The organism is Streptomyces orinoci, from assembly GCF_003121295.1.
Taxonomy (GTDB): Bacteria; Actinomycetota; Actinomycetes; order Streptomycetales; family Streptomycetaceae; genus Streptomyces; species Streptomyces orinoci.
Map to the genome: position 1 here is coordinate 113647 of NZ_PHNC01000042.1, position 57071 is coordinate 170717.

At 70.5% G+C, this 57071-nt stretch carries 50 protein-coding genes and 5 pseudogenes (2 of these 55 only partly in view); 31 read left to right on the forward strand and 24 right to left on the reverse strand.

What is annotated here, in order from left to right; all coding sequences use genetic code 11:
- From CV755_RS33615 to CV755_RS33630, 4 genes are all read left to right on the forward strand, one after another.
- On the forward strand, positions 1-432 hold the 3' end of the coding sequence (locus tag CV755_RS33615; RefSeq protein WP_109284701.1) for an ATP-grasp domain-containing protein. The gene continues 891 nt to the left of window position 1, outside the view; only the last 432 of its 1323 coding nucleotides appear in the window; the start codon falls outside the window, past its left edge; the stop codon is at positions 430-432.
- Positions 432-1694, forward strand: coding sequence for an ATP-grasp domain-containing protein (locus CV755_RS33620; RefSeq protein WP_109284703.1), 1263 nt, complete (start codon positions 432-434; stop codon positions 1692-1694). The genes CV755_RS33615 and CV755_RS33620 overlap by 1 nt, the downstream gene beginning before the upstream one ends.
- Positions 1695-1764: 70 nt before the next feature.
- Complete coding sequence (locus CV755_RS33625; RefSeq protein ID WP_109284705.1) at positions 1765-3471, forward strand: DUF885 domain-containing protein; 1707 nt, start codon at positions 1765-1767, stop codon at positions 3469-3471.
- Positions 3472-3487: 16 nt separating this feature from the next.
- Positions 3488-4006, forward strand: a complete 519-nt coding sequence (locus tag CV755_RS33630; RefSeq protein ID WP_109284707.1) for a hypothetical protein — start codon at positions 3488-3490, stop codon at positions 4004-4006.
- A 20-nt stretch (positions 4007-4026) separates the two neighbouring features.
- On the opposite strand, the gene CV755_RS33635 is transcribed toward CV755_RS33630, so the two are convergent.
- Complete coding sequence (locus tag CV755_RS33635) at positions 4027-4500, reverse strand: winged helix-turn-helix transcriptional regulator (protein ID WP_109284709.1); 474 nt, start codon at positions 4498-4500, stop codon at positions 4027-4029.
- A 49-nt stretch (positions 4501-4549) separates the two neighbouring features.
- On the opposite strand from CV755_RS33635, the gene CV755_RS33640 reads away from it, so the two are divergent.
- From CV755_RS33640 to CV755_RS33665, 8 genes and pseudogenes are all read left to right on the forward strand, one after another.
- Positions 4550-5818 (forward strand): MFS transporter, encoded by a 1269-nt coding sequence (locus CV755_RS33640; RefSeq protein ID WP_109284711.1) that lies wholly within the window; start codon positions 4550-4552, stop codon positions 5816-5818.
- Positions 5819-6528: 710 nt separating this feature from the next.
- Positions 6529-6875, forward strand: a pseudogene (locus tag CV755_RS36560) (RHS repeat-associated core domain-containing protein); the annotation flags it as partial.
- Positions 6876-7054: 179 nt separating this feature from the next.
- Positions 7055-7270 (forward strand): hypothetical protein, encoded by a 216-nt coding sequence (locus CV755_RS34430; protein ID WP_153068800.1) that lies wholly within the window; start codon positions 7055-7057, stop codon positions 7268-7270.
- Positions 7267-7743, forward strand: coding sequence for an SUKH-3 domain-containing protein (locus tag CV755_RS33655; protein WP_109284717.1), 477 nt, complete (start codon positions 7267-7269; stop codon positions 7741-7743). Before CV755_RS34430 ends, CV755_RS33655 begins: the two co-directional genes overlap by 4 nt.
- A gap of 569 nt (positions 7744-8312) precedes the next feature.
- Positions 8313-8489, forward strand: a complete 177-nt coding sequence (locus CV755_RS34875) for a Rossmann-fold NAD(P)-binding domain-containing protein (protein WP_161968798.1) — start codon at positions 8313-8315, stop codon at positions 8487-8489.
- Positions 8450-8758: a Rossmann-fold NAD(P)-binding domain-containing protein gene (locus CV755_RS33660; protein ID WP_109284719.1), complete on the forward strand. Its 309-nt coding sequence runs from the start codon at positions 8450-8452 to the stop codon at positions 8756-8758. Before CV755_RS34875 ends, CV755_RS33660 begins: the two co-directional genes overlap by 40 nt.
- Positions 8755-8928 (forward strand): hypothetical protein, encoded by a 174-nt coding sequence (locus CV755_RS34880; RefSeq protein WP_161968799.1) that lies wholly within the window; start codon positions 8755-8757, stop codon positions 8926-8928. The genes CV755_RS33660 and CV755_RS34880 overlap by 4 nt, the downstream gene beginning before the upstream one ends.
- A pseudogene (locus CV755_RS33665) lies at positions 8877-9481 on the forward strand (alpha/beta fold hydrolase); the annotation flags it as partial. The gene CV755_RS34880 and the pseudogene CV755_RS33665, both read left to right, overlap by 52 nt.
- Here CV755_RS33665 and CV755_RS35030 read toward each other — a convergent pair.
- Entirely contained in the window at positions 9417-9665 is a 249-nt protein-coding gene (locus CV755_RS35030) for an RNA polymerase sigma factor sigma-70 region 4 domain-containing protein (protein WP_162605225.1), read from the reverse strand. The pseudogene CV755_RS33665 and the gene CV755_RS35030 sit on opposite strands and share 65 nt — an antisense overlap.
- Before the next feature lie 541 nt (positions 9666-10206).
- Positions 10207-11739, reverse strand: a complete 1533-nt coding sequence (gene tcr3, locus CV755_RS33670) for a tetracycline efflux MFS transporter Tcr3 (RefSeq protein ID WP_109284721.1) — start codon at positions 11737-11739, stop codon at positions 10207-10209.
- Between the two features lie 114 nt (positions 11740-11853).
- On the opposite strand from tcr3, the gene CV755_RS33675 reads away from it, so the two are divergent.
- On the forward strand, positions 11854-12351 hold the full coding sequence (locus CV755_RS33675; RefSeq protein WP_109284723.1) for a MarR family winged helix-turn-helix transcriptional regulator: 498 nt from the start codon (positions 11854-11856) through the stop codon (positions 12349-12351).
- On the opposite strand, the gene CV755_RS34435 is transcribed toward CV755_RS33675, so the two are convergent.
- A complete protein-coding gene (locus CV755_RS34435) occupies positions 12335-12526 on the reverse strand; it encodes a hypothetical protein (protein WP_153068801.1) in 192 nt (63 codons plus the stop codon). The two genes, CV755_RS33675 and CV755_RS34435, sit on opposite strands and share 17 nt — an antisense overlap.
- Before the next feature lie 465 nt (positions 12527-12991).
- Between CV755_RS34435 and CV755_RS33680 the strand changes: the two genes are divergently transcribed.
- Together CV755_RS33680 and CV755_RS33685 are read left to right on the forward strand one after the other, a co-directional pair.
- Positions 12992-13645, forward strand: coding sequence for a tyrosine-type recombinase/integrase (locus CV755_RS33680; protein ID WP_206608464.1), 654 nt, complete (start codon positions 12992-12994; stop codon positions 13643-13645).
- Entirely contained in the window at positions 13642-14085 is a 444-nt protein-coding gene (locus CV755_RS33685; protein ID WP_109284725.1) for a DUF6262 family protein, read from the forward strand. Before CV755_RS33680 ends, CV755_RS33685 begins: the two co-directional genes overlap by 4 nt.
- A 4-nt stretch (positions 14086-14089) precedes the next feature.
- Here the strand turns inward: CV755_RS33685 and CV755_RS33690 are convergent, their stop codons facing one another.
- Entirely contained in the window at positions 14090-14572 is a 483-nt protein-coding gene (locus CV755_RS33690; protein ID WP_153068802.1) for a hypothetical protein, read from the reverse strand.
- Between the two features lie 191 nt (positions 14573-14763).
- On the opposite strand from CV755_RS33690, the pseudogene CV755_RS36860 reads away from it, so the two are divergent.
- A pseudogene (locus CV755_RS36860) lies at positions 14764-15171 on the forward strand (ATP-binding protein); the annotation flags it as partial.
- Here the strand turns inward: CV755_RS36860 and CV755_RS33700 are convergent.
- The 6 genes from CV755_RS33700 to CV755_RS35035 all read right to left on the reverse strand — a co-directional run bounded on the left by CV755_RS33700 (position 15098) and on the right by CV755_RS35035 (position 19884).
- Complete coding sequence (locus CV755_RS33700) at positions 15098-15616, reverse strand: GNAT family N-acetyltransferase (RefSeq protein ID WP_109284729.1); 519 nt, start codon at positions 15614-15616, stop codon at positions 15098-15100. The pseudogene CV755_RS36860 and the gene CV755_RS33700 sit on opposite strands and share 74 nt — an antisense overlap.
- 43 nt (positions 15617-15659) lie before the next feature.
- Positions 15660-17315, reverse strand: coding sequence for a tyrosine-type recombinase/integrase (locus CV755_RS33705; protein WP_109284731.1), 1656 nt, complete (start codon positions 17313-17315; stop codon positions 15660-15662).
- A gap of 15 nt (positions 17316-17330) precedes the next feature.
- Entirely contained in the window at positions 17331-17645 is a 315-nt protein-coding gene (locus CV755_RS33710; RefSeq protein WP_109284732.1) for a helix-turn-helix domain-containing protein, read from the reverse strand.
- Complete coding sequence (locus CV755_RS35630) at positions 17642-18238, reverse strand: tyrosine-type recombinase/integrase (protein WP_206608466.1); 597 nt, start codon at positions 18236-18238, stop codon at positions 17642-17644. Before CV755_RS35630 ends, CV755_RS33710 begins: the two co-directional genes overlap by 4 nt.
- A complete protein-coding gene (locus CV755_RS35635; RefSeq protein ID WP_206608467.1) occupies positions 18235-18705 on the reverse strand; it encodes a hypothetical protein in 471 nt (156 codons plus the stop codon). The genes CV755_RS35630 and CV755_RS35635 overlap by 4 nt, the downstream gene beginning before the upstream one ends.
- A 948-nt stretch (positions 18706-19653) precedes the next feature.
- Complete coding sequence (locus tag CV755_RS35035) at positions 19654-19884, reverse strand: hypothetical protein (RefSeq protein ID WP_109284734.1); 231 nt, start codon at positions 19882-19884, stop codon at positions 19654-19656.
- Between the two features lie 219 nt (positions 19885-20103).
- Between CV755_RS35035 and CV755_RS33725 the strand changes: the two genes are divergently transcribed.
- On the forward strand, positions 20104-22422 hold the full coding sequence (locus tag CV755_RS33725) for a helix-turn-helix domain-containing/SEL1-like repeat protein (RefSeq protein WP_241561558.1): 2319 nt from the start codon (positions 20104-20106) through the stop codon (positions 22420-22422).
- A gap of 211 nt (positions 22423-22633) precedes the next feature.
- On the opposite strand, the gene CV755_RS33735 is transcribed toward CV755_RS33725, so the two are convergent.
- A complete protein-coding gene (locus tag CV755_RS33735; protein ID WP_161968800.1) occupies positions 22634-23323 on the reverse strand; it encodes an ArsR/SmtB family transcription factor in 690 nt (229 codons plus the stop codon).
- Positions 23324-24062: 739 nt separating this feature from the next.
- Here CV755_RS33735 and CV755_RS33740 point away from each other — a divergent pair.
- The 5 genes and pseudogenes from CV755_RS33740 (at position 24063) to CV755_RS33765 (ending at position 27788) form a co-directional block, all read left to right on the forward strand.
- On the forward strand, positions 24063-24431 hold the full coding sequence (locus CV755_RS33740; RefSeq protein ID WP_109284737.1) for a hypothetical protein: 369 nt from the start codon (positions 24063-24065) through the stop codon (positions 24429-24431).
- Between the two features lie 510 nt (positions 24432-24941).
- Positions 24942-26066 (forward strand): hypothetical protein, encoded by a 1125-nt coding sequence (locus CV755_RS33745; protein WP_241561559.1) that lies wholly within the window; start codon positions 24942-24944, stop codon positions 26064-26066.
- A gap of 14 nt (positions 26067-26080) precedes the next feature.
- Positions 26081-26848: a hypothetical protein gene (locus tag CV755_RS33750; protein WP_109284741.1), complete on the forward strand. Its 768-nt coding sequence runs from the start codon at positions 26081-26083 to the stop codon at positions 26846-26848.
- A gap of 479 nt (positions 26849-27327) precedes the next feature.
- A pseudogene (locus CV755_RS36570) lies at positions 27328-27444 on the forward strand (Hsp70 family protein); the annotation flags it as partial.
- Positions 27445-27542: 98 nt separating this feature from the next.
- Complete coding sequence (locus CV755_RS33765; protein ID WP_153068803.1) at positions 27543-27788, forward strand: hypothetical protein; 246 nt, start codon at positions 27543-27545, stop codon at positions 27786-27788.
- Between the two features lie 95 nt (positions 27789-27883).
- On the opposite strand, the gene CV755_RS33770 is transcribed toward CV755_RS33765, so the two are convergent.
- The 3 genes from CV755_RS33770 to CV755_RS33780 are packed head-to-tail and all read right to left on the reverse strand — an operon-like array spanning position 27884 to position 28973.
- Positions 27884-28150: a DUF4235 domain-containing protein gene (locus tag CV755_RS33770; protein WP_109284846.1), complete on the reverse strand. Its 267-nt coding sequence runs from the start codon at positions 28148-28150 to the stop codon at positions 27884-27886.
- Positions 28151-28155: 5 nt separating this feature from the next.
- The gene (locus CV755_RS33775; protein WP_109284745.1) at positions 28156-28545 is read right to left on the reverse strand and encodes a DUF3618 domain-containing protein; all 390 of its coding nucleotides are present in this window, start codon (positions 28543-28545) and stop codon (positions 28156-28158) included.
- The gene (locus CV755_RS33780) at positions 28542-28973 is read right to left on the reverse strand and encodes a phage holin family protein (protein ID WP_241561560.1); all 432 of its coding nucleotides are present in this window, start codon (positions 28971-28973) and stop codon (positions 28542-28544) included. The genes CV755_RS33775 and CV755_RS33780 overlap by 4 nt, the downstream gene beginning before the upstream one ends.
- 568 nt (positions 28974-29541) lie before the next feature.
- On the opposite strand from CV755_RS33780, the gene CV755_RS34440 reads away from it, so the two are divergent.
- Positions 29542-29817: a hypothetical protein gene (locus CV755_RS34440; RefSeq protein ID WP_153068804.1), complete on the forward strand. Its 276-nt coding sequence runs from the start codon at positions 29542-29544 to the stop codon at positions 29815-29817.
- A gap of 438 nt (positions 29818-30255) precedes the next feature.
- Here CV755_RS34440 and CV755_RS34885 read toward each other — a convergent pair whose 3' ends face one another.
- Positions 30256-30399, reverse strand: coding sequence for a hypothetical protein (locus CV755_RS34885; RefSeq protein WP_161968801.1), 144 nt, complete (start codon positions 30397-30399; stop codon positions 30256-30258).
- A gap of 1264 nt (positions 30400-31663) precedes the next feature.
- Between CV755_RS34885 and CV755_RS33790 the strand changes: the two genes are divergently transcribed.
- The gene (locus CV755_RS33790) at positions 31664-39148 is read left to right on the forward strand and encodes a type I polyketide synthase (protein WP_109284748.1); all 7485 of its coding nucleotides are present in this window, start codon (positions 31664-31666) and stop codon (positions 39146-39148) included.
- The gene (locus CV755_RS33795) at positions 39145-39930 is read left to right on the forward strand and encodes a thioesterase II family protein (RefSeq protein WP_109284750.1); all 786 of its coding nucleotides are present in this window, start codon (positions 39145-39147) and stop codon (positions 39928-39930) included. Before CV755_RS33790 ends, CV755_RS33795 begins: the two co-directional genes overlap by 4 nt.
- A 2-nt stretch (positions 39931-39932) precedes the next feature.
- On the opposite strand, the gene CV755_RS33800 is transcribed toward CV755_RS33795, so the two are convergent.
- From CV755_RS33800 to CV755_RS33810, 3 genes are all read right to left on the reverse strand, one after another.
- Positions 39933-41009: an SDR family oxidoreductase gene (locus CV755_RS33800; RefSeq protein ID WP_109284752.1), complete on the reverse strand. Its 1077-nt coding sequence runs from the start codon at positions 41007-41009 to the stop codon at positions 39933-39935.
- A gap of 497 nt (positions 41010-41506) precedes the next feature.
- The gene (locus tag CV755_RS33805; RefSeq protein WP_193553534.1) at positions 41507-42442 is read right to left on the reverse strand and encodes a DUF6114 domain-containing protein; all 936 of its coding nucleotides are present in this window, start codon (positions 42440-42442) and stop codon (positions 41507-41509) included.
- Between the two features lie 2 nt (positions 42443-42444).
- On the reverse strand, positions 42445-43041 hold the full coding sequence (locus tag CV755_RS33810; protein WP_109284756.1) for a DUF6230 family protein: 597 nt from the start codon (positions 43039-43041) through the stop codon (positions 42445-42447).
- A 312-nt stretch (positions 43042-43353) separates the two neighbouring features.
- On the opposite strand from CV755_RS33810, the gene CV755_RS36870 reads away from it, so the two are divergent.
- The 3 genes from CV755_RS36870 to CV755_RS33820 all read left to right on the forward strand — a co-directional run bounded on the left by CV755_RS36870 (position 43354) and on the right by CV755_RS33820 (position 47653).
- A complete protein-coding gene (locus CV755_RS36870) occupies positions 43354-43482 on the forward strand; it encodes a hypothetical protein (protein ID WP_277751897.1) in 129 nt (42 codons plus the stop codon).
- A gap of 317 nt (positions 43483-43799) precedes the next feature.
- Positions 43800-46514 carry a SpoIIE family protein phosphatase gene (locus tag CV755_RS33815; RefSeq protein WP_109284758.1) on the forward strand — a complete coding sequence of 905 codons (2715 nt, stop codon included), beginning with the start codon at positions 43800-43802 and terminating at the stop codon, positions 46512-46514.
- 11 nt (positions 46515-46525) lie between these two features.
- The gene (locus CV755_RS33820) at positions 46526-47653 is read left to right on the forward strand and encodes an ABC transporter substrate-binding protein (protein WP_109284760.1); all 1128 of its coding nucleotides are present in this window, start codon (positions 46526-46528) and stop codon (positions 47651-47653) included.
- Between the two features lie 45 nt (positions 47654-47698).
- Here CV755_RS33820 and CV755_RS33825 read toward each other — a convergent pair.
- The 3 genes and pseudogenes from CV755_RS33825 to tnpA all read right to left on the reverse strand — a co-directional run.
- Positions 47699-48216 (reverse strand): annotated as a pseudogene (locus CV755_RS33825) (HAMP domain-containing protein); the annotation flags it as partial.
- A 224-nt stretch (positions 48217-48440) separates the two neighbouring features.
- A complete protein-coding gene (locus CV755_RS33830; RefSeq protein WP_109284762.1) occupies positions 48441-49673 on the reverse strand; it encodes an alpha/beta hydrolase family protein in 1233 nt (410 codons plus the stop codon).
- A 488-nt stretch (positions 49674-50161) separates the two neighbouring features.
- A complete protein-coding gene (gene tnpA / locus CV755_RS33835) occupies positions 50162-50590 on the reverse strand; it encodes an IS200/IS605 family transposase (protein ID WP_109284764.1) in 429 nt (142 codons plus the stop codon).
- 29 nt (positions 50591-50619) lie between these two features.
- Between tnpA and CV755_RS33840 the strand changes: the two genes are divergently transcribed.
- Positions 50620-51861: an RNA-guided endonuclease InsQ/TnpB family protein gene (locus tag CV755_RS33840; RefSeq protein ID WP_109284766.1), complete on the forward strand. Its 1242-nt coding sequence runs from the start codon at positions 50620-50622 to the stop codon at positions 51859-51861.
- A 449-nt stretch (positions 51862-52310) separates the two neighbouring features.
- The gene (locus CV755_RS33845; RefSeq protein ID WP_153068806.1) at positions 52311-53357 is read left to right on the forward strand and encodes a hypothetical protein; all 1047 of its coding nucleotides are present in this window, start codon (positions 52311-52313) and stop codon (positions 53355-53357) included.
- Positions 53358-53933: 576 nt separating this feature from the next.
- Here CV755_RS33845 and CV755_RS33850 read toward each other — a convergent pair.
- Entirely contained in the window at positions 53934-55148 is a 1215-nt protein-coding gene (locus CV755_RS33850; RefSeq protein ID WP_109284770.1) for a serine hydrolase domain-containing protein, read from the reverse strand.
- A gap of 615 nt (positions 55149-55763) precedes the next feature.
- On the reverse strand, positions 55764-56231 hold the full coding sequence (locus CV755_RS33855; protein WP_109284772.1) for an Lrp/AsnC family transcriptional regulator: 468 nt from the start codon (positions 56229-56231) through the stop codon (positions 55764-55766).
- A gap of 162 nt (positions 56232-56393) precedes the next feature.
- Here CV755_RS33855 and CV755_RS33860 point away from each other — a divergent pair, with 162 nt between their 5' ends.
- Positions 56394-57071, forward strand: partial view of an asparaginase gene (locus CV755_RS33860; protein ID WP_241561562.1) — the 5' portion only. 345 nt of this gene lie beyond the right edge of the window; the window shows 678 of its 1023 coding nt (coding positions 1-678); its start codon is at positions 56394-56396; its stop codon lies off the right edge, out of view.

The following is a 57071-nucleotide window of genomic DNA, read 5'->3' on the forward strand; positions in this document are numbered from 1 at the left end:
CGCTGGGTCTACGGCATCGATCTGCACCACCTCTGGGTCGACACGGCCTTCGGCACGGCCGCGGGCGCGCCGGAACTTGTGCCCGAGTGCTCGGCGGCGACGGTGCTGCTCGGCGTCGCCACCGACCGCTCGTTCTCCCCGGACGACGTCATATCCGGCACGGACCCGTTCGCGGACGCCGTCCAGGTGACCGCGGAACGCCTCGGCCTGGCCGAGGGGGAACTGGCCGCCGCGGAGTTCTCCTGGCTGTCGAGCGAGCGCCGCGACCTGCATGCCGTCGCCCGCGACAACGCGGACTTCGCGGCACAGGGCTGCGTCGTCCTGCGCGGCGGGCGCGGCGACATCGGCACCGTCGTCCACGCACTGCGCGAGGCCTGGTCGGACGCCCTGGACCGAGCCCTCCGCTCCCCCGCTTCCCTCAGGAAGGCCTGATGAAGATCCTCATTCTGCACCGCGTGCCCTACTTCAAGATCGAATACCACCGGGGCATCTCCCACGACCGGCACGAGGTCACCTACTTCGGGACCGACCAGGCGCTGGCCACCCTGCCGCCGCACCTGCGCTGCGAGCGGGTGAGCCGTCCGGGTCTGCGCTCGGCTTTCGAGGAGGCGCGGGACTGGCTGGCACACCGGCCCCGCGACTTCGACCGGATCATCTCGGTATCGGAGTACGAGCTGCTCGACGCCGCCCTGCTGCGCGAGTACCTGGGCGTGCCGGGCGCGCCGGCCGGCCAGGTGGCCTTGGCCCGGGACAAGGTCCTGATGAAGCAGGCGGTCGAGGACGCGGGTCTGCGCGTGCCCCGCTTCCTCGCGTTGCCACGCTTCCTCGACCTGGACGGCCGGATCCCCTGGCATGGCAGGACCGTACTGAAGCCGCATCGCGGCGCGTCGAGCGAGGACGTCCTCGTCTTCGACACACCCCGGCAGGCCGCCGCGGCCATCACCGAGGGCCGCACCGGCATATCCCGGCTCGACACCGGGAGGGACCTGGCGGACTTCGAGGTGGAGGAGTTCGTCTCCGGGCGGATCAGGCACTTCGACGGCCTGGTGCAGGGCGGGGAGGTCCTGGTCCTCAGTGTGAGTGAATACGTCGGCACCTGCCTGGAGTACGCCCAGGGCAGGCCGCTGGGGTCGTTCCAGCTCGCGCTGTCCGAGGAGGAGCGCGTCTGGGTGTCCCGCGCCCTGGCGGCGGTGCGTGTCGAGGACGGCAGTTTCCATCTGGAGGCGATCGCGCACCGGGGAGAGCTGGTCTTCCTGGAGGTCGGCAACCGGGTGGGGGGCGCCGACGTGGTGGCGACCGTCGAGCTGGCCACCGGTGTGCACCTGCCCTCGTACGAACTGCGCGCTCTGCTCGGCGAGCGGGTCGCCGGGACGCTCCCCCAACCGCCTGCCGACCGGCGCCTGTACGGCTGGTTCGTCTGCCCGGGCCACCACCTGGCCGGACGGGAGTTCCAGGGGCTCGAGGGGACGGCGGCGTTCCGCGACGACCCGTCCGTGGTCGCCTGGAACGAACTGCCGCCGGGCTCACCCCTGCCCGGCCACATCACCTACCAGGCCGGCGAGACGGTACTCGCCGGGATCGTCGCGAGCGGCACCCCCGAGGGCGGTCGGCGCTGGATCACCGACCTGTTCGCCTCGCTCTCGGTCCGCACGGGCCCGGCCGTTCGCACGCCGTCGGAGCAGGTGCCGGCATGAGGACTGAGCACACGCCGAGCGCGCCGGCCGTCACCGGCGCCGAGCCGCCGTCACCGGTCCGGTTCCGCTCATGACGGCGCTGAACGATCTCGCGGATCAGTACGTGGACGAGCTGGCCGCACTGGACCCCTGCCTCGCCGCGGCGATGGGCATCGCCGGTCAGGAGACCCGGCTGACCGACTTCGGCCCCGAGGCGGTGCAGGAGCGGGCGGCGTCGGCGCGTCGCATGCTGAAGGCGGTAGACGACACGCCGGTGGCCGGGGATGCGGAGCGCGTCGCGGCGGCGGTGCTGCGCGAACGGCTCGCCACGCAGGTGGCGCTGGCCGACACCGGTGCCTACGGCACGCTGCTGGACACCCTCGACGGGCCCATCCAGCGTGTGCGGCAGGCGGTGGGTCTGCTGGATCAGGGCCGCGACACCGCGTGGGAGGTGTTGCTGGCGCGGCTGTCGGCCGTCCCGGAGGCGCTGGCGGGACTGCGGGAGAGCCTGGAGGTGGCGCGGCGTGGCGGCCGGGTCGCACCGTACCGTCAGGTGATCCGTAACGCCCAGGAGTGCCGTGACATGCGGCAGTACCTGGCGGGATTGCCCGCCGGGCACGGCGACGGTGTGCTGCGGGACGCGCTGGAGCAGGCCGCGGCGGCCGCGAACCGCTCGCTGACACGGATGGCGGCGTATCTGTCGCGGGAGCTCGCGGCGCAGGCGCCGACGCTGGACGCGGTGGGCGAGGAGCGCTACCACCTCGGCGTGCGGGAGTTCCTCGGAACCCGGCTGGACCTGCGGGAGACCTACGCCTGGGGCTGGGAGGAACTCGGCCGGATACAGCGGGACATGACGGTGACGGCGGCGCGGATCGCGCCCGGCGAACCGGTGCCGGCCGTGCTGGCGGCCCTGGACAGCGACCCCCGCCACCAGATGACGGACAGGGCGCAGTTCCGCGACTGGCTCCAGGAACTCGCCAACGCCACCATCGCCGACCTCGACGGGACGCACTTCGCCATCCCCGAGCCCCTGCGACGGATCGACTGCCGCATCGGCCCCTCCGACGGGCCCGCCTTCTATCTGGCGCCCAGCGAGGACCTGTCGCGTCCCGGCACGGTCTGGTGGACCCGGCCCGAGCCGGGCACGCCGATCCGGACATGGACCGTGCCGAGCACCATGTTCCACGAGGGCGTCCCGGGCCACCACTTGCAGCTGGGCGTGACGACGCTCAATACCTCAGGACTCAACCGGTTCCAGCGGCTGTCGTGCGAACTGCACCCCGGACACGTCGAGGGGTGGGGCCTGTACGCAGAGCGTCTGATGGACGAACTCGGATACCTCGCCAATCCGGCCCACCGGCTGGGGATGCTGGCCACGGGGCAACTGCTGCGCGCCGCACGGGTCGTCCTGGACATCGGGCTGCACCTGCGGCTGCCCATCCCCGCGGGCACCAGGTTCCACGACGGAGAGCGCTGGACGCCGGAGTTGGGCCGGGCGTTCCTCACGGAGCACTGCGGGCTCGGTCCAGCGAGGTTCGTCGAGTTCGAGATCGACCGGTATCTGGGCCGCCCCGGACAGGCCCTCGCCTACAAGCTGGGAGAGAAGGTGTGGCTGGAGGCACGGGAGGCCGCCCGGCGTCGCGACGGCGCCGCCTTCGACCTCAAGCGGTTCCACCACCACGCGCTGAACCTCGGGCCGATGGGCCTGGACCTGCTGCGCGCGGAACTGACGGGCCCGGCCGCGCCCGCTGACCAGGCGGGGACAGGACGGACACGAGCGGAGCGCACCCCACGGTGAGAAAGCGAGCGATCGGATGATCACGGCCGTAGGACATGCCGACCTGACCTCGACCACACGGGATCTGGTGCGGGCCGCATTACGCGAGCGCATGCGGGCCCTGCCGCCCGACGCGACGGCGCTGGTACGCGCCGGCGCCGGACTGCCGCTGCTGTTCGGGCGGGTGGTGCACGAGCTGGGGCAGCGCCTGGTGGTCCTGCTCCCGGAACGCGGCGATGCCCTCGCCGGCGCTCCCTTCCCCGACCAGCAGGCGCACCGGGAGTTGCTGGCCCTGGCCGAGCAGATCCGGATGCTTCCCCTCGACCCGCGGGACCGGGACGCCTGTGTGAGCGCGGACGAACGGCTGGTCAGCGGCTGCTGCCGGCTGCTGGCCGTCTGGGACGGTTCACCGTCCAGCGGGCAGGACGCCACCGCCCACATGGTCGCCTACGCCCGTGCCCGCGGTATCGCCGTCGAGGTCGTCTGGCCTGCGGGGGCCGCCCGTGAACCGGCCGGACGCGGCGCGCCGCTGTGCGTGCCCGAGCACAGCCGCTGACCGTCCCGTGGGCCGTCACCTCACCGGCGCCGTTCGCCGCCGACCTTCTGCACGTGAGTGGTGTCGGCGTCGATGACGGCACCGTCGGCGCCGGTCGGCTGGATCTCCGGCACACGGGCGCCGTGCTGGTCGGCCAGTGTGGAGTGCGGCTCGCCGGGTTCGAAGGCGTGGCGTTCTCCCCACTGGCGCAGCGTGAGGAGGACGGGGAAGAGGTCGCGGCCGGCGCTGGTGAGGACGTACTGCAGGCGGCGGCCCGAGGGCGCAGTCTGCTGGGTCAGGACTCCGTGAGCGGTCAGCTTGCGCAGGCGGTCGGTGAGGATGTTGCGGGCGATGCCGGTCCGTCGCTGGAAGTCGGTGAAGGACCGTGCCCCGTCCATCGCGTCCCGGACGACCAGGAGGCTCCACCAGTCACCGACGAGGTCGAGCGTGCGGGCCACCGGACAGTCGGGGTCGGTCCAGGCAGGGCTCGGAGTGCCCGTGGTGGGGCTCGGCATGACACCTCCCCTTTTGGTTTCACCTTGCTACTCATTCCTTAGGAGTGCGATGGACGTCTGGCGACGCTTACTCCTCGCGACCGTGTGCGGTGTCGCGGTGGCGAGCATCTACGCCGCGCAAACAGTGCTGCCGCCCATGGGAGACAGCCTCGGGGTGTCGGCACAGCACGCCGGGTGGATCGTTGCGACCGGCCAGTTCGGCTACCTGGCCGGACTGGTGCTGCTGGTGCCGCTCGGCGACGTGGTCGCCAACAGGCGCCGGCTCATCGCGGTCCACATGGCCATCACCGCGGCGGGCCTGTTCCTGACGGCTGCGGCTTCGGCCGCGTGGACGGTCTTCGCCGGGCTCGCGCTGGCCGGAATGTTCGCGGTCGTGGTGCAGACCACGGTGGCCTACGCCGCGTCGGTGTCACCGCCCGCCGAACGCGGACGCAACATCGGCGTCGTGACGTCCGGCGTGATGGTGGGCATCCTGGGCGCGCGGTTCGTCACCGGCGTGCTGGCGCAGGTGTGGGGCTGGCGCAGCATGTACGCCGTGCTCGGTGTGCTCGCGCTCGCCCTCGCCCCCCTCGTCCTGCGCGCGCTGCCGCCCGAAGCCAGCTCTCGCCGGCCCGCCGGCTACCGACAGGCCGTCGTGTCGTTCGGCGGACTGTTCCGGCAGCGTCTCTTCCTGACCCGCGGTCTCATCGCGTTCTTCCTGTTCGCGTCATTCGACACCCTGTGGAGTGGCCTGTCCCTGCCGCTGGCGAACGCACCGTGGCATCTGAGCGAAAGCCAGATCGGCATGTTCGGCATCGCCGGACTCGCCGGCGCACTGGGCGCGGCACGCGCGGGACGGTGGGCGGACGCGGGACGGGCGATCCCGATCAGCGGACTCGCGCTGACTCTGCTCACCGTCTCCTGGGCCGCCACCGCGCAGTTGACCTGGTCCCTGTGGCTGCTCGTCATCGGCATCGTGGTGCTCGACTTCGCGGTCCAGGTCGTGCACGTGAGCAACCAGCACCTGCTCACCACCGCGCATCCGGACCGCACCAGCAGCGTCATCGGCGGCTACATGGTCTTCTACTCCCTCGGCTCCGCCCTCGGCGCAGCCGCCACCACCTCCGTCTTCAGCTCCCACGGCTGGGGCACCTCCAGTCTCCTCGGGGCCGGATTCGCGGCCTGCGCGCTGATCGTCTGGGCAACCGACGCACGCCGGCGCTCCGCGACGTCGGCGACCGGTTCCCAGGCGGCGCAGGCGCACCGTGGCGAGCGGGAGGAGCAGACGAGCGAGCGGGAGCAGGTCGGCCCGGTGGCGGACCGCTCCAGGGTTTCCTGAAACCGCCCGGCTCGATCCCGGCAGCGGGCCGGCCGTCATCACCCCCGGCCCGGATGGCGCGCTGTGGTTCACCGAAGTCGTGGTCGGGTGCGGGCTCAGGGAGCGCGTCAGTCTCCTGGTCGGGGAACGGGCGTTGACGTCCCGTCGGCGGTGAAGCGTTCAGGCTGCCCGGCAGGCGTTCCGGACGGCGTCTTCGGCGCCAGGCGGCAGCGGCCAGGGGGGCGTCGTCGGCTCAGGATGTCCTGGTCACCGGCCGGTTTTGGGGCGTGCGGTCCACCCTGGCGGTGGTGTGGCGGCGTCGGAATGCCGAGCGGCGGACGTCCGGCGGACATCTGGCGTCGCCTCCTCCTTCTGCCCGCCGATGGCAGGCGGCGGTTGGGGCTGGTTTGTCTGCGCGGTGCGGGCAGAGCATGGGCAGCGGGGCTTTGGCGATTCCGTCGGATGTCCGGCGCTCGGTATGTCGGCGCCGTCGCCAGTCGGCCACCGCGGTTCCCGGGCCGGCCAGCGGCCCCGCCATCAGGGCGTGACCGATGGAGGATGAACGTGCCCGCCACAACGGAGTTGGGCGAGCCGCTCCAGCAGGAGCGCATCGCTCTCGAAAGCAGCCCTACGCCTGTGATGCTGGCGCGCCGTGGTGTGCGCCGCGCTCTGCGGGGCCAGGCGGATGAGACCAAGGTCCGGGAGGCGGAGCTCGTCGCGGACGAGCTCGCACCGTCGAGGAGCGGACCGAATTCACCTGGGACGGGTCCGTCCTCGCCGAACAGACCGCCCATTCGCCGCACCTGCCTGGTCCGCACACCATGAGCTGGGACCACAAGGGCTGGCACCCGCTCGCCCAGACGGAGACCATCACCACCGAGGCCACCGCCGACCTCCCACAAGACCGCATCGACCGCAGCTTCTTCGCAATCGTCACCGACCTCGTCGGAACCCGACCGAGCTCGTCGACACCGCCCGTTACATCACCCCGGACCCGCTCGGCCTCGGCCCGGCCCCCAACCCCGACGTGTACGTCCACAACCCGCACACCTGGTGCGACCCCCTCGGCCTGATGCCGGACGGGAACGACGCGCTGAGAAAGGAGTTGATGGACCTCGGCAAGCAACGGGTCCATCAGGTCGGGGCGGGGCTCGACGAGGACGAGACGCCCCCGGGCGCCTACACGGTGGGCCGCGACGTACCACCGGCAAGATCTACTACGGTGAGAGTGGGTCCGGCACCGGCCACGACCAGTCCGTGATCGACACAATGCCCAAGGAGTCCCGGCTCCCTTCCGGCCGCCCACCGCACGTATGCGGCGAACCACGGATGTTCACGAACGCGATCAAAGACGGCGCAGATCCGAAGAACATCGATCTCGTGACCGTCAACACGAAGGGCAAGAAGTTCAAGATGTGCCAGAACTGCGCGTCTAGGGTGCCCCACTTCGGAGGAGAGGTCCTGACAGGATGAACGGCACCCCCGAGCGGCGGGCGATCCAGGAACTACGGGACGCCCTGTCCGGCACCGTAGCCGAGCTCGAGATCCACCCCATGGATGTCACTGATGCCTGTCACAAGTACGCTGAAGAAGGCTACGAGGTCACCGACCGGCTCCGCGAGTTCTTGGAGCGTTACGGCGAGCTCACGGTGACCTGGCACTGGCGAGGTGTGAAGCAGGAGCTCACGACCTCGGTGGAGCGCACCCTGGAGTCAACTCACGCCATGCCTCGGACACTGGAGATCCTCGCCAAGCGCCTCGGACAGCCCCTACTGTTGGTCGGCACCGTCTTCGACACTGAGGACGCCGTGCTGCTGGCCGAGAACCGCGACATCCTGTTCTACAGTGACGCCGGATTCCAGCGGGTCGCGGGCGGCTTCGGCCAAGCGGTACTCGCGGTCGTGACGGATGCATGGGACAAGACGTTCTTCGGTACCGCGCGCTGAGCTCAGCCCGCAGTTGGTGGTTGATTCCAACTGCCGTGTACTTGAGTCGAGTTGGCGGGCGTCGCGATGGTTGGCGGAGTCGGTCGCGGGTCTGCCAGTTCACCAGGGGGCAGCAGTGCGATGTGGCGGCGGTCCGGATAACGCACTCCGGCAGGCGGGAGACCCCGTCGGCGGCGCAGGTCCGCGACCGGCTGGGCGAGCGCACCGGCTACCTGACGGCGCGGACCTCGCCTTCCTCACCGGTGCCCCGAACCTGAGGCCCCTGAGCCTGTTCTCCCCTCACGGCTGGTGTTCGTGCATCGGCGGTCCGCCCTGAACGAACGGCGCTCCAAGTCACGGCAGTCACTCAACGCGCCCGCGACAGCGGCGGACTTCGGCTCAACGCGGCTGGTAACGACGGCTTTTCCTGGGGAGAATCTGGGGAGTTTCCATTCCGCTGGGGAGCGCCTGGGGAGGATCGGCCGCATAAGACGGCACGCCGGTGAAAGACCCTGAAAGGCTCATCTGCACAGGTCAGCCAAGGACTTTGCCACATCGCCGCAGGCCAACGCCACTAGCTGGACAACTCCATGGAGAACTTCACCGGCGGGTACGCGCTGCGGAACGGAACCCTGTCCACCGGGCTCGCGCCGGAGGTCCCTCAGCAGATCATGGCCGTCAACGATGTCGGCGCCGTCGCCGCGCTGGCGTTCGCCCGGCCGAAGGTGTGGATCGGCCGGGCGGTCTCCCTGGCGGGGACGAACTGACGCCGGTTCAGATCGCCGCGGCCATCGGGAATGCGCTCGGCATACCGCTGCCCTACGTCCAGATCCCGATCGACGCGATCCGGGCCCTGAACGAAGACTTCGCCTACGCCAACGAGTGGCTCGATACACTCGGCTACCGCGCCGACATTCCCGCCACACGGAAGATCCACCCCGCCACGATGGACTTCGGCACCTGGCTGGAGCGCACCGGCGCATCCCAGATCGCGGCCTTCCTCGACTCCACGCGCACCGCAGGGCGGGACGTGTGAGCGCCCGCACCCACGGCCTCGGGCGCATCGGGATCTGGGCAGGGGACTTCGACCACCTCTCCGCACCCGGGGTCCGTAAGGCCGCCGCCGTGATCGAGGACCTCGGCTACGGCAGCCTGTGGTTCCCCTGCTGGCCGGGGCAGGGCATCAGGTGTTCGCCCCTTCGCTGACCGGCCACGGTGAGAAGGAACACCTGCTCACTCCAGACGTCGATCTGGACACCCATGTCGCCGACGTCGGCGCTCTCCTCAGCGAGTGGGATCTCACAACGTGGTCCTGGTCGGGCACAGTTACGCCGGTATGGTCATATCCGGCGTGGCCAACGAGGTCCCGGACCGGATCGCGCATCTGGTCTACGTCGACGCGATGGTCCCGACTGACGGTGAGAGCGCGCTGGACGTCATACCGGACAAGACCCAGCGACTGATCGACGCAGCCCGCGCCTCCGACGCCCCCTGACGCATCCCGCCCGTGCCGGAACTGCCCGCGCCCATGGGTCTGTTCGGCGTGACCGACCCGGCGGACACGGCGTGGCTGCGCACCATGTTGTCGGACGAGTCGGTGCGCTGCTTCCTGCAGCCGGTCCGGCTGGACAACCCGGCCGTGGACGCGATTTCCCGGACGCACATCCACTGTGTCGGCAGCGCACCGGGGGACGTCACGCGCCGCCCGGTTCCGGCGGTGCCGCCAGGCGGCGCTGCGTCGCAGGTGTGGGAGCCGCCGGCAGCGAGAGCAGCCCCACCAGACGGCTGGCCGGGATGCCCAGCGAGGAGGCGAGCTGCTGCTGTGTATGCTCCTCGCCATCACGCAGTCCGCGCAGCACGGCGAAGTGCCGCGGATGCAGGTCCTCCGCGGCCAGGGCGGACTCGAACGCAAGAGCCGCCGCATTGCCCACCGAAGCAATCACGAAGCCGAGTGGCTCGTCCGCCCCAGCGCTCCGCGTAGCAGGTCCTTTCCTCACCCGGGCAACGTAGCAGCTGACCGTTCCTACCGAGACAGTCCTTAGCCGAGTACCGCAGCCAGGCCCTGGTCGTACAGGTCGAGAATGTCGCCCTGCCCGTTTCCCTCAAGCCACGCCGCAGTGGCGGCATCGAAGCACGCGAACGCTGACGCAACGATGGCGCGGGCCTCGGCTTTGTCTGCCCCTGAGGGGGCCAGTCCGGCTTCGGGCAGGGGCAGGAGATGGGAGGACGGTCCTGTTGGCCTCGCTGCTCGAGGAGTTGGAGCAACGGGAAGCCGCTGCGCGGGAGCGGGTGACCGAACTACGGGCGCGGAGCGCCGAGTTGACCGATCAGCTGGAAGGGGCCGAGGAACGTCTGGTGCAGATGGAAGGGGCCCGGGTCACGGTGCGCGAGGTCCTCGAGCCGACTCCGGGCCGCCGTGGGGTGGCCCGGAAGCGCCGTGGGGTGATCCGGGAGCGAAAAGCGCGCGGTTCAGGGGGCGCGCGCTCACTCCTCGTCGCGCAGCTCCCGCAGCGAGAAGGTGAGCAGGAAACCCACCGCCAGGACCAGGCCGCCGACCAGGAACATGGTGTCGAAGCCGGAGGCAAAGGCGTCAACCGCCGGGGCCGTCAGCCTGCCCGTGGAGTCCGGGTCGGAGAGCGCCTGCCGCACAGCCTCGTCCGGGTTCGCGCCGTCGAGCCGACCGGCCGCGACGCCGAAGAGCACCGACATGAAGACCGCGGCGCCGGTGGTGCCGCCGAGCTGCCGGAACAGGCCGGAGGCAGCGTTGGCCACACCCAGCTCGGACTTGGGTGCCGAGCTCTGGACGGCCAGGGTGATGACGGTCTGGGAGAGGCCGATGCCAAAGCCCAGCCAGGCCGCGATCAGCAGGATCACCCACAGCGGGGTGTCCGCCCCGGTGGCGGAGAGCGACAGCAGCGCGCCGGCCATCGAGCCGAGGCCCACGAACGCGGGCTTCTTGTACCGGTTCCACTTCTTGATGATCTTGGCGCAGATTGTCTGGGAGACGATGGCCCCGGTCATCACCGGGATGATCACCAGCCCGGCGACGGTCGCGGTGCGGCCCTGCACCAGCTGCAAGAGGAGCGGCAGCGTGGAGACCGTACCGAAGATGCCGACGCCGATGGTGAAGTTGACGGCGGTGGCCGCGGTGATCCCGCCGCGCCGGAACAGCCGCAGTGGCACCATCGCCTCCGGCCCGCGGGCCCGCTCGGTCAGTACGAACAGCACCAGGCCGATCAGCGAGACCGCGCACAGCGTCAGCGAACGCGCCGATGTCCAGCCCCAGTTGAGGCCCTCCTCGGCGACAATCAGCAGCGGCACCAGGCAGAGCGCCAGGGTGAACGCGCCCCGGTAGTCGATCGGGTGGTCCACCCGCTGGTGGGGCAGGTTGAGCGCCTTGAACACGCTGAGCAGCGCGACCAGACCGAGCGGCACGTTGATCAGGAACGCCCAGCGCCAGCCCGTGATCCCGAGGATGTCGTCGGCGCCCGCGAACAGGCCGCCGACCAGCGGGCCGAGCACGCCGGCCGCGACCCAGGCCATCATCAGATACGAGAAGTAGCGCCCGCGCTCGCGCACCGGGGCGAGGTCGGCGATGACGGCCGTGGGCAGCGACATCAGCCCGGCGCCGCCGAAGCCCTGGACCACGCGGGCGACGGCCAGCATCTCCATCGAGTTCGCCATGGCGCAGGCCGTCGAGCCGATGATGAAGATCACGATCGCCGCAAGGTAGAGCGGCTTGCGGCCGTAGATGTCGGACAGCTTGCCGTAGAACGGCATCGCGATCGTGGAGCTGACCAGGTAGCCGGTGATCACCCATGCCTGGACGGTCTGCCCGTGCAGCTGGTCGCCGATCGCGCGCAGCGCGGTGGAGACGATGGTCTGGTCGAGTGCGGCGAGCAGCACGGCCAGCAGCAGTCCGGACAGCGCCGTGACGATCTGGCGGTGAGTGAAGCCGGCCGGGCCGCCGGCCGGGTACGCGGCGGCCTCGTCGGTCTGCGAGGCAGTGTTCGGCATTCCTGCGCCTTCCCCAAAGTCGACAAACTCTTGTCGATTTGAGCGTAGTGGGCGACAGCGCAGAATGACAAGTTCTTGTCGAAATCCGGGTCGGGCGACGGCTAGGCTGCCACCATGACCGACTTCTCCCCCGCGGCTGAGACATTGAGTGACATCACCACCGAACTGTTCGCCGTCAACGGAGCCCTGCTGCGCGCAGGCGACGCGCTGTCCGCCCGCTTCGGGCTCACCTCCGCGCGCTGGCAGGTCCTCGGCCTGCTCGCCGACGGGCCGCAGAGCGCCGCGCACCTGGCGCGCGAGCGCGGGCTGCGCCGGCAGGCCGTCCAGCAGACCGTGGTCAAGCTGGTCGAGGAAGGCCTGGTCGCCACCTCCCCCAACCCCGCCGACCGGCGGGCCCCGCTGGTCTCGCTGACCGCCAAGGGGGCCGACGTCCTCGCCCGGATCGAGCCCGCCGAGCGGCTGTGGATGGAACACCTCGCCGACGGCCTGGACCCGGACGACCTCAAAGCTACGCTGCGGATGCTGCGTGGCCTTCGGGCGATGCTGGCCGAGGGGCTCCCCCCGGCGCCGGGCGGCGACCCGGAAGCCGCCGCCGTCACAAGTCCAACGTGACCTCGTACTCGGCGAGCCAGGAGCTGAGCCACAGCAACAGCTCCGGGCTACCCCGGTCGTAACCCTCAAGCTGAACCGGACGTTCCTCGGCCACCTCCAGCTGCTCGGTCAACTCGGCGCCCTGCGCCCGTAGTTCGGTCACCCGCTCCCGCACAGCGGCTTCACGCTGCCCCAACTCCTCGACCCCCGAGGCCAGCAGGACTCCCCCTCGCCTCCCACCCCAAACGGCAGAAGGGACCGGCCACCACCGCCGGCCCACCAGCACAAGCACGCAGCTCAACCAGCCCTCTGCCAGTCGCTTGAGAAGAGCCGCACCCTTCTCAGAGCGATTCCGCCACATCTGGCACTGGTTGCCGTACCAGCCCTTGACGTCCTTAACGACGGCGCTGTCCCGCCTGACCCGGCCCCATCTGTCCCTGACGGCTCCGGCGGGCACTGCGGCGGGCGAACTGTCGGCACCGACAGCGCCCGGCGGGAACAGTTGTCCCAGTGGCAGGCCTGCAGCGGACCGGTCGCGGCCCGGGACGGCCGGCCGATCTCGTCGAGAAGGCCGCCGACGAGGTAGGGCACCGGGGCAGAGCAGCCGGGCGCGGTCCCGGCAGGAACGAGCAACCAGGGACCATGCGAGTTCAGTAAGATCGTGAAGATCACCGACAGCAAGGGCAAGCCCGTCGGGCTCAGCCACACCCACCGCTTCCGTCACACCAAGCTGACCCGGCTCGCCGAACTCGGCCTGCCTGTCCACGTGTTGACGCGCTATGCCGGACACGCGACCCCGTCGATGACGATGCACTACGTCGCCGCCCGCCAGGAACATGCCGAGCAGGCGTTCCTGGCCACCGCGAAACTCCGTGCGGATGGCACCCACGTCACCTTCTCCCACGACGACCATGACAGCCTCCACCTGTTCAACCGGGCCGACCGGTTCCTGCCCCACGGCTGGTGCCTGCTGCCGCCCTTGCAGACCTGCGACAAGGGAAATGCCTGCCTGACCTGCTCGGTCTTCGTCACCGACGCGTCTCATCAGAGTGCTCTGGAACGGCAGCTGGACGAGACCGAGGCACTGATCAGCCGCAGCACCACCGCCTTCCAGGAACGGCACGGGCACCCGATGCCCGAGGACAACGTCTGGCTGCTGCAGCGGCGGGCCGAACGCGCGGCCCTCACCAAGCTGCTGGACACCATCCGAGCCAAGCCCGGACGCGCGGTCCAGGGCGCCGGCTGCGGCACTGCCCCCACCGGCCCCGTCGCGCTCACCCTCGACCTCGACCGTCACCGAAGGATGCGGCCATGACCGACGATGCCCGCGCGAAGCGCACCCAGACACTCGCTGCCGCTGCGAAGGCCAAGTCCCACGTCAAGACGCAGGCCGCGGAGAAGGCGATTCGCACCCTGGTCAAACGCGGTGAGTCGATCACCTTCCAAGCCGTCCAGCGCGAGGCCGGAGTCTCCCACGCCTTCCTCTATAACCACCCCGACCTGCGGGGACGCATCGAGCGACTCCGGGCCCAGGCCCGGCCGGTCCCCGCACCGACGCCTCCGGCCGACGAGCAGGGCACCCTCGTCCTCGCACTGACCAGTCAGATCACACGGTTGAAGAAGCAGCACCGCCAAGAAGTGCAAGCCCTGCGAGACGCACTGGAGCAGGCCCACGGCGAGAACCTCGACCTCCGCCGCGAACTCGACCGCCGTGGTCGCGACACGCCCAGGCCTCAGGAGCGGGGGGCAGGCTGACAGATCAGTCCGCGCGATCCAGCCCGAGGGCACTACCCACCGGGACCGCCCGCCACATCGCGCTGACCTGCGGAAGCGTTTCGATGAACGTGGCAATCTGGGACAGCGCTGCGGCCCGTTCATGACCGATGGGATCGAAGTCGAAGCCCATGCTGTCGGACCAGGCCATATCGCTCAGGTTGGCCCAGGCCGGGGCATCGGTGAAGAACAGTTCGAGCTCTACGCTCCAGCGCTGCGGCTGCCAGAACTCGTCATCCTGGTCACCCTCGTCGCGCACCGCGAACTGCCTGGTGAAGGCCAGTGCGGGACGGTCGTCGTTCCAACTCCACCGCCCCCATTGCACGATGAACCCGTCGCCGTCGTCCTCTGCAGGCTCAATCCCGTCGATTTCCACCTGGACGAACTCCTGGAACGCAGACCATGCCCGCGCAACGTCGTCGACCGCGTCCGGGTCGAGTCCATGGCGTCGAAGGATCAGCGCGAACATCTCAGGACTGTTCTTCCAGTGCGTGGCCATGCCGGATGCTAACTGACCACCGCCGGCTCCAGGACGGCGCCAGCCATAGCTCACCAGCGGACGGCGACAACGGGCCTCGCTCGGGCTCGTTACAGCCATCGCAACAACATCCCGACCTGGGAAGTAGCGATCAAAGAAGCTTCGAACCGCAGATAACGGACGGGACCGGCAAGTCACACTTCACCGAAGGTCTGGCCCAGGCCGCGATCGAGAAGGACCTGCGGGTGGCCTGGTTCACCCTGGAGACCCTGAGCGCCGCGATCAGCAAGTCGAAGGTCGACGGGTCCACCGCCCGCACCGTCGCCCGGATCCGCCGGGCCGATTTGATCGTGATCGACGATATTGGCCTGCTTCCGGTCGGCGAGGACGCCGCCGAGGCGTTCTACCGAATCATTGACGCGGCCTACGAGCGTCGCTCCATCGCGGTGACCAGCAACATTCACCCCTCAAAAGCACACATGTTCCGGCGAACCCGTGCAAGGTGCTGCCGAAGCATCACGGGTTCGCGGTGGGGGTTGGAGGCAGCGGCAACTCGGCACGGACTTCGGCGGCGTCCGGGCTTGTCGTGAGGGTGGCATCGTTGCGGCGCAAGGCGGCGAGTGCCGCCTTGTTGTGAGTCTTGGTGTCTGCGACTACGGTCCGCGCACCGGTTCGAGCGGCTTCATGGAGAAGCAGGCGGAGGGTGGCGGTCCCGATTCCGCGTCCGCGCCACGAACGGGCAAGCCACATGCCGGTTTCGAGGACGTCATGGCTGTCGCGGAGAGCCAGACGGGCCGAACCCACGATCTTTCCGTCGTGGCTGATTGCGAATGTGGACTCGCGGAGCGGGCCGACAAGTCCGGGGCGTCGAGATCGATGCCAGTTCCGGAAGGCTTCCTGCCGTTCCGGCGTCCACCCGGGTGGACCGGTCACGGGCGGCATGGCCTCCTCGGGTGCTGCATCGTCGACGGCCACCGCGAGAAGTTCTTCGAGGCTGTCCTCATCCACCTGCTGCAATTCCACCTGACCGGTCATGGCGGCTCCTCTCAACTACGGGCACTGACGCCGCTGTTGATCCTCATGCTCTGGTTGGTGTCGTGCCAGCGGTTTTCGGCAGGGCCGCCACGCGTCCGGGATCGACATGGTCGGCGAGATAGATCAGGGTGGCCTGCGGGTCCATCCCGAAGGCGGCGGCGACGAGCTTGGGGTCCATGGTGTTCACCAGGTCGACGAGGCGGGTGCTGCGGATCGTCCGGGGCGGGTATCCGCAGTCGTCAAGGACGTGGGAGAGATAGGCAGTTGAGGCCGGGCGGAGCCCGGCCTTGGTCCCTTTGGTGACCATCACCTGCGGGTTGGCCGTCGGCCATGCCTCGCGGTGGGCCAGGCAGCGTTGCAGTACCGTCCAGGAGGCCGGATCGAGCAGAACCGGGTGGGGCCGCTTGCCGAGGCGGACAGTCTGGGCCTTCGGGTCGATGTCGGTGACCTGCAACATCCGGGCCTCGGAACTGGAGGCGCCGTGCAGCAGGGCAAGCATGCCGACCAGGGCCTCGTGCGGGTGGACATCCTCGTCGGTGGTCCAGCGGCGGAAGAGGTCGCGCTGCTGGTCGAGGGCGAGGGTGCGGCCGCGGAAGCCGTTCGGCTCCTTCGCGGTCAAAGTCCGTGTCGGGTCGATGAGGACGATGTGTTTGGTGCGGGCGAAGCGGAAGAACTGCCGCAGCGCGGTCAGCCGCCGCTTGCGGGCTCGGGGCAGGGTGGCCAGGAAGGCTTCGACGTCGTGCACGTCGGCCAGGGCCCAGTCGTTCTTGCCGCGGTGCTCGACGAGGAAAAGGGCCAGGTCACGCAGGATGGCCAGGGCGGTTTCCAGGGTGTGGTCGCTGCGGGGCCGGGTGCCGGCCCGGCGGGCCCGGTCCTGGGCCCGCATCCGGGAGGTGTCGAAGGCGGCGACGGCGGTCCGGAGGGGATCGGGGACGGCGTCGATGAGGCGTTTGCGTCGCCCGGCGGCAAGCCGTTCGGCCTGGTCGGTGGGCAGGGCCAGGCCGCGAAGGGTGAAGAAGTCCTCGAGCGCGCGGGCGAAGGAGCCCATCGACCGTCCCGGGCGGCGGGATCGTTCCAGCAGCGCCTGGGGCGAGTTCGAATGCTCGTCCTCCAGGAGTCGGCCCAGGTCGGTGACGATGCTGCAGGCCCGGGCGACGCAGTGACGGGCGGCGACATGGGCGACGAAGTCGCCCAGCCATGCGGGCGGGTCGGCGAGCCGTTCGCGAAGGTGTTCGCCGCGGATGAAGGGGCGTTGGGGGTGTTTCTGCCAGCCGGGCGAGCACAGTCCCAACCCGGCATGCCGTCGCAGCCGTCCGCACTCACGGCAGACCCGGGGCGGCTTCTTCGGTGATCCGGGATGAGAACAAGGACCGCACCAGCCGGTCGTCTCGCGCAGATAGCCTGGCTTGCCGCAGCGTGGACATGGCTGCTGGGTGGCGAGCTGGTCGGTTTTGCGGCGGCAGTTTCGGCACGGCCGGTTCTGGGCCGCGCGGACCGGGTGGCCGCACTGTTCGCAGACGCGCGAACAGAGGATGCACCGGCCGGTGTCCTCCTGGAGCACACGGTCCTTGCCGCAGGATGGGCACTTCGCCTTGGCGGCCTGTCCCTGCATCCGGCGCCAGCACCGGCAGCAGCGCTGGCGGTCGCGATAACCGACGGGGGCACCACAGGCGAGGCAGTCCCGTTGCTTCTTGCCCATCGCGATGCCGTCCGGTCACAGGGGCGGCATCGACCGGCCCCGCCCGGAGGCCATCTGCGGGAGGTCGGCGACGGGCCGGGGCGGTGCGGCGGGCCGCTCGACGGGGGTGGTGTCGACCTCGATCAAGTCGTTGGGGGTGCACTCCAGCGCGGTGCACAACGCGGCCAGCGTGGTCATCTTCACCTGCGAGGGTTCCTTGGTGAACAGCGCGGACACCGACGCGGAGGACAGCTCCAGGCCGGCTTTCTCGGCCAGCAGCCGCCGCAGCTCGGTCCCGGTCCACACCTCGCGCTGGGCGGCGGCCATCCGCAGCCGCCATCGGATCTTCATGCCGTGGTGCCCTTCCCGGTCAGCTCGGCCAGGGTGCCGGCGACGGCCCGCTGATAGGCGTCCTCGATGAACGTCGCGGAGGGCCGGACATAACGCATGGTCGAGCTGACCGTCCAGTGCCCGAGCATCTGCTGGATCGCCACCAGGTCGACGCCACGTTCGTAGTTGTGGGTCGCGCAGGCCCGCCGCAGGGCATGCGGGCTGAACCGCTCGGACGGCGGGCGCCCTTCGAGCTCCATCAGATACCGCAACCGGTTACGGATCGTCCCCCGGTGCAGGTTGCCGCCGGACTCGTCGGCGAACAGCACAGGAGAATCAGGGAACTTGGGCCGCACATCCTCCAGGAACCACCGCAGCACCAGGTCCAGGCCGTCGAGCATGGGCACCCAGCGCGGCCGCGGTCCGGAGGTGTGGGCCCCCTTGCCGAAGCGGACATGGAGCTTGCCGAACGGGCCGCGGACGAAGTGCACGTCCGGCTTCTCCAGCAGCGATGCCTCCTCCGAGCGGAGTCCGGCGTGATACAGCGTCCTAAACAGCGCATAGTCCCTCGCGGCGGGTCCGTACTTCCTCGCCGTTGCGATCCGCTGCTTCATGAAGCCGAAGAACTCCGCCACCCGCTCGGGGTCGGCGGTGGCACCAGGGCCGGGGAATCGTCGCCGACATGCCGGGAGGCGTTGAATTCGTCGACCGGGCAGACCAGTCGGACGCCGAACGCGGCCTCGATCTCGGCCGCCTTCCGAGCCTGCAGGAACCGGTGGAACCCCTTGAAGATCTGCATATACTCGCGACGGGTCGAGGTCTTGCGGCCCTTCACGGCGAGATCGCCGACCACGCGGTCGATGTCCTCCGGGGTCACCTCCCACGCGGGCCGGCCCGGTGCGGTCAGCGTCCGTTCCAGCAGACCGATGTCGTTGTCGATGGTCACCGGGCTGAACCCGCGGGCCCGCCACGACGCGACGAACGCATCGACACACGCGGTCTGGAACTGCCACGGGTCCGTCGCCAGCGGCTCCTGCGGAACGGCTCCGCCCGCGATGACCTGGAGTCTCGCCTCGGCCACCAGCACACCTTCCTCGCACCTGAGCGGTCAAGGCAGCACCTGGAAAACCGGAGTGCTACCGCGAGAACCAACGAGGACCCCGGAAACGGGATACGGCCAGGTGGCAGCGACAACTCCTGTGAGGGAACAAGTGCCAGCCCCAGATGGCTTCGACACGATCATGCCCAAGACCCTCGCCGGGGCGAGCACCGACCGCCTGATGCACCACGCTCACCTCGTGACCACCACCGGCGACTCACACCGCCTCGCCGAGCCCTGGCCGGCAAGGGAGTGATCCCCTTGAACTGACCCCCCGCCCCCCAGGAACACCACTGTCCACAGGCATGGATTTCTGATGGCCACCAGCCCAGACACCCAACGACCACCCACCTGGGCATCTCAATGACCGTTGACACGTGAACGGCAAGTGGCCGCATGGGCCCACGACTACCAGCACCACCGGCACGCGCCACCCCTGCACGACGTCATCGCCACGCACTGCCCGACAACATCCACAACCCCATGGCGGGCCGCGGACCTGCGAACTGGCGTCGCGCCCCTGGTCAAGGAGGACTGGCTGACGGTTGCTTCCGCTGCTTGGCTGCCGGTCCGGCCCGGACCCGCCTACTGGCGTGTCCTGTACCCGCCCTCATCCCTCACCCAGGCAAAGGACACGCGCTGTCCCCCGGATGCCGAAGGCTCCCGCCAGGCGCCGGCCTGCCTGGCTGCCCGAGCCAACGCCACGTTTGCGTCCGAACAGCCCGGAGCCGAACCTCCCCCAAACGCCGTCGGCTTCCCCGACCAGCACCACTCCGCCCCCGAGCCGCCCCGGCGTGCCGGAGGGCCTGTGGCTCATCCCCGGTGCCCGAGAAGCGTTTGGCTCCCACGAGCCGTAGTGGTCTCACCGCGCCAGGCGGCACAGGAGGATCACCGATCATGGCGGTCATTCAGAGCGTTTCAGCCCCGCCATCACCTTGGCCGGATGCCCCGCAGAGCCCGCAGCAGGGCGTCGAGATGGTTCAGCAGAGTGGTGAGCGTGCGCTGAGCGGCGACTCGGCGATATGGGCGGCGGGACCATACGGCCGGCAGGATCACCCCGACGTAGACGAGCAGGAACGGGACCAGGACGGTGGTGCCGATTGGGCCGAAGAGCCCCGTGGTGCAGGTGCTGATCTCGTGCAGAGAGTTGACGATCGTCATGGCGGGCCCCTCCCGGAAGTGGTGTCGTCTCCGGCCGACTGCCGGGGGCGATGGCCTTGACGGTTCCTGTCCCAGGGGGAGTCCATCTGCCTTCCGCGAGGTCTTGGACGATTCGGGCACGCACGCGCTGGTCGGCGCCTAGGCTGCTGAGGTGTCCAGGGCGGGCGTTCTGGACAGTGGACACGCGGGGGCGGCATGACGGGCGGACAGCACGACGGCTTGGAGCAGGAGTTCCTCGCAGACCTGCGCCGGCTCGGAGAGCTCCATCAGGCGCATCTGGCCGCGGTGTGGTCGCTGCGTGCCGCAGCCCGCGCGATCGGGCTCGCGCCGACCACGGTGAGCGAGTGGCTGAAGGGTAGGCGCTTCCCTCAGCAGTCGGAGGCCTTCACCAAGCTGATCACGCTGCTGCGGACCGCCCTCGCCGATGCGCGGATCAACGTGCAGCCCGGCGACCGCCACCTGCTGGACCCCGACGCCTGGCGCACCCGGCACCAGGCCGTCGCCCAGCAGCGTGCCGGGGCCGTCAGCTCAGCAGTTCGGCGCGCCCAGGCAACCGCCGCGCTGGCCGACGCCGAGGTCCGGGCGCGTTTCGCCGCCGTGCCCGACAAACCACGCCCGGTCTCGGCCTGGACCGCAGAGCAGCTTGGTGTTCACCCCGCCATCCACGGCACCACACATAGAGCCGAGGGCGCGTTTGTGCTCCCCGACTACGTCGAGCGAGACCACGACCAGCGGCTGCGCGCGCGTCTGGACGCGGCCGTCACCGGCAGGCAGGCCGTGATGGTGGTCGTGCGGGGAGAGTCCTGCACGGGCAAAAGCCGCGCCGCCTACGAGGCCGTTCGAGCTTGCCTGGGCCACTGGCAGCTCGTCTTTCCCAAGAGCGCCGCCAGCCTGCTCGCCCTGCTGGCCGCCGACGCCCTCGCTCCGCGCACCGTCCTGTGGCTGAACGAGGCCCAGGACTTCCTCCACGGGCCGGCGGGAGAGGCCTCCGCAGCAGCACTGCGCCGTCGGTTGGAGGGGGCCGGACCGGTCGTGGTACTTGCGACCCTGTGGCTGGCCTACCACCGTGCCTTGACCGCAACCCCGGAGCCCGGAAAAGACAGCCACCCACATGCCCGGGCCCTGTTGGACCCGGTCGTCCCGGTCGACATTCCCGAGCGCTTCACCCCAGAGGACCTGACGAACCTGCGTGCGAGCAACCACAGCTCGCTGGCTGCTGCCGGCCGAACCAGCCCGCGCGGGACGATCACCCAGACCCTGGCGGCCGGCCCCCAGTTGGTCGACCACTACGAGCAGGCCGTCCTGCCCCAGGGACCCTACGCAAAGGCGATCATCACCGCGGCCATGGACGCCCGCCGGCTCGGCCACATCTCACCCCTGCCGGCGGCACTGCTCCGGGCTGCTGCCCCTGGTTACCTGGCCGAGGAACAACGAGCCGCTGCCCCCGTGACCTGGTTCGCCGACGCCCTCGCATACGCGCGGACGAAAGTCATGGGGGTGGTCTCGGCCCTGGAGCCCGTCGCCGACCCGAATGGCATGGGCGCACTGCCGGACGTGTTCCGCCTCGCCGACTACCTCCACCACCATGCCCGCACGACCCGCTTCTGCACCTTCCCGCCGGGCTCCTTATGGACGGCCCTGCGGGACCACACGGCCAGCACAACAGAACTGAACGACCTGGCGGACTCAGCCGTCCGGAGGTGCCGTTACCGCACCGCGGCAGACTTGTACCAGCGGTCCGCCGATGCCGGAGACACCGACGCCCTGACAGGCCTGGCGTGGCTGCGTAAGAATGCCGGGGACACCGAAGGCGCGGAACGTCTGTACCGGCGGGCCGCCGACGCAGGACATACGGGCGCTCTGACGGACTTGGCGGTTATGTACGAGTGGGCCGGAGATCCTCAAGGCGCAGAACGATTCGCCCAGCGAGCCGCCGCCGCCGGAAACACCTTTGGCCTGAGGCGGATAGGAGAGCTGCGGGAGCAGGCTGGGGACACCGAAGGCGCGGAACAGATGTACCAGCGGGCCGCCGACGCCGGAGACACGGATGCCCTGACGCACAGAGATGTCGTGCGGTTCAGCCACACGACTCTCGACATGAACCTGCTGAACGTGCGGTCTGAAGCCGGAGACCTGGACGCTCTGATGGAATGGGCGTTGATTTTAGAGGCGTACGGGAACGCCCCGGAGGCGGAACGTCTATACCGGCGGGCCGCCGACGCCGGAGACATGAGCGCTCTGACGGGCCTGGCGGTTATGTACGAGCGGGCCGGAGATCCTCAAGGCGCAGAACGATTCGCCCAGCGAGCCGCCGCCGCCGGAAACACCTTTGGCCTGATCCTCGTAGGACAGCTGCGGGAGCAGGCTGAGGACCTCGAAGGCGCAGAACGGATGTACCGGCGGGCCGCCGATGCCGGAAACCCCGGGGGCCTGATGGGAATGGGGCAGTTGCGGGAGCAGGCCGGGGACACCGAAGGCGCAGAACAGCTCCGGCGATTCGGTCTGGAGGTGGACGGTTCTCCGTCCCAGCCGTGGTGATGGCAGTACGCAAATGTTCGTTCGTGAGATAGTCCCGTGGTCATCGCACTTCCGCAGGTCGACTCCGAAACGAAACCGTGTCCGCGCCTATAGGCGTCGCAAGAGTCAGCACGCGAGATCAACATTCGGCAGCCCAGGAGGACGCCCTCCGCAAGGCTGGCTGCGAGAAGGCCTTCACCGACAAGGCGTGCGGCGCCGGGTCCGCAGATGATCAAACCGGTGGGTGCTCTCGGCAAAGGGAGACGCCCAGGGCCGTGAGGATGTGCAGCACGGTGTTGCCGTCCCGGTGGCTGGCAATAAGCCCTGCGTCGCGGAGGATGGTGGCCTGGCGGCTGACGGTTGACAGCGGTGCCTTGGCCCGGCGGGCGAGTTCACTGGTGGTGCACATGCCTCTGGCCAGGGCGCACAGTACGCGCGCTCTGGTGCTGCCCAGCAGGGCGGCCAGCGGATCCCCAGGCGGAGGGTTGGGGGGCTCGGCGGTGGCCATCCAGCCGAGCGGGTGGTCGATGGTGTAGACGAGAACGGGTGTCAGCTCTTGGTCGACCAGCGTGGTGACGCACTGTCCGGACGGGGACGGATGGTCGAAGAAGGCCGGCTGGAGGAGCAGACCTCTGCCGTCCAGGTGGATGTCGTGTGAGAAGGGATAGGCGAGTTCCAACACGGGCGGAGACCAGCGGGCCCCCGGGACGAGCGTGCTCAGCAGGGCTTCGACGCCGCCTTGTGCCATGGTCTGGGACCGGTGCGCGAGGTCTCGGGCGATGTGCAACTGCACCTGACCCCAGTGAGGGGCAAGACAGATGGTGAAGTAACGCCGCAGCTCGCCGGCGACACCCCGGAGTGCCTCAGCACGGCCCTGGGCGAGATCGACTGTCCAGGACGGCAGGGACCGCTCTTTGGCCATCTGCGCAACATCGGCCTCCAACCGACCCCGTGGAGTGCTCAGCAGCTTCTCGATGCCCAACTCAAGCGAGCCGTCTCCTGTCGGAGTCAGGAAATCCGGTGACGACCCGGATGCTGGCACCAGCGCTGACAGGAACCGTACCGGCGGGGTCAGCCGCCGACGCGTTTCATGCCGCCAACGATCGAATAAGACCCCGCCGTGCACCGCTCGCAGCAGATACAGGCTCAAGAGCACCTCCCACATCGGATCCGGCCGAGAGGCGATCTTGGTACGGGCCAGGTCCTGCGCAGTGAAGTGAATCCGCAGCATGTTTCACCCCTGTCAGCACACTCCACAGGCTCCAGGGGACTCCCGCCGAGAGCAAGGCGGCTACCAGGCAATTTAAGGGAGCTGGTTTTGCAGAGCTTCGGGGGAGCGATGCACACCGCCGCGGAGTTTCCACCCTCGTGGAAAGACATTGCCGGCCGACCAGAAACGACACGAGCATCGGAACCAACGCCGCGACCGGCTCTCCTCCACAGGCGCAGGAGCCCGAACCGCGGTGCAAACGGGATCAACAAGCTTGACACCGAAGAAGGTCAACCACACAGCGGTGGCCAGTGGCGCCGGCTACTTCCGACCACGGCTGCATACGGGCGGCGGTAACCAATGTCGGCAGCCGCCTATCCGCCACGGTCCGATGGACCGCACGTTCGCGACAGCGCCACGGGCGCCCACGAAAAGGAAAGGGAAGGCATACATGATGCTTCATCTGCGCAAGATGGCGATCGCCACGGTCTGCACGGCCGCAGTGGCCGGTTCGCTAACTCTCGGGGCCGGGATGGCTTCCGCTGGGACCAACGGTCAGCAGATCCATTTCCAGGACAGGCGACACAAGGTGGCGTCAATCTGGCTGGACGGGACGAACCAGAACGGTCAGAACGTGCAGATCTGCTGGATGACACCATCAAAGGACACTTACATCCGCGGTTACTGGTGGGTCGACAGGATGGACATCACGGAGTTCAGGAATCGGCATTGCGACCACGAGAACAATGGAGTGGTCGGCTACCTGCACCCGAAGGTTCCGCACGCGCAGGACGACCACTGGTACCTGGTGCACAACTGACCCAGCACACTTCTGGGGCCCCCAGGGCAAGTCTTTATGGGCCTCAGGAGCCCGGAACCGGTGGTCGTCGGCACGAGAGACGGCGGGCAGGCGGTGGCCGGCCAGCGGTCGGCGACCATCGCATCCAGGACAGTACACCGACACGGGCATAGCACCGGGGGCTGGGCACCGACGCCACGCTCCGTCGCAGCCTCACGCGCGACGCGCAGCACGAGCCAAGCGAAGTCGGCTGGGGGGCGACCCCTGGCTGGCACCAGTTGCTCGGTGGGGGTGGTCATCTCGGTCATGTGGGCCTCCTGCCAAGGGCCCCGTCCCGCGTCGGCGGAAAGGAATGCCGGCACCGTCAGCCCGGCTTTGATGCAAGGGTAGGAGGCGTCGCCGACGGGAACAGAGAAGGGGCGTGAAGGGGACGTATCGCTTCGGGGGGAGCGCATGGGTGATCCGGCGAGAATTGAACCGGCTCTGACGGTCGCGCGTGAGCCGCACCCGTTCCGGCCGCGCGCCCTTCGGGTGCTGACGTTGGCCCTGGCCCTGGTCCTGACGGTGTCCGGAACGGCCGTGCTGGTGATGGCGGGCCATCTGCTGCTGCCTTTCCAGCGGCTGACCACTCTGGAGGGGCGGCTGGCATCGAAGGCCGAGTTCTTCGAGGACGAGCAGGTCACCCGGATCCTGCTGGAGCACGGCATCCGGGTGCACACCGTCAGCTCGGGCTCGCGCGAGGTGGCGACCGGGAGTCTGGAGGGCTACGACTTCGTCTTTCCCTCCGGTGAGCCTGCCGGGGACCTCATCTCCAGTACCCGGCAGAAGCAGCACCGGTACACCAATATCTACCGCCCGTTCGACAGTCCCCTCGTCCTGGCGACCTACCGCGAGTACGCCAAGGCGCTGTGGGATGCGGGTGCGGCCCGCCCTCAGGCCGGGTCCGGCACGGGCGAGCCGCTCTATTACTCCCTCGACATGAACCGGTTCCTCGCCCTCACCGAGCACAACCGACGCTGGAACGACCTGGGCATCGGCAAGTACGGCGTGAGCAACGGCAACGTCGTGCTCGCTCAGACCTCCGACATCTGCGATTCCAACTCGGCGGGCACCTACCTGGGCCTGGTCGCCTTCACTCGCAACGGTGACGACGTCCCGACGAGCACCCGGCGGGCCGACGAGCTCTCCGCGAAACTCCGGCCTCTGCTGATCCGCCAGGGCAGCCCAGGCGCTGACCTTTTCCCGTACTATGCCTCCCCCAACGGCCGCCGCCTTGAGCCCGTCGTCGTGGTCTACGAGCACCAGTTCCTCGCCTACCAGGCCCTGTACCGCGCCACACACCACACGGTGGACACCGAACGCGTACTGCTCTACCCCACGACCCGGATGCTGACCCAGCCGCAGTTCATCGCCCTGGACCGCCGCGCAGACCGGCTCGGCGAACTGCTTGACCACGACCCGGAACTCCAGCGCCGCGCGACGGAACTTGGTTATCACGTCCTCGGCGCCGACGCGCTGACCGAACACCTGCGACAGCAGGACGTCCCGGCCCCGCAGGCCGCCAGGGACGAGACCGCGGCAAGGATGCCAGACCTGGCGATACTCGAGCGCATGATCGCCGCCATTAAGAACTGTCCCGCACCCGCGACGAACTGACGAGGTGAACCGCCGTGCCTGTCTTCAGCGATCGTCTGTGGTGGGACATCTGGTGGCCCTGGATGCTCCTGTGGCTGGTGACCGCAGTGAGCGCCATCGCGCTGGTGGTCCTCACGATCGTCGCCCGGCGGCGCGGCAGGCGGCCCTCGGAGCGTCTGGTGACGAACCGGACCTGCCTCTACCTGGACAACCGGACCATCATGGACCAGGCGCAGATGAACAGATACGCCGTGGCGCTCAGAAAAGAGGTCGAGCAGCGGACCATGCGCGGCTGGGCGGCCAAGCTCGCCGTACAGATCCTGCCGTTCCTCAGCCCGGACTCCGGCGTCGAGGCGAGCAACGAGGTTGTCACCAAATACATCGAGAAGGCCGAAGCCATCTCGGTGATCGGCGTCATCGTCGACGGCCTGGAGCGCAGCGACGCCATCGTCCACGCCGACCTGCGCCGGGGCACGGTGCGCCGGAACGCGGCGCTGGCGAAGGCGTACGCGGGACGGCCCCTGGAGGGCCACGCACCGCTGAGCTGCACCGAGAAGCTGTTCGTCCTGCTCACCGGGGACTTCCGCAAGGACGATGACGCCTCGGCCGGAAACCGGACCATCCTTCTCGCCGACTACGGCACGCCCGCGCAGACCGCGCGGGTCCGGGTCTCCTGCATCTCCCGGGGACTGCGCGGCGAACTGGACTCCGACCGTTTCTCCGCCCTCTGCCTGGGCAAGGTCCAGAGCTGGAAGGCCGACGAGGGCGTCCTGGAGGTCCGCCCCCTGGCGATCTTCAGCTGACCCCGGGCGTGCGGACACGGTCAGCGCCCTCGAAGCCCTGATGGCCAGCAGTACCCAGGACGACACCGGGATTCCCGGGCCGGACGCAACGCCCGGGACCGCGCCTCAGCTGCCAACTACCCTCGGTCCAGGAGACATTCCGGCGGTTCCATACCCAACTCCAGCAGTACCCCGTCCCGGTGGAGCCCAGGCCGACCTGCTGGTCGGCGCCCGGCGCCGCAAGCCCTAGCTTGTCATTTATCCAGTTCAACGGGGTTTCCTGCCCACCTTGTGGTGGGTGGGGCGGCTGAACGCCTCGCCGGTGGCGGAGGACTCTGCCCACGTCATGGCGGGTGGCCGGGCGATGGTTCTTCGAGCCCGGCGGCCCGCCTGGCCCGGTACGTGACGGTTTCGGTGCACCAGCCGGAGAACCGGTCTGCGCGTGCAGGTTCCTGAACCCTCTGTGGACGCGGGCGGGCGTCAGTTTGTGTGACTCCGCCGCCTCCGAGCAGCTCCGCGAGAAGATCACCCAGGCGGTGATCACCGTGTCGGCGTACTTCAACGACGCGCAGCGGCAGGCGGCCAAGGACGCCGGGCGTATCGCCGGTCCGGAGATGCAAGAGGAGGCAGGACCGCTGCAATGGCGCCGGGGCCGTGGACAGGGGGAACCGGGCGCCGCATTCGGACCGTGTCACTCGGGCGGGTCGGTGGGGGCTTGCATCTGCTGTCGGTAGCGGTGGACGTACTGATCGGCCTCTCGCACGGCAGCGCGAGCGACGTCGTCGGCCGGGACAGCCAGAGCCCATGGACCTGCGCCTGGGTCCGGCAGGGCGAGACGGCCCGTAGTCGGCGGCAGGGCGGCGCGCCCGCGGGCATGGCTGACACGATGCGCGCTGCTGCACGGGCGATCAGAATCAAGGCGATGACCGCGGCGGCCGCCGGTGCGGTGGCCGCGTTCTGATCGGACATCTGCCGGCACCTTTCTGCCGGGCACGGGCGGGCGGCGCCGGTCTCGCTCCCCCGCCATCCCACCGTGTCTATGCCGGTCTATGCCGGTCAACCCGGCCAGGTGCCGGTCAGGCGGCGGGTGGCGACTGCGCCCGCCCGGTCAACGGCCGCTTTGACGCCCGCGAAGATCGCGCCCTGCAGCGTAGCGGCGAGCAGGACCTCACTCCAGGTACGTTCCTGGTCTGTGGCGCCCGGGGCGTCCTCCTCATGGCCGAGCATCTTCCACACCTGTTTGAACAGGCCGCCAGCAAGCACGCCGCTGAGAGCACCGAGGGTGAGACCGATCGGCTTGTAGGCAATCTTGGACGTTTTCAAAGACCTCACCCCTTCCGGCGGCGGCACACCAGCCAGACGGCGACGGCCGCGCCGGCGGCTGCCAGCAGCAGCGGGTTGTCCCGAACAGCCTTGGCAGCCTTCGACGTCTTTGCTCGCACCGGCTCGGGCGTCTTGTCCTGCACCAGCGACACGGCCTCGGCCGCCTTTTCCTTCAACTGCCCGGTCTTGTGGGCGGCCTGCTCCTTCAGCTCACCGGTCTTGGCGGCGGCCTGGTCCCTGATCTCGGCGGCTTTCTCCTGGGCGCGGGCCTTGACGTCGGTCCTGGCCGCGAGCGCCTCCACGGTCTGGCCGAGCTCTTCGCGGGTCTTTTCGACCTGCTCACGCAGTTCCTCGGTGCTCTCGGCTGTCGGCTCGTCATGAGGCGGCTGGGTCATCGGTGCGCACTCTCCTTGATCTTGGCCACGTCGGCCTTGACGTTTTCGACCGTCTGCTCGGGTGCGGGCGGAGCGGCCTGGTCAACCTGCTTCTTTCCGCTTATGGCCATCACCGCGGCAATCACGCCGAGCACCGCCGTGACGATCAGCGCCGCCGCCCACACCGGCAGCGCCACCGCCAGCGCGGCGATCACGGTGGCGACCATCGCCTGCAGCATCAGGAAGCCGACGAGGCCGGCACCGCCGAACAGGCCACCGCCCTTTCCATAGCGCTTGCCCTTTTGTTTCATCTCCGCCTGCGCCAGGCGCAGTTCACCACGTACCAGCTCGGTCAGCTGCTGCGAGGCACGCTGTACCAATTCGTTCACCGGCTCGGCACCGGGCGTCTGCCGACCCGGGCCATGGTGCGGCTGCATGCTGGACGACATGGCGATCACCTCCCTTGTACTGGCTTCGCCGCCAGGGCGGACGCTGCGGCCTCCTGGTGACGAGTACCCCGAACAAGCCAGTTCAGGACACCGGTGTGGCCTCCTTGGTGCGGCGTCACCACCTGGGTCGGCCAGCGTGGTACGGCAGGACCGCCGGAGGCATGACCCGCCTGGCACGATTCTTCGGGCTCAGCGAAGAGGACGAAGAGTGCTGGGTGGGCAAGGAGAAGCCCCGGGTGGGAGAGCCATGATCGCGTCGGATAGCCGACCTCGCCGCGGGGGGGGTCGGCCGGTGAAGATCCTGCCGGCGGTCCGCCGGTTCCGCTGCGGTAGCCGGGACTGCACACGACGTACCTTGGCCGAACAAGTCGAGGGGCTGACGTTTCGCTACGGCCCTCGCAGCCTGCTTCCAGCGCGCTCCTGCAGGCCGTCGCCTTGACGCCGGCCAGCCGCGCCGGGGCCCGTTCGGTGAAGCGGCTCGGGTGCCGGGGCAGGCGCCGAACACCCTGCTCAGGCTGATACGCGCGCCTCCCGAGCGGAGCCTTGGGCGGGCACCGAGGTCCTCGGTGTGGACGACTTCGCCTTCCGCAAGGGCCACATCTGTGGAACCGTACTGATCGACATCGAAGCCAGCCGCCCCATTACCCGCCGGAGTGGTATAGGCGATCAACGTGGCGGATATCCCACATCGCGGCCCGACTTGCCTTCGACAGGGGAAGTCGAGGCTGATGAAGAGGTCTTTGCGGCCGTCGTCATTGGCAGTCCGGACCCGTACACTGCTGAAGTGGCCGCGGTCGTCGAGCCACTCGCCGCGCGTCCAGCAGGAGAACCAGCGTGGTCCTGATCCGACTTCTCCCACGTGCGTGACGTCTTTGGCATCGGGTGTGATGTGAGTCCAGCTCCGGGAGACCACCATCAGCTTCTGCGAGCCGAGCGTACGGGTGCGCTCCGGGGCGCGGCCGACGGCGAAAAGAGCGACCAGAGTAGTCATGACGGAGAAGGCGGCCACCGCCGCTGCCCAGGCGAGGAGGCGAGACCGGGTGTGGCGGCAGACCGGCGCCGGTGCACTTGGCGAGGCCAGGCGCTGCCAGGCCACTGTCCACGGCTCTTGTTCGGCATCGGTGAGTCCACAAGCGGTCAGCAAGGTCCCCAGGTTGTCCCGGGAGGGCATCCGCTTGCCGCTGAGGATGTCACTGGCGGTACTACGGGGCAGGCTCTGCGGCTGCCCATCGCGTGGCGGAAGGCGACGGGCCACCTCGTCCAAGGCACGGTAGCTCAGCACTCATTGAGCTGTCAGGGCCTTCAACACTGCCGCGATCTCGGCCGGGTTGGTGATCCGGGCGGGATTGAACAGCGTCTGCTCGGTGTCGCTCTCGATGGTGTCCGGACGTGGCCGGACGGTGGGAAGCGCTGCTGGACTGGGCACCGCTGCACCGGCCCAGGACAACACCGGGGGCGGGCCGGTGCAGCGGCAACCACCACGCGAGTACGAAGGACGGACGAGACGAGCCCAATGAAGATCACCCACACAATGGCCGCCGGCGTGGCCGGTGCCTGTCTGGCGCTGGGCTTCCTCGCCCCCTCCCCCGCGCAGGCCCAGACGCCTCAGCGCACTTACGGCGTCCTGGAGGCGAGGGCCGTGCGCACCTGCGAGGTCAATCAGGACCACGGTCCCGGTCCACTCGGGCCCGGGGACCGGCCACACCCTGATCCGGTACGTTGGCAGGGGCCAGTGGTTCAACGTCTACGACGCCAAGTCGGCTGGTACCACCGTGACTTGTGGGAAGGCGAGAAGGGTGTGTGGATGCAGGACAAGTACCTGGGCAAGTGCTGAGCTGACCCCGCGGAGAGAATCCGCCGCAGCTCGCGACTGCCTCCCGTCGCGCCCGGTGGCACGGCCGTGCACGGGCGCCCCGGCCGTGTGCGGGCCGACGCGATGGTGGACGTGGTGACGACGGTATTGTGGACGGCCGGCCAGGCCCCGAACTCCGTCGGCATCTCCCGCCACTGCGCGCCCGTCTTGAACCGCCGCATCACCCCTCGGACTGTTCGCGCAGCCGCTCGGGATTACTCGCCGATCGGCAGGTACGGCTCGGTGAACTGCCATTCCTCGTCTGCCAGCTGCGTGCGCGTCATGCGAAACGATCTACACGTCCATATCTGCGGGTACAGGCGCAACCCGCAGATTTGATCACGACTGGATACGCGCCCTGGCACGCGCAACCGCCGCACGGGGTCTTCCGGTTGCTTGGTGACGTGATGGACGACATCAAAGACTTCGCCTGGACCGAGCAGAGGACCTGGAGCACGACCTCCGCAAAGCGGCCCGGGCCGTGGGTGACCCATCTCGGCCCATGCCTTGGCCGGTTTGCACCGTCGTGGCCGCCTGCCGGAACCAAGCTCCATTCGGTCGCTTCGGCGAGGCCGGGGCGGTGCTCAGTGCGCAGAGACCGGAGTGCCTGATCAACGAGCCGTCACTTGTGGGCAGTCTCCGGCCGGGTCGGGCCTGGGGGATCCGCCGCGAACGCGGCGGGAGGCAAGCGGCAGGCCCTGCTATCCCCCCTGTCCCCGTTTCTTCAAACTGGTAGCTGATACAGGTGGTTTGAAGGAGTCCAGCACTAGCCGTACCGCCGGAGTGGAAGGACGTCGAGGAGAACGTGCCTGTCTCCCGTCTCGCCCGGAGGACGCCCATGCCTTCGTCTCCTACCGGCTCGGTCGGCTCGTTCACAGGCACTCTCGGCGAGGGCGCGCCCTCGTCCGTCGTGGCCGTCGTCGGGGTGGGGTTGCGCCTGCCGGGTGGTGTCACGTCGTTGGCTTCGTTCTGGGAGCTCCTCGTGGAGCGGCGGGACGTGGTGGGGGAGGTGCCGCGGGACCGTTTCGACGCGGCACGCTTCACCGTGCCGGATCGGCGGCGGCCGGGCAAGGCGTACACCGCCGCCGGCGCGTTCCTGGACGACATCGCGGCCTTCGACGCCGACTACTTCGGGATCTCCCCGAAGGAAGCGGCGCGCATCGACCCGCAGCACCGGCTGGTGCTGGAGTGCGCCGTGGAGGCCCTCGACGACGCCGCGATCGATCCGGCGACGCTGGCCGGCGGGCAGACGGCCGTGGTCGTGGGGCTGTCCTCCCATGAGTACCTGCACTTCCAGTTCATGCGGGCCCGGGCGGCGTCGCCCTACGATTTGACCGGAGGAGTCGGCTGCAACGCGGCCAACCGCGTCTCCTACCACTTCGACTGGCACGGCCCCTCGTTCACCGTGGACACCGCATGCTCCTCCGCCTTGACGGCCGTTCACCAGGCGTGCGAGATCCTGCGCGCCGGGCGCAGCCCGCTGGCGCTGGCCGGCGGGGTGAATGTCATCCTGGGTCCGGGCGGCTACATCGGCTTCTCGAAGGCCGCCATGCTCTCGCCCACCGGGCGGTGCCGTCCGTTCGCGGCCGACGCGGACGGTTTCGTACGGGCCGAGGGCGCCGGGGTGCTGGTGCTCAAACCGCTGCGGGACGCGCTGGCGGACGGGGACCGGGTGCACGCGGTGGTGGCCGGCAGCGCGGTGAACTCCGACGGCAGGACCATCGGCCTGTCCTTCCCCGGCCGCGAGGGCCAGGCCGCGCTGCTGGAGAGCGTGTATGGCGCGTGCGGCATCGCCCCCCGGGACGTGGCCTACGTGGAGGCGCACGGCACGGGCACCCCGGTGGGGGACCCGGTCGAGTGCGAGGCGCTGGCCGAGGCGTTCGCGGGCCGGGACCGGCCGCTGCCCGTCGGCGGGGTGAAGTCGCAGCTCGGCCACGCCGAGGCGGCGGCGGGCATCGCCGGGCTGGTGAAGGCCGTACTGGTGCTGCGCCACGGGCGGATTCCGGCGACCCTGCACGCCGAGACCCTCAACGAGGCCATCGACTTCACCGGCCTCAACCTCGAACCGGTCACCATGGAACGGCCGTTGCGGGCGGCCGGACGCGCGGTGGTGGGCGTCAACTCGTTCGGGTTCGGCGGGGCCAACGCCCATGTGGTGCTCGCCGCCGGTCCCCCGCCCGAACCCGAACGGGCCGAACCCCCGTCCGGGGACCGGGTGCCCCTCGTCGTCACGGGCCGCACCGCGGAAGCGGTGGCGCAGGCCGCGGCCGACTGGGCCGACTTCCTGGGCACGCCCGGACCGCGGCGCTTCTACGACGTGGCGTACACCTCCGCCCGCCGCCGGGGCCCGCGGGAGCACCGTATCGCGGTGCTCGCGGCGACCGAGGATGAGGCGGCGGCCGGACTGCGGGCCGCCGCGGGCGGCGAGCCGCTGCCGGGCACCGCCGTGGCGGAGGCCGTTGCGGACGGCCGGATCGGGTTCGCCTTCTGCGGCAACGGCGCCCTGTGGGACGGCGCGGGCGCGGCCCTGCTGCGCGGGGAGCCGGCCTTCCGGGAGGAGGTCACCGCCCTCGACGAGGTGCTGCGGCCGCTGCTCGGCTGGTCGGTTCTGGCGGAACTGTCCGCACCCCAGGGGGCGAGGCCGCTCGCCCGGACGGAGTTCGCCCAGCCCCTGCTGTTCGCGGTGCAGGCCGGGCTGGTGGCCGCGCTCGCCGCCCGGGGCGTCCGGCCGCACGCCGTGACCGGGCACAGCGTGGGGGAGGTCGCCGCCGCCTACTGCGCGGGGGTGCTGGACAGGGAAGGCGCCTGCGCGGTCATCGCGGCCCGCAGCCGCTGCCAGGCGCCGACGGCGGGTTCCGGGCGGATGGCGGCCGTGGGCCTGGACGAGGCGGCCGCCGCCGAGCGGCTCGCCGGGGCCCACGGCCGGCTGGTGATCGCGGGGGTGAACAGCGACCGGGACGTGACGGTGGCGGGCGACACGGAGGCGCTGGCGGCCCTCGGCCGGGAACTGGCCGAGCGGCAGGTGTTCTTCCGGGACCTCGGCCTCGACTACGCGTTCCACAGCCCGGCGATGGACGGCCTGCGCCCCGCGCTGGAGAAGGCCCTGGCCGGCCTGGCCCCGAGGGCGGGGCACCTGCCCATGGTCTCCTCGGTCATCGGCCGCGTCCTGCCCGGGACGGCGGCCGACGCGGACTACTGGTGGCGCAACGTCCGCGAACCGGTCCGGTTCGCGGACGCCGCCTGCGCTCTGCAGGACCACGGCTGCGACGTGTTCGTCGAGGTCGGCCCGCACCCCGTTCTCGGCACCTACCTCCACCGGACAGCCGCCGGCCGGGCCCGCCGGGCGGAGGTCGTCCCCACCCTCTCGCGCGCCGACGGCGGCCCCGGCGCCCTGGACACGGCCGTCGCGCGGCTGGCCGCCGCCGGCGCGCGCCTCGACTGGGCCCGCTACTTCCCGCGGCCCGGCCGCGTCGTGGACCTGCCGGCCTACCCCTGGCAGCGGGAGCGCCACTGGTCGGGTGAGCCGCACTGGTGGGACACCGAGCCCGCCGAGGACGCGGCCGCGGCGCCGGACCATCCACTGCTCGGCGTCCGCAGGTCCCACCCCGACCCGTCATGGAGGCTCACCCTCGAACCGGCGCACCTGCCGTGGCTCGCCGACCACCGGGTGGGCGGCGGCGCCGTGCTGCCCGCGGCCGGCTTCGTCGACATGGCCCTGAGCGCCGGCCGGGCCGCCCTCGACGCCCCCGCCGAGGTCGTCCGCCTGGCCGTGACGCGTGCCCTGACGCTCGACCCGGACGACCCCGCTCTCCACCTGAGCCTGCACACCGCCGTCGCGGACGGCGTGGTGACCGTGCACAGCCGTGAGGGGGCGGCGGGCGACTGGACCGGGCACGCCCGCGGCCGCGTCCGCCCGCTCCTCGTGCCCGAGCCGCCCGCGCTCGACATAAAGGACGTCCGCCGGCGGCTGACCGACCGGTGCGGCACCGACGACCTCTACCGGGAGGCGGACCGCAACGGACTCTCCTACGGCCCGGCCTTCCGCGTCCTCACCTCTCTGGCCTGCGGGGAACGGGAGGCACTGGCCGACTACCGCCTCGCGGACGGCGCCGACCCGGGCCACACCGCTCATCCCACGGTGCTCGACGGCGCCCTCCAGGCCTGCGGCCGGCTGATCGCCCGGAACCTCGACGAGCCGGCCGCCTTCCTGCCCGTCACCCTCGCCAGCGTCCGCTGCTGGCGTACACCGCCCCCGACCGGGGTGGTGTACGGGCGGCTGCGCACCCTCACCCCGCTCGAAGCCGTGTGGGACGTGGACGTCACCGACGCGGCGGGCCACGTGGCCGTGCGGATGCACGGCTGCCGGCTGCGCCGCTTCGACGCCGCCCGCCCGCCGAAACCGCCGAACCTCCGCGAGGTACTGCGCGCGGCTCCCCTGCCCGAACCCACCGCGACCCGCTCGCCCCTGCCCCCGGCCCATGACATCGTCCGGGCGTGCGCGAGTGACTTGGCCGCGCTCGCCGACGACTGGCAGGCGATGGACTATCCCAGGTTTCACCGCGTCCACACGCGCTACGCCGCGGCCCGTACCGCGGCCACTGTCCGCGAGCTCCTCCCCGACCCGACCCTCGTCACCGAGGACGACCTGGCCGCCGCCGGGGTGACCGACCGGCACCTCCCGCAACTGCGCCGCATGCTCGACCTGGCGGCGCGGGGTGGGGTGGCCGACGTCGAGGGAGAGGGTGCCTGGCGCCTGGCCGACGACGTCCAGAATCCGGAGCGGCTGCTGCGGGAAGCGATGGAGGCCCTTCCGTCATGGGCGATGGTGTGGTTTGTCGCCGGTGTGTGCGGCCGCCGCTTCACTCGGGTGATCCGGGGCCGAGAAGACCCCCTGGAACTGCTGTTCTCCGAAAACGACAGCCTCGCCGTGCGCGTCTACGAGACACCGGGGCCGCGGTACCAGAACCGGATCACGGCCCGGCTGCTGCGCGAACTGGCGGCCTGCCACCCATCCGACCGCCCCCTGCGCGTCCTGGAGATCGGAGCCGGTACGGGCGGCACCACCGCGGACCTGCTGCCGGTGCTCCCCGCCGACCGGACGCACTACACCTTCACCGACGTCTCGCCCGCCTTCCTGCCCCGCGCCCAAGCCCGCTTCGCCGCCCACGACTTCGTCACCTACCGCACCCTCGACCTGAACGCCGACCCCCGGGAGCAGGGCTACACCGAGGGATTCTTCGACGTCGTCGTGGCCGCCAACTCCCTGCACACTGCTCGAGACATCGGCCGGGCGCTGGACCACACCGCCACGCTGCTGGCCGACGGCGGATACCTACTGGCCGCCGAGTTCCACGACGACCACCTCCTGTTGCCCGTCGCCGGTCTGCTGGGCGGATTCGGGGACGTCGACGACACCTGGCTGCGGAAACGCGGCTCCCTGACCGTCTCCCCGGACGACTGGCGCGCGCTGCTGGCTGCCAACGGCTTTCCGGACCCGGTCCGCCTCGGCGACACCCGCTCGGCTCACGCCCCTTCCGTCTTCCTCGCCACGCGCGCCCCCAGGCCGCCCAGGACGTCCGAGCCGTCCGTCCCCCGGCTGCCGGGCGCCCGCTGGATCACAGCCGTCGGGGAAACCACCGAGGCCTCACCGCTGGCCGTCGCGGTGACGGCCCGCCTGCGGCACGCGGCGGCTCCGAACGCGGTCCGGGTGGAGAACGCGAGCGACCCGGACGCGTGGCGGGCGGCCCTGCCCGCCACCGGCACCGCCCACCTCGTGCTGTACCTCGACGGCACCCCGCCGCACGACGCCCCCGCGGCCACCGAGCAGGCCGTACGGCACTGCGCCCAGCTGCGCGCCCTCGCCACGGCGTGCGCCCACGCCTCCGAAGGACCGGACCTCCACGTGTGGCTCGTCCAGGGCCTCCGGCGACAAGGCTCCCCGGCACCGGAACCCGCCCACAGCGCCGCGTGGGGAACGGCCCGCACGCTGGCCAACGAACACCCGCGGCTCACCGTGCGCCGGGTGGCCCTCCTGCACGACGGTACGGAGGACGGCGCGCGGCGACTGGCCGGGCAACTGGTGCGGGAGATGTCCGGCCCGTCGGACGAGGACGAGGTCGTCCTCACCGGCCACGGCCGCTTCGTCCCCCGGCTGGCCCCGCACCCTCACCCCGTACACCCGTCCGACGGCTCGTCAGGCGGCGCGTACCAGCTGACCATCGACGACATCGGCCTGCGCTACCGCCTGGCGTGGCGGCCGGCGGCCGTACCGACGCCGGCGCCGGGGCAGGTCGTCGTGTCCACCCGGGCCGCCGGGCTGAACTACCGGGACGTGGCCGCGGCGGCCGGCCTGGTGCCGGGGGTGTGGCCGGACCGGCCGGTCGGCGGCCTGGAGTGCGCGGGAGTCGTCGCCGCGGTCGGACCGGGCGTGACGGACTTCTCCGTCGGGGACCGGGTCGCCGGCATGGGCCGGGACTGTCTGGGCTCGCACGCCCTGTGCCGGGCCGGCGGCCTGCTGCGCGTGCCCGCGGACATGTCCTTCGCCGAGGCGGCCGCCCTGCCCGTGGTGCTGGCCACGGTGCACCACTCCCTGGTACGCCTCGCCGGTCTCCGTGCGGGAGAGACCCTGCTGGTGCACGGCGGCGCGGGCGGAGTCGGGCTGGCGGCCCTGCGCCTCGCCCGGCACCTTGGGGCCCGCGTCGTCGCCACCGCCGGCACCCCCGCCAAACGCGACCTGCTGCGAATCCTCGGCGCGGAGCACGCCCTGGACTCCCGCACCCCGCACTTCGCCGACGAGATCAGGGACCGGACCGACGGCCGGGGCGTGGACGTCGTACTCAACTCCCTCACCGGCGAGGCCATGCGGCGCAGTCTCGAACTCCTCGCGCCGGGCGGGCGATTCGTTGAGCTGGGCAAGCGGGACGTCCTCGCCGACCGGGTCCTGCCACTGGCGCCGTTCGAGGACAACGTCGCCTTCTTCTGCGTAGACCTCGGCACCCTCTGGACGGACGCGGCGCCGGCCCGGCTCCGCTCCACCGTCCGGGAGATCCAGGAGGCTGTGGACGCGGGGATCCACCGCCCCTTGCCTTACTGCCCGTTCCCGGCGGCGCGGGTCGCGGAGGCATTCACCCGCCTCCAGCACTCGCGCCACATCGGCAAACTGGTGGTCACCTTCGACGACCCCGTCCCCGTTTCCCGGCCCCCGGCGGCCCCCGCGCCGGACCCGGACGGCGTCCACATGGTCGTCGGAGGGCTGTCCGGGTTCGGCGCGGCCATCGCCCGCGACCTGGCCGCCCGCGGCGCGCGCCGGCTGGTCCTCGTCGGCCGGCGTGGCGCGGACGCGCCGGAGGCGGCGGCCGTACTCGGCGCCCTCCATCGCCTCGGCGTCTCGGCCACGGCCGTCGCGGCCGACGCCGGCGACCCGGAGGTGATGGGCCGCGTCATGGCGGACATCGACGCCTCCGGACGGCGGCTGGCCGGCGTGGTGCATGCCGCGATGGTCCAGGACGACGCTCCGCTGACCGAACTCGACGACGAGCGGCTGCGCGCCGTCCTCCACCCGAAGATCGCCGTCGGCCACGTCCTGGACCGGCTCACCCGCGGCCGGGACCTCGACTACTTCCTCGTCCTCAGCTCCGTCGCCGCCGCCGTCGGCAACCGCCTCCAGGCCCCGTACTGTGCCGGCAACCTGGCGCTGGACGCCCTCGTCCGCGACCGGCGGCGCGCTGGGCTACCGGCGACGTCGGTCCAGTGGGGCGGGATCTCGGGCACCGGCTACGTCGAACGCACCGGGATGACCGAACGCTTGGCCGCCATCGGCCTGCGGCCCCTGCCCGCCGACGACGCCCTGGCCCTCCTCCGGCCGCTGCTCGGCGACCCGAGTGCCGACGTGGTGGCCGTGGCGCACGTCAACTGGGGGGCGATGCGCTCCTTCGTGCCCACCCTGGAAGCCCCCCGCACCCGGCACATGCTGCCTGCCGAGGAGGAGAGCGGCGACCACGCCGACCTCCGGTCCCGGCTGGCCGGCGCGACCGCCGAGGAAGCCCTGGTCCTGGTCGAGGACTTCCTCGCCAGAATGCTGGCCCGCGTGCTGCACACCACCCCCGACCGCGTCCACCGCGACCGCCGCCTGGACCGGCTCGGCGTTGACTCCCTCATGGCCGCGGAGCTCGGCGGTCTGCTGCACCGGAGCCTGGGACGGGAGGTAGCCGTCCTGGAACTGGCCGCGGCCCCCAGCCTCTCCGCGTTCGCCCGGCGCATCGTCATCCGCCTGGGGCACCGGCCGCCCGACACACCCGACGTGTCGGAGCGGGACCCGGGGTGAGCCCTCCCGCGGGGCGCCGCGAGGGCGGACCACGGCCGGACCGGTGGTTCGTCCCGCTGGCCGGCCGTCCCTACGCCCGGGTGACGGTGTTCCTCTTTCCCGTGCCCGGCATGGGAGCGTCGTTCTGGGCACCTCTCGCCACCGCGCTGCCGGAGACGCTCGCCCCCGTCGGGCTCGAACTGCCCGGCCGCGGCCTGCGGGCGGACGAGCAGCGCCTGTCCAGTGTCTCCCACCTGCTGGACAGCCTCACGGAGGCGTTCTCCGCGCTGGACCACCGGCTCCCGGCGGTGTTCTTCGGCCACAGCGCGGGGGGCGTGGTGGCGTACGAGGCGGCCAGGGCGCTCGCGGCGCGGGACCTGCCACGGCCCCGGTTGATCGGCGTCTCGGCGATCGTCGAACCCCGGTCCGTCTGGAGCCGGTTCCGCGAGATGCGGTACCCGTCGGAGCTGGTGCGGACGGTCAGGCACGAGTGGCGGCAGACCGCCGACTTCCCGCGCCTGGCCCTCAACGCCGTACTGGAGGACGCCGTCCTCCTCCTGTCCTACCGCTACCGGGAGGGCCCCCGCGTGGACTGCCCGGTCTCCCTCTTCCTCGGCGCCCACGACGCCCTCGTCGGCACCGGGGGCATCCGCTCCTGGCGCGACCACACCACGGCGGGCGTCATCGCCGAACACACCTATCCCGGCGGCCACATGTACCTGCGGGAGCACTGGGAGGACGTGGCCCGGGACCTCACCGCAGACGTACGGCTCGCCCTCTCCCGTCCGCCGTCCGGCGGTTGACGTCAGTCGGAGCCGCGCAGGGTACGGAGCAGGTAGGGGTGGTCGATGTGCGGCTCCGGCGGATAGCTGATGCCCAGGCGCGCGATGCCGGCGTTCTCGTAACGGCGGTCGACGGACAGCAGTCCCCGGAACGCCTCTTGCAGCCGGTAGAGCTCGCCGTCGCCGTCCCGGCTCGCCGGGAGGACCCGGAACGACACCCCGCAGTGGGCGCCGAGCGCCCTGAGGACCACGGTGCAGGGCACATTCCGCGGGTTGACGATGTGGTATGTGCGCGTACCGCCCCATTCCGTCCGCCGGGCCGCTTCCGCCATCGCCGGGACTGCGTGCTCGACCGGCAGGAGGTTCACCGTGCCCGTCCGGGGGCCGTCCCGGTAGAGGACGATGCGGCCGTCGGCCGCCGTGGCCAGGCCGTAGGCCGCCCTGTGGGACCGCACCGCCCGCACCGCCGTGAGCAGCGGGTGCGGCGGCGCTCCGGGATAGACCGGACCGTCCGAGACCACCCCGCACAGACGGAAGATCACCACCGGCCGGTCGTGCGCCCGCGACCAGGCCCTGACGGCCGTCTCGGCCTCGAATTTCGTCCGTTCGTAAGCCGTGTGGAAGCCGTGGACGCCCGCCAGCTCCCGTTCCGGGACCACCCCCGAGCGCTGGGCGCCCGCCACCGCGACCGTGCTGAGATGGCACAGCGGAGGGCGCCGTTCCCCCTGGGCCAGCAGGCCGAGAAGATGTCGGGTGCCGTCCGCGTTGGTCGCCCGCGCCTCCTCCGGCGGCCGGGTGAACGATGTGTCGGCCGCGCAGTGCCACAGCAGCTCGATCTCGTCGGCGAGGCGCCGGTAGCCCTCGGGGGACAGCCCGAGGTCCCGGCGGCGGAGGTCGACCGCGACCTCCGTCAGCCGGCCGCTCACCTGCCGGACCACGTGCCCCGGCGCCCCGGCGCTCTCCAAGAACCGGGCGACCCGCGGCACCGCGGCCTGCCCTCCGGCCCGGGTGAGCAGCAGTAGGGAAGGGTGGTACCGCAGCAGCTCCCGGACCAGCCGCAGCCCGACAAACCCGGTGGCCCCCGTGACGGCGACAGGCATCGGCCCCTCCCCCTCGGCTCGACGTCTCGAATGCAGGTTTCCCACGCTGACCGGCCATATGGTTCGCGGCGTCAAGAAACGCGGCCTGGAAGCACTCTTCGATCGCCCAGCGCGGGCCGGCCACCCGCACGAGCTCCGCGAGCGGCGTGCACCCGGTAGTAGGCCGGCTCGCCGTCGGCCAGGCGGCGGGTGAGCGGACCGGACTCGAACCCCTCTTCACCGGAAAGTTGGACGACGGCCCAGCCGTACTCGCGGAGCCGGTGGGCACCCGAGCCGGCGGAGCGGGTCTCGAAAACGGCACCCCTGCCCTCCCAGTGCCCGCTCCATCACGGCTCTGGCCAAGCGGGGTTTGGCCGCGAAGGTGACCCCGGGGCCGATCCGCGGATTGCATCGGTCGAGACGTCGCGAGACGAAGGATTGGGAAGGGAATCGCGGCAAAGTCACCGCGTCGGTTCACACGGCATTCGCGGCCCTACAGCCGTGGCGCCACCGGCCGTTCAACGCGTCGTCGCGGCGTGGAACTCCGCCGCGTCCATACGGTCGCTCAGCACGAGGACCTGTTCGGCACGCACGTCGTGGAGGGTCACCGAGAGCGGGAGGACCGGGGGCGGAGGCAACGCCTCGGGGCTGAACGTCATGCAGACGAGCGGTCCCAGGCAGCCCCGGAAACGGCTGACGTACAGGGTGACATGCCCCGTGAGCCGCAGTTCGTCGGAGGCCAGTGCCAACGGTGCCGAGGCCCCACCCGGATCGTGCATGCGGTAGTCGGTCAAGGCGGCCGACGCCATGCGGAGGGCGAGGACCTTCTGCGGTCCCCGAGCGGTCGGCAGGCGGGTGACCGTGCTGATCGTGAGGTGGCTGGTGGTGAAACGGGACGCCGTGACCGCCTGAGGACGGGAAGCGGCTGCGGCGGAAAGGGATGCTTCCTCGGCGCGCGGCAGGATCGACGACACGAGGACGGCCGGCAGCGTCACCGCCAGCGCTGCGGGCGGGTTTCGCTTCCGGACGCGGCGCGCCAGACGGCCGGCGGCTCGCTGTTCCGGACGCGGAGGGCGAGGCGCCCAGGCGAAGCCCATGGCCCCGCCGACGGTGCCGAGAAGCGTGCCGACGAAATAGCCGCCGAGATTACAGGCGGGAAAGGAGGCGAGCGCCAGGAGAACGGCGTGCAGACCGATGTAATGGCGGGCCTGGGGAAGGAACCACAGACAGAGACCGGCGACGCCGAGAGCGCAGCCCAGGGCGAGCGCGGCGATCCCGCCGACCCCGAGCGTGACAAGGACCGGCAATGGAACGCAGGTGACGCCGATCAGTTCGCCACCGGCCAGCAACAGCAGCGCGCCGGCCCAGAAAGGCCGCGTACGGCGCCAGCCGCGCAACGCCGCACGCCGAGACTGACCGGGCACGCGCGCCGAAGACGGTTCGTCCTGCCGCACGCTCAGAAACACCCGTGGTCCCCGAGCCGGACGCCCAGGCTCAGGCCGTCGAGGCGGAAATTTCCCCCGGTGGCGGAATGGGCATGAGTACGGATCCCGCGCACGTCCACATCCGTCGCCTGTAGACCGGACTCGCCCGGCTCACCGTGGACATGAGGCACCGCGTCCAGGGTGGAGGCGTCCCGGCCGAGTTCCACCCGGCCGAACCGGGCGTCACCCCTCAGATCGTCCGCGTCCATCACCAGATCGTCGGCCGTGACCGGACCGCCGCCACCGGCCGTGAGCTTGAATGTCACCGTGCCCACCGGCGTTTTGATCCGCGTCGACTCGCAAAGGTCCTCAAGTGTCGTGCTCCCGAGACCGATTCGGGCCTCCGGCCGCCCCGCGCCGTCGGCGGTGCGGTCCACGGCCGTGAAAACGGTCAGGCCCTTGCCGGTCAACTTCCGCGTCGAGATCTGGAACGCCGTCCCCGAGACGGCGAAGGACGCCGCCAGCGCTCCCTGGGCCATCGCCACCGCCATCGCCGCCACCAGTACCAAGGCGGCCACCACCACGGGCATGGCACGCCGCCACACCGTCCGGCCCTCACCCGCCGTCATATCCGCACCGTTGATGGTCCCTCCCCCGGGTCGTGCTCCCACAGGAGCCGCCACGTCTCCCCCTCCGGCACGTCCGGGAGAGGCTGCCCTTCGGCGTGTGCGCGTAGTCACGGCGGGACATCACCCGTGCGGAGGAAGAAGGGCCGCGCCCGTCGTTCGCACGTCGGTGCTTCGGCGCCGGCGCCGAAGCACCGAGCGACACCGCTGGCTGCCGCCGTGTCGCATGGCCTCTGCCGGACCCGCGCCGTGTCTACGGCCGCGGCCCGCGGGCGGGCCGGGTCATGGCCCAGGAGTGGGTTTTCGCCTACGGGTGTGGAGGAGCTCGTCGGCCGGCTGCGCCTGTCGGGTATGGAGGTCACGGTCGCAGCCGTGCTGCTGACCGCGACGACGGGGCAGAACAAGAAGTGGTGCACTCCGGCGGTGCACCACCGGGCCGCGTAAGCGACCAACAGGGCCCCCTTGGACACCGGTGTGATGAGTGGAATCACCACGCCGACGACGAGGGGCCCTGCCACGTCACCCACCCCTCTGACCAGCCCTTTCACCCTCAAGGGCCGGGATGAAAGACGCTCACTGAGAGTCGATGACGGCCGCAGTCGGCTCCGCCTTGCGGTCTTAGGCCTCGCGGACACGGCCGCGCAGCCGGTCGTAGAACTCGGCGGCCAGGCCGGGAAGCCAGCAGGGCAGCCGGTCACTCCGCCATGCGCCCCCGCATCGATCACCTGGTGACCTAACCTCAGAAACGGTAGAAATGGGGCATGCGGGGCATTTCGCGGCAATGGCATCGCGTGCGCAGCCTTGCCGGCCAGGTGTTTCTCCTGCAGCTGGCGATCGTGGTGCTGGTTGTCGCCGCCGCGCTGGCCGCACTGGTGGTGCAGGCCCAGCGGGACAGCACCGACGACGCCCGTGGCCGGACCCTGGCCGCGGCCCAGGCGTTCGCGCTCTCCCCCGGGATCGTGGCGGCACTGAACAGCCCGGACCCCACCGCGGTGCTGCAGCCGCTCGCCGAGGCGGCCCGGAAGGCCGGCGGTGTTGACGCGATCATCGTCTACAAGCTGAACGGGATCACCCTCACCCACAGCGACCCGGGCCAGATCGGCAAGCACGTCATCGGCCCCTACGCCCAGGCCGCCGCGGGGCAGCCGTTCACCAGGACCTTCCAGGGCTCCCTGGGGCTGTCCGTGATCTCGGCGGTCCCGGTCAGGGACGCCCATGGCTCGGTGGTCGCCATCATCTCCTGCCCGGTGACGGTCGAGACGGTGCAGCAGAGGGTGAACCGGCAGGTGCCGGTCCTGATCGGCAGCGGCGCCGGGGCCCTGGTCATCGCCGTGGGCGGGGCCGGTCTGGTGAGCCGCCGGCTGCGGCGGCAGACACACGGCCTGGGGCCGGTCGAGATGACCCGGATGTACGAGCACCATGACGCGGTCCTGCACGCCGTGCGGGAAGGCGTGCTGATCATCGGGGACGACGGCCGGCTGACGCTGGCCAACGAGGAGGCGCGGCGGCTGCTGGACCTGCCGGCGGACGCGGAGGGGCGCCATGTCGCCGACCTGGGGCTGGAGGCGGACCTGGCCTGGCTGCTGGCCGCCCGGCGCTCCGCCACCGATGAGGTCCACCTGGTGGCCGACCGGCTGCTGGCGGTCAACAAGCGGCTCGCCGCCCCCACCGGACCGGCCGGCAGTGTGGCGACGCTGAGGGACACCACCGAACTGCGCGCCTTGTACGGCAGGGCCGAAACGGCCCGGGAGCGGCTGAAGCTGCTCTACGACGCAGGGGGACGGATCGGGACCACGCTGGATGTGACCCGTACCGCCGAGCAAGTGGCGGAGGTCGCTGTTCCGCGGTTCGCCGGCATCGTCACCGTCGATCTTCGGGAGGCGGTCCTGCGGGGTGAGGAGCCGTCCGGTGGGAGCACCGCGATGCGCCGTGTCGCCGCTGTGGGCGTGCGGGAGGGCCACCCCTTCTATCCCACCGATGAGCCGGTCCGGTTCGGCGACACCCATCCCATCGCCGTCGGGCTGGCCGGCGGCCGGGCGGTCCTGGTGCCGGACCTGGGTGCCTCCGGCAGCTGGCGTGCCCAGGAGCCCGAACGTGCCCGGCGGATCCTCGAGTGCGGCGTCCACTCCCTGCTGGTGGTCCCGCTGCGGGCCCGTGGAGTGGTGCTGGGGACGGTCGCCTTCTGGCGGACGGAGACCTCTCCGCCGTTCGACGAGGAGGATGTGTCCGTCGCCGAGGAGCTGGCCGCCCAGGCAGCGGTGTGCATCGACAACGCCCGCCGCTACACCCGCGAGCACGCCATGGCTGTAACGCTTCAGCGCAGTCTGCTGCCCCGCGAACTGCCCGAGCACACCGCCCTGGAGACGGCCTACCGCTATCTGCCCGCCCAGGCCGGGGTCGGCGGGGACTGGTTCGACGTGATCCCGCTGTCGGGCGCACGGGTGGCCCTGGTGGTCGGTGATGTCATCGGCCACGGCCTGCACGCCGCGGCCACCATGGGCCGGCTGCGCACCACCGTCCTCAACTTCTCCGCCCTGGACATGCCTCCGGACGAGTTGCTGGGCCGGCTGGACGAACTGGTGGCCAGGATCGACGCCGAAGAGGCCGCCGATGCGGACGGGCCGGGGATCACCGGGGCCACCTGCCAGTACGCCGTCTACGACCCCGTCGCCGGGCAGGTGGTCACGGCCACGGCGGGCCATCCGGGGCTGGCGGTGGTCCAACCCGACGGGACCGCGTGCTTCCCCGAGGTGCCCATCTGCCCGCCGCTGGGCCTGGGCGCCCGGCTGCCCTTCGAGAGCTCCGAGCTGACCGTGCCCGAGGGGTCCCGGCTGGTGCTCTACACCGACGGTCTCATCGAGGACCGCGACCGCGACCTGGACGTCGGCCTGGAGACCCTGCGCACCGCCCTGGCCGGGCCGGACCGCACCCCGGAGGCCACCTGCGAAGCGGTGATGCAGGCCATGCTGCCCGCCCAGCCCAAGGACGACGTCGCGCTGCTGGTGGCGCGCACCCGCCGGCTCGATCCCACGCGGATCGCCGAATGGGACATGCCCTGTGAACCGGCGGCGGTGGCCCCGGTACGCAATGCCTGCGTCCGCCGGCTGGAGGACTGGGGCCTGGAGGAGCTCACCTTCAGCACGGAACTCATCCTCAGTGAGCTGATCACCAACGCTGTGCGCCACGGCGGCGAGCCCATCGCCGTGCGGCTGCTGTGGGACCAGCACACCCTCATCTGCGAGGTCTCCGACGGCAGCAGCACCTCGCCCCGCCCGCGCATCGCCAAGGCCAGCGACGAGGGCGGCCGCGGCCTGTTCCTGGTCGCCCGGCTCGCCCAGCGCTGGGGCACCCGCTACACCCCCACCGGCAAGGTCATCTGGGCCGAACAGTCCCTCCACGACGGCGCCACCCCGGTGGCGGCCGACCTCGGCCTGACGGCCTTTCTCTCCGACGTCTCCGACTTGGAGCCCTCGTGACCAGCCTTCGCATGCCGGCGGCGGCCGCCCTCTGCTGCCTGGCCCTGGCGGCCCCCGCCCTGGGCGCCTGCGGCCCCACACCGCCCACCGGACCCGTGAAGCCCTCGGTGGCCACCTCCGCCAAGGAAGCGGGCGGCATGGACGCGCTGATCGCCGCGGCGAAGAAGGAGGGCAGGCTGAACGCGATCGCCCTGCCGCGCGACTGGGCCAACTACGGCGGGCTGATCGACGGTTTCGAGAAGAAGTACGGCATCACGGTCACCGACAGCAATCCCTACGCTCACAGCGAGGACGAGATGGCGGCCGTGGAGAAGAGCGGCAGCCGGCCCGACGCCCCCGATGTGATCGATGTGGCGGACACCTTCGCGCGGGCGGCCGCGGGACAGAAACTGCTCGCCCCGTACAAGGTCGCCGAGTACCACGCCATCCCGGACGCCCAGAAGGACTCCAAGGCCCGCTGGTACAACAACTACGGGGGCTATATCTCCATCGGCTGCGATGCCAGGCGCGTCAGGACCTGCCCCCAGACCTTCGCCGAACTGCTGAGTCCCGACTACCGCAGCGCCAAGGTCGCGCTGGAGGGCGATCCGAACCGCTCCGGGGCCGCCTTCGCGAGCGTATACGCGGCCGCTCTGGCCAACAACGGCTCGTTCAACAACATTCACCCGGGTATCGACTTCTTCGCCAAGCTCAAGCAGATCGGCAACTTCAATCCCGTGGTGTCCACTTCGGCCACCGTGGGCAACGGCCGGACGCCCATCGCCATCAACTGGGACTACATCAACATGGGTTACACCGACCAGCTCCGTGGCAGAGGCGTTGACTGGCAGGTCTCGATCCCATTCGACGGCAGCTTCGCCCAGTACTACGCGCTGGCCATCAACAAAAACGCCCCGCACCCGGCCGCCGCGCGCCTGTGGCAGGAGTACCTCTTCAGCACCGAGGGCCAAAACCTCCGGCTCCGCGGCTACGCCCGCCCGGTACTGATTGCCGCCATGGAACGGAACAACACCCTGGACAAGGCCGCTGCCGCGAAGCTGCCGACGGTGGAGGGAACGCCACAGTTCCCGACGCAGGCGCAGGTCGAGAAGGCGCAGAAGGCGGTCGCCCAGGGCTGGGCCAAGGCCATGGGGCCGTGACGAATGACGGGGCCCGGGTGCCGCGCCGACGATGGTCGGTATGCACGACAACCGGTCCGCGTCGTCAGCGAAGGCGGACAGCTGGCCAACCATCGTGTTGACGGTCGCGCGCCGGCACATCGATCTTCCGCGACAGATCGCCCTTGGCCACCGCGGTGGCCACCTGCGCGATGTCACGGACCTGGGTGGTCAGGTTCCCGGCCATGGCGTTGACCGAGTCGGTCAGGTCGGCCCAGGTCCCGGAGACCACCAGCACCTCCGCCTGCCCGCCGAGTGTTCCCTCCGTACCAACTTCCCGGCGCACCGGGTGACTTCGGATGTGAACACCGACAACTGGTCGACCATGCCGTTGAATTCGGTCGCGATGTCGCCCATCAGACCGCCGGCGTCCTCCGGCAGACGCTTGCCGAAGTCGCCGTCCCACACTGCAGTCAGACCTGCCAGAAGCTGCAGCAGTTCCTGATTGCCCGGCACCACTCGACAACCTCGGCCCTGTCGCTGATCAGGCGCACCCTCGTCTCGCTCCCCAAGAGCCCTCGCCGGCGAGGGCTCGTCCGCACCATCGGACCCCGCTGCCCGTGACGCAACCGTGCGTTCCCGCACCGGTGCGCCTGCCACCGCAGCATCGTGGGTGGCCCAGGGGCGGATTGGACGTCAACCGAGGCGGCGGGGGTAAAGGTGCGGGCGAGCGCGACGAGCGCGGGCTCAGGAGGAGGGTTTTCGATGAGCACTGCGGACGAGGCCGACAAGGGACCGTCCCGCGGCCGCCGCGGTGCCTACGCCCCCGCTACGGCAAGTACCGCACCTCGGGGAAGGCCCGCGCCGGCCCCTCCAGCAGGTGCCCGCGGTGGCGGTGGCGCAGGTGCAGGTCGAAGAAGGCCAGCGGGTAGGCCTGCTGGATCTTCACCGCGCGGGCGGGGGCGAGCGTGCCGGTCCAGCCCTTCAGCTGCTCATCGCTCATCCCGATCAGCTTCGCCAGCTGTGGCACCAGCACCTGGTTGTCGCCATAGGAGCCGTGGACCGCGCCTTCGGCCTGGACATTGAGCCGCCAGCCCTTCAGATGGGACCAGAACACGGCCGCGTCCGGGTCCTGGGCACGGCTGAAATCGGCGGTCATCATCATGAACGGCCGGTCGAGATCGGTGCTCATCGTGGGCTGCATCGGCCCGTCCAGGGACAGCCCCGCCCGGACGCGCCGGTCCGCCGGCATGACGCGGGCGGTGGCCGTGCCGCCCTTCGACCAGCCGAACATCCCCATACGGCGCACATCCAGCGCCTCGCACAGGCCCACGGGCAGCGGCCGGCCCCCGGCATCCGGGTTGCGCCCGGCGGCAAGCCCTTCGACGCAGTCCAGGACGAAGCGGATGTCCGTGGCGTAGTCCGCCGGACCCATGGCATGCCGGCGGTCCCTGACCGGGGCGACGACCCGGCCGTCGGGCAGCCGGCTGAACGCATCGTTGATGTGATCCACCGTCACCACCACATAGCCATGGCTGGCCAGCTCCTGCACGATGACGGTGTGGTCGGCACGATGGCTGTGTGCGCCGTGCGAGTAGACCACCACCGGAAGGCCCCGGCCCGAGCGGTGCACCGGGGCTCCGTCGTGGCCGGCCGTTACCGGCGCCGCGGCGACATCGGGCGGGAAACCCGCTGAGGCAAGGAAGGCGTGCAGCACGTCGGCCTGCATCCACGGCACGCGCGGATACCGGCCGGCATCGCCACGGGCCGGGTACCAGACGCTGGCCATCAGCTGGCGGTAGTGGCCGGGGCCGGCATCGGGATCGGGGCGAGAGGTGTCAACGAGGTGCAGCTCCACCGTGCCCACCCGGTGCGGACCGGTGGGCTCCGGCAGGGTGAACCGTGCCTGGGCCGCTCCTGCCCGGGCCGCCGCGCCCCGGGCAGGAGCGGCCCAGGCCGAGCCCGCGGCGGCGAGCGGCACAGCGGCTCCTGCCGCAAGCGCGGCGCCCAGCATGCGGCGGCGCGATATCCCGTCCCGGTCGGTGAATGACGTGGTGGTCACGGTCCCCTCCAGAGCATCCCTGATCGTCGAAGTTGCGCCACAAGCCCCTATGGCGAGGGACCCGTGAGCACGGAAGGAACGCTGTCACGCACCCCGCACGGCTCACATCCCCCACCGGTCGGTCATCGGGGCGCCCGCATGGGTCCACGGATATACGTCCGCAGGATGATCCGCCCGGCGGCACAGTGCTCGCGCAAGGGCGTGCGGAGCGGCGGGAGTTCCTGGTCGCCGATCCTGATCACTCGCTTCGACTGCTCCTCGTCCGAGCGGTGAGGCTCCCCGGTCCGCCGTTACCGGTGCTGCCGTGAGGGCTAATGGTCCTTGGCCCTGCGGTACGCGGTTTTCAGGAGGGCTCTTGCGAGGAACCCCGGTCGTTCACGACTGGGAGGAATCGCATCCGGTGATCGCGACGCGGAGCGTCGCGGTGTCGTCGCCTCGGGCGCGGAGCGTCCGCAGGGCTGCCGGCGGAGCCGGGGACGGCTCGCACATCAGCTGGGCCGCTTCTGGTTCTCGATGTACTCCTTGACCACCGCGAGCGGGGCGCCACCCACGGAGGCGGCGAAGTAGGACGGTGACCAGAAGTGCTCACCCCACAGGTACCGGTTGGTATGGGCGGGGAATTCCTGACGCAGCCGGCGCGCGGAGACGCCCTTGAGGGAGCCGACCAGGCGGGCCAGGGCGACCTTCGGCGGGTAATGAACCAGCAGATGGACGTGGTCGGCCTCGCCGTTGAACTCGCGCAGCTCGGCGCCGAAGTCGCCGCACACGTCCCGCATGATCTCCTCACAGCGGACGAGGAGTTCATCGGTGAACACCCCGCGCCGGTACCTGGGGATGAAGACCAAGTGCGCGTGCAGACTGTGGACAACGCTACGTCCCCTGCGTATATCCGGGTTTGGTTCCCATCTCGGTGACACAGGCCAACTCTAGGCGCTAGCCTGACGGCATGAAACTGGTGGTGCAGGTCAAACTCGAGCCAACGCCCGTGCAGGCGGCGGCACTTGAGGAGACCCTGGCCGCCTGCAACGAGGCCGCAACCTGGGTCAGTACGGTCGCCTTCGAGAAGAACACCAAGCGCACCTACGACCTGCGCAAGCACACCTACACCGAGATCCGCGCACGGTGGGGGCTGGGCGCCCAGGCCGCCCAGCACGTGATCAAGAAGACCTGTGACGCGTACGCGACCCTCAAAGCCAACCTGAAGGCCGGCAACCTCGGCCGGCCGGGCTCGAAACGGCACGTGAAGGCGACGGGCAAGCCGGTCGCCTTCCGGCCCCACAGCGCGCAGCCCTACGACGACCGGATGCTGTCCTGGCAGATGGACCGGCACCGCATCTCGATCTGGACCGTGCACGGGCGGATGAAGGACATCTCCTTCACCGGCGGGGCACAGCAGCTGGCCACCCTCGCGAAGTACCGAAAGGGCGAGTCCGACCTGCTGATGCGCAACGGCATGTGGTTCCTGCAGGCCACCTGCGAGATCCCCGAGCAGCCCTTGAACACCGAGGTGGACGACTTCCTCGCCCTGGACTTGGGCATCGTCAACATCGCCACCACCTCGGACGGCGAGATCATGGCCGGCCGGCAGCTGAACCGCACCCGCGAACGCGACCGCACACTGCGCACCAAGCTGCAGAAGAAGAACACCCCCTCCGCCAAGCGCCGGCTCAAAAAGCGGCGCCGTAAGGAGCAACGGCGGGCACGGGACATCAACCACAAGATCGCCAAGCATGTGGTGGCCGAGGCACAACGCACCGGACGTGGCATCGCCCTGGAGGAACTGACGGGCATCCGCGAGCGGGTACGGCTGAAGAAGCCCCAACGGGTCACCCTGCACTCCTGGGCCTTCGCCCAACTGGACAGCTTCATCTGCTACAAGGCCCGCAGGGCGGGGGTGCCGGTGCTGCACGTCGAGGCGGCGTACACCTCGCGCACCTGCGCCGAGTGCGGGCACATCGACAAGGCGAACCGGGTCAGCCAGGCCCGCTTCGCGTGCCGGTCCTGCGGATTCGTTGATCACGCAGACCGCAACGGCTCCCGCAACATCCGTGCGCGTGCGTGCGAGGTGTGGCGGCGATGCGGGGTCGAGTCAACGGCCCCTGCCCCACCCCGAAAGACCAGGGGTGGGACTGGACGCAAGCGCAGTGCCACAACCAGTGGTGCCCGCTGTGCAAGCCCCTCGCTTTAGCGAGGGGTCGTTGACGAGGTACCCACAAGACAGCGGTCTGGCTGTCAAAGGAGAACATTCTGGGAGGAGTTGGGGATCCATACGGCCGAGCTGTCCATGCAGTATCCGTCCGGCACACAGGTCGCCGGAGACCTGGGTGAGCTGTTCGCCGCCCTCAGACAGGGTGCCAGGACCGCCGGCTGCGCACGCGGGTGGCTGCGGAGTTGAGCGGTGGCGGCCGAGCCGAGTCCCCTTGAGTGCGGGGACACTTGGGTGGCGGGTGTCCCGTCTCAGTTGAGCTTGCCGGTGGCTCCTTTGTGCGTCATCCGGAGACAGGGGGAATGGTGACGATCGATCACGATGCGGTGCTTAGGGCCCGCGTGCTGCTGCTGGGGTCCGGCCGGCCCCCAGTCACACCGAACTGATCGGCGCTGTACCGGGACTTGGCCAAGGTGAGTCCGAAGGCGTACGTGCCGAAGTTGGTTGACGCCCTGCTCGCGCTGCGCTATGAGAGCCGGGATCCGAAGGTGGGCGTCGCGCTGGCCGCCGAGGCTTCCCGGGCCGCTCGTAGGATGGAGGTCGGGGCACCGGACCGGGTGGAGCGGCTGCGCCGGGCCCTGGACGCCTGCCAGGCTGCCTTGTTCGCCCTCGGGCGCAGGGCGGAAGGACGCGCGATCTGTGAGGAGCTGGCCGAGGCCGGCCGAAGCGAGCCTCTGGCGCGGGTTCTGGCCGAGGAGGGGCGCTTCAGGGAGGCCGCGGAGCTCGACGAAGAGGCGGCCCGGAACGCAATTCCGGAGCACTCCTTCTGGAACATGGTGCGGTGGGCGGCGAACCTGGAGGGCGCCGGCCTGCACGATGCCGCATCGGCCGTCTTCGGCGAACTCCTTGAGGAGACGCGGTGCGAGGCGGCCGGACAGCGCACCGCTTTGGCGATACTCACCTGGGAGTTGGTCCATTTCTCCCGGATGCGGGAGACCGCCGGGGATGGGGCGGGTGCCGCGGCCGCCCGGCGAGAGGCCCTGAGCGTCCTGGAGGAGCTCGCGACCACGGGCGAGCCGAAGAACTGGAGTTGCATCCTCGGGTGGTGGAGAACGCTCTTCGTCCTGTCGGGACGGGCAGCCGAACCCGCCGCGAGCCCCGAGTCCCCGATGCCGCCGTTCAGCACGGAGCCTGGATGGTCGCGCGACGTGCGGGATGGTTTTCTCGGGATGCTGCCAGGCCTCGAAGCGGAGGCGGCGAGACTGCGCGAGGCCGGCCGGCTGCCCGAACTGGCCGACGTCCAACGCAGGACCGTCATCCGCGCGGCCGTCCGCGACGGCGACCACCCCTACCTGTTCGAGGAACGGTTCAGGCCGTACTTCGACGAGGGCGTGACGCTCGCTCGCCGCCTGCCCGACAGTCCCGCACGCCTCGCCCGCGCCCTCACCGACCGGTCCATGTTCCTCGTCGCGGCACGATCCTTCGAACCCGCGCATGCCGACTTCGCCGAAGCGGTCGCCCTTCTCCACGATCGCTGACCGCGCCGCCCGGCCGCCGCATCCCCGTGCTGGCCACGAGGACCTGGGCCAGGCCGTCGCAGTGCCACCGGTACCGGACCCCGGGGCCAAAGCAGCCGATCCCAGCCCTGCTGAAGGCTGAGATCGGCTGCTTGACCTCCGAGACCGTGTCCCCCGAGAAGACTGAGACGCCAGATCGCCGGCCTGCCCCTCACCGGCAGCATCACCCGAGACCAGACCGGATCCTCCAAGATCCAGTGAGACAACGGCATCGTGAGGGCCGGGCGGGCCCGGAAGGAAGCATTCGCGAACGGTCACAGTGGCCGCATCGCGAATGCATCCGGATCCCGACTGCGGCCGGATCTTGGTCACTTACCACCGTGCGTGAGATCGCCAGACCGATCCGCCGCAGAAGCGGGCAAGAGGCCACCCAAGTCCTCGGCCCCGGGCCCGATCCTCCTATTACCACCGCGAGAAGGACCGGCGGCTGAGCTCGAAGAGGGCCTGGCAGGGCGAAGGGATGCGCAACGCTGATCCGCGGTACCCGCGAGCCGCTGCGCAGAGCTCACCGCCCCACCGGCCACTCGACGACGCCGCTCACCGGCTGCCGGGTCCCCCGGCGCACAGGGCGTGGTCGATCAGGGCGCTGGCCGCCTTCTCCTGGGCCGAAATGTGGTCCTGGGTGTCGCCACGTGCCTCGGACATGGAGACCACGGCGCTGCGCCTGCCGTCGTCCGTGACGCCGTTGAGGGTGATGTAGCCGCCGTCCCCGCCCTCGTGGCTCCAGTAGGTCCCCCCGCATGTCAGAGCGCGTTCAACCAGGCCGAGCCCGTACCGGCCGCCAGGCCACAGCTGTTGGACCTCCGCGCTCACCGGGACGGTCTGCTTCATCTCGGCCAGCTGCCGCGCCGGCAGCAGGCGGCCCGCGAGCAGCGCGCGGAGGAAGCGGTTCTCGTCCCGCGTGGTCGTGGCCCACGAAAGGTTCTCGTGGTCCACCGCGACCTGGTCGGTGACGTCCACCCGGGAGCCGGGGCCGAAGAGCTGGTAGGCCTGGGCATGCGGCTGGGGCAGGGTGGGCGAGGTGCCCATCCACCGGGTCTGGTCGAGGCCGAGCGGGCGCAGGATGCGCTTTTCGATCTCCCGGTGGGCGGGTTGACCGGTGACCTTCTGAATGATCATGTCGAGCAGGACATAGCCGGTGTTGGAGTACTTCCAGCGCTCGCAGGACGTAGCCGGTGGCGGACAGCCCTCGCCGGGCGGGAAATCCGGCGTGTGGGCCATGGCGCGGGCAACCAACTGCTCGGAGCTGTAGACCTTGTAGCGCTGCTGGTCGTACTCCTCGGGCGTGGTGTACCCGGGCAGGTCGTCGTGGATGCCGCTGGTGTGCTGGAGCAGTTGGCGGACGGTGATCCGCTTGCCGTCATTGCCGTTGCCCCGAACCGCTCCCGGCAGCCAGTGGTCCACCGTGTCATCCAGGGACAGCCTGCCCTCGGCCTCCAGCTGGAGGACCACGGTGGCGACCAGTGTCTTGGATGTGCTGGCCATGCGGAAGTAGCCGTCGGGCACGACCGGGCGGCCGGTATGCAGGTCGGCGGTGCCGCTGGTGGCAACCGCCTCCCGGCCATCAGGCCCGATCACACGGGCCTGCACACCGCTGACACCGAGAGCGTGTATCGCCCTGGTGTCCTGGCGCAACTGCTGCTCCGCAGGGGAACGGCCGGCGGGCTGCGCGACGGCGGTGGCCGCATTTACGGCCAGCAGCGCAGCCACACCGGCTGCCATGGCGAGGTGCTTTCGCACAGTCGAAATCATGATCGAACGCTAGTTCCGCCTCCCGTCGCGGCACGATCCGGCGCACCCCCAGGACCGGCTAAGGGATATTCCCCCAGCACGGCTTGGGGATAACCCCAGGACGGTCAGGGGCCGCCGATTCCACCGGAGCCGCACCGTCCATGGCGTGTACGACCTGTTCAATGACACGGTCGCAGGTGCCGGATGCCCGCGCGGCGGGCCCGTGGAACGCGATGCGGACGCCGTCGCCGGCTGGGTGAAAGGACCTGGCCGTGGGCGGGATGACCGTGGCGCCGCTCGGGACCTGACCGGTGTTGCCGACCGGAGGGCACCGAAAGCCCGCTGACCTGCCGAGCCGCCCGCTACGAGCCAGAGCTTCGTCTGGACCATGCCGCTGGACCTGCCGCGGCAAGCGGCAACTCCCCCTACCCACCAGGGATTTCCCTGACAGCCATGGTGAATGCCCTCCCGGACCGCCACGCCGCCGAGCTCCGCCGGCTGGTCGAGCGGCTCGGTGCCCTGGCCGGACGCCAGGACGTACGGCGCCGGACGCCAGGACGTACGGCGTCGGGCGCCGCCGGCGGAACCGCCACGGCGCGTACGGCGACCGGACCCGCACCGCCGCCGAAAGCGCCTTCAGACCGTCGGCGCCCCGTCCACCGGAAGCCCCCGTGGCTCCTTCACCCGCTTCATAATGATCTGCGAGTTCACCTCCGTGACCCCGGACAGCGTGGTGAGGCGCTCGATCCACAGCCGCTCATAAGCACTGAGGTCCGCGACGGCGATGCGCAGCAGGCAGCCGGGGCTGCCGAACAGGCGGTAGGCCTCGATTACATCGGGGATGTCCTGGAGCGCCGCCTCGAAGGCCTCGACCGCCTCCCGGTCGCGTTTGACCTCCACCGAGACCAGGACCTCAAAGCCCCGCCCGACCGCTTCGGGATTGATGACGGCCCGGTAGCCCTGGATGACGCCGTCTTGTTCCAGCTGGCGGACCCGGCGCATACAGGGCGAGGAGGTCAGGCCGACCCGCTGGGCCAGCTCCTGGATGGTGAGGCGGCCGTCGTTCTGGAGCTCGCGCAAGATTTCTCTGTCGATACGGTCCATCACGCAATTATCCACCACGCTTCCGGCTCGCCCGCGCCCGAAAAGGCAAACCGATTGCGTCCGTTTCGCCCTATAGTTCCTCCGGCTCGCAAACGTACTGGCGTACGAGACGCGAAGCCATGCCCGGCAGAGCACCAGGCACCAAGGGCCCGGGAAGAGCACATGAGGAGCGAAGACGTGGGACAGGTCGTCGTCATCAGCACCGGCGGGACGATCGCCAGCCGCTGGCAGGGGTCGGGGTACGCGGCCGACGCCCGCGGCGGGGACGTACTGGCCACGGCCGCCGTGCCCGAGGGTGTGACGGTACGGGTCGTGGACCTGATGAGCGTCAACAGCGCCCGGCTCACCACCGCCCACCAGCTCACCCTGCTGCGGACCGTGCGCGAGGTACTGGCCGATCCCGCCGTTGACGGCATTGTGGTCACCCATGGCACGGACACCCTGGAGGAGTCCGCCTTCTTCGTGGATCTCCACCATGACGACCCGCGGCCGGTGGTCTTCACCGGTGCCCAGCGCCCGCTGGAGGACCCGCAGGGTGACGGCCCGCGCAATCTCCATGACGCGCTGCTGACCGCCTCCTCCGTGCGCGGCCTGGGCGTTCTGGTGGTCTTCAACGGGCAGGTGCACGCGGCCCGCGGCACCGTGAAGGTGCAGACGCTGGACGCGGACGCCTTCGCCGACCCCTCCGGCAGCCGGGTGGCCGATGTCACGGCCGATGGAATCCTCATCCACCGGCGCCCCGAGCGCCCGGCAGCGCTCCCCCTGCCGCAGGCCGCCGAGCCGCTGCCCCGGGTCGATGTGGTGATGCACCACTGTGACGCGGACCCGGCCCTGTTCAAC

Bases quoted from the DNA above. Each gene is read 5' to 3' on its own strand.
- CV755_RS33620 (WP_109284703.1), top strand. From the start codon at position 432: ATGAAGATCCTCATTCTGCACCGCGTGCCCTACTTCAAGATCGAATAC.
- CV755_RS33690 (WP_153068802.1), bottom strand. From the start codon at position 14,572: ATGTTCGCGCTGATCCTTCGACGCCATGGACTCGACCCGGACGCGGTC.
- CV755_RS35630 (WP_206608466.1), bottom strand. From the start codon at position 18,238: ATGAAGCAGCGGATCGCAACGGCGAGGAAGTACGGACCCGCCGCGAGG.
- CV755_RS33820 (WP_109284760.1), top strand. From the start codon at position 46,526: ATGCCGGCGGCGGCCGCCCTCTGCTGCCTGGCCCTGGCGGCCCCCGCC.
- CV755_RS33740 (WP_109284737.1), top strand. From the start codon at position 24,063: ATGATGCTTCATCTGCGCAAGATGGCGATCGCCACGGTCTGCACGGCC.
- CV755_RS33685 (WP_109284725.1), top strand. From the start codon at position 13,642: ATGACCGACGATGCCCGCGCGAAGCGCACCCAGACACTCGCTGCCGCT.
- CV755_RS33800 (WP_109284752.1), bottom strand. From the start codon at position 41,009: ATGCCTGTCGCCGTCACGGGGGCCACCGGGTTTGTCGGGCTGCGGCTG.
- CV755_RS35035 (WP_109284734.1), bottom strand. From the start codon at position 19,884: ATGACGATCGTCAACTCTCTGCACGAGATCAGCACCTGCACCACGGGG.
- CV755_RS33815 (WP_109284758.1), top strand. From the start codon at position 43,800: ATGCGGGGCATTTCGCGGCAATGGCATCGCGTGCGCAGCCTTGCCGGC.
- CV755_RS33780 (WP_241561560.1), bottom strand. From the start codon at position 28,973: ATGTCGTCCAGCATGCAGCCGCACCATGGCCCGGGTCGGCAGACGCCC.
- CV755_RS33700 (WP_109284729.1), bottom strand. From the start codon at position 15,616: ATGACCGGTCAGGTGGAATTGCAGCAGGTGGATGAGGACAGCCTCGAA.
- CV755_RS33775 (WP_109284745.1), bottom strand. From the start codon at position 28,545: ATGACCCAGCCGCCTCATGACGAGCCGACAGCCGAGAGCACCGAGGAA.
- CV755_RS33840 (WP_109284766.1), top strand. From the start codon at position 50,620: ATGAAACTGGTGGTGCAGGTCAAACTCGAGCCAACGCCCGTGCAGGCG.
- CV755_RS33630 (WP_109284707.1), top strand. From the start codon at position 3,488: ATGATCACGGCCGTAGGACATGCCGACCTGACCTCGACCACACGGGAT.
- CV755_RS33705 (WP_109284731.1), bottom strand. From the start codon at position 17,315: ATGGGCAAGAAGCAACGGGACTGCCTCGCCTGTGGTGCCCCCGTCGGT.
- CV755_RS33790 (WP_109284748.1), top strand. From the start codon at position 31,664: ATGCCTTCGTCTCCTACCGGCTCGGTCGGCTCGTTCACAGGCACTCTC.
- CV755_RS33635 (WP_109284709.1), bottom strand. From the start codon at position 4,500: ATGCCGAGCCCCACCACGGGCACTCCGAGCCCTGCCTGGACCGACCCC.
- CV755_RS33640 (WP_109284711.1), top strand. From the start codon at position 4,550: ATGGACGTCTGGCGACGCTTACTCCTCGCGACCGTGTGCGGTGTCGCG.
- CV755_RS33855 (WP_109284772.1), bottom strand. From the start codon at position 56,231: ATGGACCGTATCGACAGAGAAATCTTGCGCGAGCTCCAGAACGACGGC.
- tcr3 (WP_109284721.1), bottom strand. From the start codon at position 11,739: ATGCCGAACACTGCCTCGCAGACCGACGAGGCCGCCGCGTACCCGGCC.
- CV755_RS33655 (WP_109284717.1), top strand. From the start codon at position 7,267: ATGAACGGCACCCCCGAGCGGCGGGCGATCCAGGAACTACGGGACGCC.
- CV755_RS33710 (WP_109284732.1), bottom strand. From the start codon at position 17,645: ATGAAGATCCGATGGCGGCTGCGGATGGCCGCCGCCCAGCGCGAGGTG.
- CV755_RS33810 (WP_109284756.1), bottom strand. From the start codon at position 43,041: ATGACGGCGGGTGAGGGCCGGACGGTGTGGCGGCGTGCCATGCCCGTG.
- CV755_RS33735 (WP_161968800.1), bottom strand. From the start codon at position 23,323: ATGGCCAAAGAGCGGTCCCTGCCGTCCTGGACAGTCGATCTCGCCCAG.
- CV755_RS33625 (WP_109284705.1), top strand. From the start codon at position 1,765: ATGACGGCGCTGAACGATCTCGCGGATCAGTACGTGGACGAGCTGGCC.
- CV755_RS33850 (WP_109284770.1), bottom strand. From the start codon at position 55,148: ATGATTTCGACTGTGCGAAAGCACCTCGCCATGGCAGCCGGTGTGGCT.
- CV755_RS33675 (WP_109284723.1), top strand. From the start codon at position 11,854: ATGACCGACTTCTCCCCCGCGGCTGAGACATTGAGTGACATCACCACC.
- CV755_RS34875 (WP_161968798.1), top strand. From the start codon at position 8,313: ATGGAGAACTTCACCGGCGGGTACGCGCTGCGGAACGGAACCCTGTCC.